Origin of the sequence: Amycolatopsis echigonensis (assembly GCF_014174495.1) — a bacterium.
In the GTDB taxonomy this organism is placed as follows: domain Bacteria; phylum Actinomycetota; class Actinomycetes; order Mycobacteriales; family Pseudonocardiaceae; genus Amycolatopsis; species Amycolatopsis echigonensis.
This window is the reverse complement of the sequence record NZ_JACJHR010000014.1, coordinates 1-54,678: the sequence shown is the minus strand read 5'-3', so window position 1 is coordinate 54,678 and position 54,678 is coordinate 1. Positions and strand designations below refer to the sequence as shown.

62 protein-coding genes and 1 pseudogene (1 of these 63 only partly in view) are annotated in these 54,678 nt (G+C 70.8%); 22 read left to right on the top strand and 41 right to left on the bottom strand.

Annotation, left to right across the window (positions count from 1 at the left end; all coding sequences use genetic code 11):
• Together H5411_RS12545 and H5411_RS12540 are read left to right on the top strand one after the other, a co-directional pair.
• Positions 1–463, top strand: partial view of a response regulator transcription factor gene (locus H5411_RS12545; RefSeq protein ID WP_037365780.1) — the 3' portion only. It extends 218 nt beyond the left edge of the window; 463 of the gene's 681 nt are visible here — the last part of the coding sequence; the start codon falls outside the window, past its left edge; the stop codon is at positions 461–463.
• Between the two features lie 112 nt (positions 464–575).
• Positions 576–866: a hypothetical protein gene (locus tag H5411_RS12540; protein WP_143271428.1), complete on the top strand. Its 291-nt coding sequence runs from the start codon at positions 576–578 to the stop codon at positions 864–866.
• Positions 867–1,000: 134 nt separating this feature from the next.
• Here H5411_RS12540 and H5411_RS12535 read toward each other — a convergent pair whose 3' ends face one another.
• Positions 1,001–1,720: a type 1 glutamine amidotransferase gene (locus H5411_RS12535; RefSeq protein WP_037365785.1), complete on the bottom strand. Its 720-nt coding sequence runs from the start codon at positions 1,718–1,720 to the stop codon at positions 1,001–1,003.
• Positions 1,710–2,975: a MurT ligase domain-containing protein gene (locus tag H5411_RS12530; protein ID WP_037365787.1), complete on the bottom strand. Its 1,266-nt coding sequence runs from the start codon at positions 2,973–2,975 to the stop codon at positions 1,710–1,712. The genes H5411_RS12535 and H5411_RS12530 overlap by 11 nt, the downstream gene beginning before the upstream one ends.
• 135 nt (positions 2,976–3,110) lie before the next feature.
• Here H5411_RS12530 and H5411_RS12525 point away from each other — a divergent pair, with 135 nt between their 5' ends.
• A complete protein-coding gene (locus H5411_RS12525; RefSeq protein ID WP_037365789.1) occupies positions 3,111–3,824 on the top strand; it encodes a response regulator transcription factor in 714 nt (237 codons plus the stop codon).
• 23 nt (positions 3,825–3,847) lie between these two features.
• Here H5411_RS12525 and H5411_RS12520 read toward each other — a convergent pair whose 3' ends face one another.
• The 5 genes from H5411_RS12520 to H5411_RS12500 form a co-directional block, all read right to left on the bottom strand.
• Complete coding sequence (locus H5411_RS12520; protein ID WP_037365790.1) at positions 3,848–4,597, bottom strand: COG4705 family protein; 750 nt, start codon at positions 4,595–4,597, stop codon at positions 3,848–3,850.
• A gap of 130 nt (positions 4,598–4,727) precedes the next feature.
• Positions 4,728–7,388: an FtsX-like permease family protein gene (locus tag H5411_RS12515; protein WP_037365791.1), complete on the bottom strand. Its 2,661-nt coding sequence runs from the start codon at positions 7,386–7,388 to the stop codon at positions 4,728–4,730.
• Positions 7,385–8,119, bottom strand: a complete 735-nt coding sequence (locus H5411_RS12510; protein WP_051166276.1) for an ABC transporter ATP-binding protein — start codon at positions 8,117–8,119, stop codon at positions 7,385–7,387. Before H5411_RS12510 ends, H5411_RS12515 begins: the two co-directional genes overlap by 4 nt.
• Positions 8,116–8,778, bottom strand: coding sequence for an ABC transporter ATP-binding protein (locus H5411_RS12505; protein WP_037365793.1), 663 nt, complete (start codon positions 8,776–8,778; stop codon positions 8,116–8,118). The genes H5411_RS12510 and H5411_RS12505 overlap by 4 nt, the downstream gene beginning before the upstream one ends.
• Entirely contained in the window at positions 8,778–9,377 is a 600-nt protein-coding gene (locus tag H5411_RS12500; protein ID WP_101437983.1) for a hypothetical protein, read from the bottom strand. Before H5411_RS12500 ends, H5411_RS12505 begins: the two co-directional genes overlap by 1 nt.
• Before the next feature lie 235 nt (positions 9,378–9,612).
• On the opposite strand from H5411_RS12500, the gene H5411_RS12495 reads away from it, so the two are divergent.
• Entirely contained in the window at positions 9,613–10,956 is a 1,344-nt protein-coding gene (locus tag H5411_RS12495; RefSeq protein ID WP_081655250.1) for a sensor histidine kinase, read from the top strand.
• Positions 10,957–11,125: 169 nt separating this feature from the next.
• Here the strand turns inward: H5411_RS12495 and H5411_RS12490 are convergent, their stop codons facing one another.
• Positions 11,126–11,476 carry an ArsR/SmtB family transcription factor gene (locus tag H5411_RS12490; RefSeq protein ID WP_037365795.1) on the bottom strand — a complete coding sequence of 117 codons (351 nt, stop codon included), beginning with the start codon at positions 11,474–11,476 and terminating at the stop codon, positions 11,126–11,128.
• A gap of 51 nt (positions 11,477–11,527) precedes the next feature.
• Here H5411_RS12490 and H5411_RS12485 point away from each other — a divergent pair, with 51 nt between their 5' ends.
• Entirely contained in the window at positions 11,528–12,889 is a 1,362-nt protein-coding gene (locus tag H5411_RS12485) for an MFS transporter (protein WP_037365796.1), read from the top strand.
• Positions 12,890–13,009: 120 nt separating this feature from the next.
• On the opposite strand, the gene H5411_RS12480 is transcribed toward H5411_RS12485, so the two are convergent.
• From H5411_RS12480 to H5411_RS12465, 4 genes are all read right to left on the bottom strand, one after another.
• On the bottom strand, positions 13,010–14,407 hold the full coding sequence (locus tag H5411_RS12480) for an ABC transporter substrate-binding protein (protein WP_037365829.1): 1,398 nt from the start codon (positions 14,405–14,407) through the stop codon (positions 13,010–13,012).
• Positions 14,408–14,442: 35 nt separating this feature from the next.
• The gene (locus H5411_RS12475; RefSeq protein ID WP_183123837.1) at positions 14,443–15,333 is read right to left on the bottom strand and encodes a carbohydrate ABC transporter permease; all 891 of its coding nucleotides are present in this window, start codon (positions 15,331–15,333) and stop codon (positions 14,443–14,445) included.
• Positions 15,330–16,322: a carbohydrate ABC transporter permease gene (locus H5411_RS12470; protein WP_051166277.1), complete on the bottom strand. Its 993-nt coding sequence runs from the start codon at positions 16,320–16,322 to the stop codon at positions 15,330–15,332. Before H5411_RS12470 ends, H5411_RS12475 begins: the two co-directional genes overlap by 4 nt.
• 99 nt (positions 16,323–16,421) lie before the next feature.
• Positions 16,422–17,630 carry a L,D-transpeptidase gene (locus tag H5411_RS12465; RefSeq protein WP_051166278.1) on the bottom strand — a complete coding sequence of 403 codons (1,209 nt, stop codon included), beginning with the start codon at positions 17,628–17,630 and terminating at the stop codon, positions 16,422–16,424.
• Positions 17,631–18,174: 544 nt separating this feature from the next.
• Between H5411_RS12465 and H5411_RS12460 the strand changes: the two genes are divergently transcribed.
• Positions 18,175–19,275: a prolipoprotein diacylglyceryl transferase gene (locus H5411_RS12460; protein WP_051166279.1), complete on the top strand. Its 1,101-nt coding sequence runs from the start codon at positions 18,175–18,177 to the stop codon at positions 19,273–19,275.
• A gap of 13 nt (positions 19,276–19,288) precedes the next feature.
• Here H5411_RS12460 and ctaD read toward each other — a convergent pair whose 3' ends face one another.
• Complete coding sequence (gene ctaD / locus H5411_RS12455; protein WP_183123836.1) at positions 19,289–21,052, bottom strand: aa3-type cytochrome oxidase subunit I; 1,764 nt, start codon at positions 21,050–21,052, stop codon at positions 19,289–19,291.
• A gap of 249 nt (positions 21,053–21,301) precedes the next feature.
• Positions 21,302–22,165 carry a class I SAM-dependent methyltransferase gene (locus H5411_RS12450; protein ID WP_037359710.1) on the bottom strand — a complete coding sequence of 288 codons (864 nt, stop codon included), beginning with the start codon at positions 22,163–22,165 and terminating at the stop codon, positions 21,302–21,304.
• Positions 22,166–22,475: 310 nt separating this feature from the next.
• Between H5411_RS12450 and H5411_RS12445 the strand changes: the two genes are divergently transcribed.
• A complete protein-coding gene (locus H5411_RS12445) occupies positions 22,476–22,679 on the top strand; it encodes a heavy-metal-associated domain-containing protein (protein ID WP_037359712.1) in 204 nt (67 codons plus the stop codon).
• Between the two features lie 194 nt (positions 22,680–22,873).
• Here the strand turns inward: H5411_RS12445 and H5411_RS12440 are convergent, their stop codons facing one another.
• The 5 genes from H5411_RS12440 to H5411_RS12420 form a co-directional block, all read right to left on the bottom strand.
• Positions 22,874–23,563 (bottom strand): hypothetical protein, encoded by a 690-nt coding sequence (locus tag H5411_RS12440; RefSeq protein ID WP_101437986.1) that lies wholly within the window; start codon positions 23,561–23,563, stop codon positions 22,874–22,876.
• Positions 23,564–23,577: 14 nt separating this feature from the next.
• On the bottom strand, positions 23,578–24,357 hold the full coding sequence (locus tag H5411_RS12435; protein ID WP_037359713.1) for a cytochrome c biogenesis CcdA family protein: 780 nt from the start codon (positions 24,355–24,357) through the stop codon (positions 23,578–23,580).
• Positions 24,354–24,968, bottom strand: coding sequence for a TlpA disulfide reductase family protein (locus H5411_RS12430; protein WP_101437987.1), 615 nt, complete (start codon positions 24,966–24,968; stop codon positions 24,354–24,356). The genes H5411_RS12435 and H5411_RS12430 overlap by 4 nt, the downstream gene beginning before the upstream one ends.
• Before the next feature lie 48 nt (positions 24,969–25,016).
• Positions 25,017–25,340: a DUF1707 SHOCT-like domain-containing protein gene (locus H5411_RS12425; protein ID WP_037359719.1), complete on the bottom strand. Its 324-nt coding sequence runs from the start codon at positions 25,338–25,340 to the stop codon at positions 25,017–25,019.
• Between the two features lie 106 nt (positions 25,341–25,446).
• Positions 25,447–25,623 (bottom strand): hypothetical protein, encoded by a 177-nt coding sequence (locus tag H5411_RS12420; RefSeq protein ID WP_167442019.1) that lies wholly within the window; start codon positions 25,621–25,623, stop codon positions 25,447–25,449.
• Positions 25,624–25,743: 120 nt separating this feature from the next.
• Between H5411_RS12420 and H5411_RS12415 the strand changes: the two genes are divergently transcribed.
• Complete coding sequence (locus tag H5411_RS12415) at positions 25,744–26,184, top strand: DUF2752 domain-containing protein (RefSeq protein WP_158242501.1); 441 nt, start codon at positions 25,744–25,746, stop codon at positions 26,182–26,184.
• Here H5411_RS12415 and H5411_RS12410 read toward each other — a convergent pair.
• Positions 26,177–27,136: a M56 family metallopeptidase gene (locus H5411_RS12410; RefSeq protein ID WP_037359724.1), complete on the bottom strand. Its 960-nt coding sequence runs from the start codon at positions 27,134–27,136 to the stop codon at positions 26,177–26,179. The two genes, H5411_RS12415 and H5411_RS12410, sit on opposite strands and share 8 nt — an antisense overlap.
• Positions 27,133–27,504, bottom strand: coding sequence for a BlaI/MecI/CopY family transcriptional regulator (locus H5411_RS12405; protein WP_081655048.1), 372 nt, complete (start codon positions 27,502–27,504; stop codon positions 27,133–27,135). The genes H5411_RS12410 and H5411_RS12405 overlap by 4 nt, the downstream gene beginning before the upstream one ends.
• Positions 27,505–27,714: 210 nt before the next feature.
• Here H5411_RS12405 and H5411_RS12400 point away from each other — a divergent pair, with 210 nt between their 5' ends.
• Genes H5411_RS12400 through H5411_RS12385 form a run of 4 tightly spaced genes read left to right on the top strand, consistent with a single transcriptional unit; the run spans position 27,715 to position 31,394 of the window.
• Positions 27,715–28,599 (top strand): cytochrome c biogenesis CcdA family protein, encoded by an 885-nt coding sequence (locus H5411_RS12400; protein ID WP_037359733.1) that lies wholly within the window; start codon positions 27,715–27,717, stop codon positions 28,597–28,599.
• A complete protein-coding gene (locus tag H5411_RS12395) occupies positions 28,583–29,215 on the top strand; it encodes a peroxiredoxin family protein (RefSeq protein WP_051165921.1) in 633 nt (210 codons plus the stop codon). The genes H5411_RS12400 and H5411_RS12395 overlap by 17 nt, the downstream gene beginning before the upstream one ends.
• The gene (locus H5411_RS12390) at positions 29,212–29,481 is read left to right on the top strand and encodes a glutaredoxin family protein (protein ID WP_037359736.1); all 270 of its coding nucleotides are present in this window, start codon (positions 29,212–29,214) and stop codon (positions 29,479–29,481) included. The genes H5411_RS12395 and H5411_RS12390 overlap by 4 nt, the downstream gene beginning before the upstream one ends.
• A complete protein-coding gene (locus H5411_RS12385) occupies positions 29,478–31,394 on the top strand; it encodes a copper resistance CopC/CopD family protein (RefSeq protein ID WP_081655050.1) in 1,917 nt (638 codons plus the stop codon). Before H5411_RS12390 ends, H5411_RS12385 begins: the two co-directional genes overlap by 4 nt.
• Here the strand turns inward: H5411_RS12385 and H5411_RS12380 are convergent.
• Positions 31,382–31,975, bottom strand: coding sequence for a TetR/AcrR family transcriptional regulator (locus H5411_RS12380; protein ID WP_037359738.1), 594 nt, complete (start codon positions 31,973–31,975; stop codon positions 31,382–31,384). The two genes, H5411_RS12385 and H5411_RS12380, sit on opposite strands and share 13 nt — an antisense overlap.
• Before the next feature lie 97 nt (positions 31,976–32,072).
• Here H5411_RS12380 and H5411_RS12375 point away from each other — a divergent pair, with 97 nt between their 5' ends.
• Positions 32,073–32,690 (top strand): class I SAM-dependent methyltransferase, encoded by a 618-nt coding sequence (locus H5411_RS12375; RefSeq protein ID WP_037359740.1) that lies wholly within the window; start codon positions 32,073–32,075, stop codon positions 32,688–32,690.
• A gap of 3 nt (positions 32,691–32,693) precedes the next feature.
• The gene (locus tag H5411_RS12370; RefSeq protein ID WP_051165922.1) at positions 32,694–33,341 is read left to right on the top strand and encodes a DUF2218 domain-containing protein; all 648 of its coding nucleotides are present in this window, start codon (positions 32,694–32,696) and stop codon (positions 33,339–33,341) included.
• Here H5411_RS12370 and H5411_RS12365 read toward each other — a convergent pair.
• The 3 genes from H5411_RS12365 to H5411_RS12355 form a co-directional block, all read right to left on the bottom strand.
• Positions 33,270–34,226, bottom strand: a complete 957-nt coding sequence (locus H5411_RS12365) for a M56 family metallopeptidase (RefSeq protein WP_037359743.1) — start codon at positions 34,224–34,226, stop codon at positions 33,270–33,272. The two genes, H5411_RS12370 and H5411_RS12365, sit on opposite strands and share 72 nt — an antisense overlap.
• Complete coding sequence (locus H5411_RS12360; protein WP_037359746.1) at positions 34,223–34,576, bottom strand: BlaI/MecI/CopY family transcriptional regulator; 354 nt, start codon at positions 34,574–34,576, stop codon at positions 34,223–34,225. Before H5411_RS12360 ends, H5411_RS12365 begins: the two co-directional genes overlap by 4 nt.
• 560 nt (positions 34,577–35,136) lie before the next feature.
• Positions 35,137–35,691 (bottom strand): carboxymuconolactone decarboxylase family protein, encoded by a 555-nt coding sequence (locus tag H5411_RS12355; protein ID WP_037359749.1) that lies wholly within the window; start codon positions 35,689–35,691, stop codon positions 35,137–35,139.
• Positions 35,692–35,749: 58 nt separating this feature from the next.
• On the opposite strand from H5411_RS12355, the gene H5411_RS12350 reads away from it, so the two are divergent.
• From H5411_RS12350 to H5411_RS12335, 4 genes are read left to right on the top strand one after another with little or no spacing between them, the layout of a single operon-like run.
• Positions 35,750–36,058, top strand: coding sequence for a metal-sensitive transcriptional regulator (locus tag H5411_RS12350; protein WP_037359752.1), 309 nt, complete (start codon positions 35,750–35,752; stop codon positions 36,056–36,058).
• A gap of 27 nt (positions 36,059–36,085) precedes the next feature.
• Positions 36,086–36,292 carry a heavy-metal-associated domain-containing protein gene (locus tag H5411_RS12345; protein WP_037359755.1) on the top strand — a complete coding sequence of 69 codons (207 nt, stop codon included), beginning with the start codon at positions 36,086–36,088 and terminating at the stop codon, positions 36,290–36,292.
• Between the two features lie 49 nt (positions 36,293–36,341).
• Positions 36,342–37,250, top strand: coding sequence for a hypothetical protein (locus H5411_RS12340; protein WP_037359758.1), 909 nt, complete (start codon positions 36,342–36,344; stop codon positions 37,248–37,250).
• Positions 37,247–39,499, top strand: coding sequence for a heavy metal translocating P-type ATPase (locus H5411_RS12335; protein ID WP_037359760.1), 2,253 nt, complete (start codon positions 37,247–37,249; stop codon positions 39,497–39,499). Before H5411_RS12340 ends, H5411_RS12335 begins: the two co-directional genes overlap by 4 nt.
• Before the next feature lie 116 nt (positions 39,500–39,615).
• On the opposite strand, the gene H5411_RS12330 is transcribed toward H5411_RS12335, so the two are convergent.
• From H5411_RS12330 to H5411_RS12280, 11 genes are all read right to left on the bottom strand, one after another.
• Positions 39,616–39,885 carry a metal-sensitive transcriptional regulator gene (locus H5411_RS12330; protein WP_037359763.1) on the bottom strand — a complete coding sequence of 90 codons (270 nt, stop codon included), beginning with the start codon at positions 39,883–39,885 and terminating at the stop codon, positions 39,616–39,618.
• A gap of 228 nt (positions 39,886–40,113) precedes the next feature.
• The gene (locus tag H5411_RS12325) at positions 40,114–40,707 is read right to left on the bottom strand and encodes a mycothiol-dependent nitroreductase Rv2466c family protein (protein WP_037359766.1); all 594 of its coding nucleotides are present in this window, start codon (positions 40,705–40,707) and stop codon (positions 40,114–40,116) included.
• Positions 40,704–41,108: a DUF302 domain-containing protein gene (locus H5411_RS12320; RefSeq protein ID WP_037359769.1), complete on the bottom strand. Its 405-nt coding sequence runs from the start codon at positions 41,106–41,108 to the stop codon at positions 40,704–40,706. The genes H5411_RS12325 and H5411_RS12320 overlap by 4 nt, the downstream gene beginning before the upstream one ends.
• Positions 41,109–41,695: 587 nt before the next feature.
• Positions 41,696–42,640 carry a M56 family metallopeptidase gene (locus tag H5411_RS12315; RefSeq protein ID WP_037359772.1) on the bottom strand — a complete coding sequence of 315 codons (945 nt, stop codon included), beginning with the start codon at positions 42,638–42,640 and terminating at the stop codon, positions 41,696–41,698.
• On the bottom strand, positions 42,637–42,999 hold the full coding sequence (locus tag H5411_RS12310; RefSeq protein WP_037359775.1) for a BlaI/MecI/CopY family transcriptional regulator: 363 nt from the start codon (positions 42,997–42,999) through the stop codon (positions 42,637–42,639). The genes H5411_RS12315 and H5411_RS12310 overlap by 4 nt, the downstream gene beginning before the upstream one ends.
• Before the next feature lie 37 nt (positions 43,000–43,036).
• Positions 43,037–44,095 carry a C40 family peptidase gene (locus H5411_RS12305; RefSeq protein WP_037359777.1) on the bottom strand — a complete coding sequence of 353 codons (1,059 nt, stop codon included), beginning with the start codon at positions 44,093–44,095 and terminating at the stop codon, positions 43,037–43,039.
• Between the two features lie 244 nt (positions 44,096–44,339).
• Positions 44,340–45,014, bottom strand: a complete 675-nt coding sequence (locus H5411_RS12300; RefSeq protein ID WP_037359780.1) for a DUF305 domain-containing protein — start codon at positions 45,012–45,014, stop codon at positions 44,340–44,342.
• 65 nt (positions 45,015–45,079) lie between these two features.
• A complete protein-coding gene (locus H5411_RS12295) occupies positions 45,080–45,493 on the bottom strand; it encodes a hypothetical protein (protein ID WP_037359783.1) in 414 nt (137 codons plus the stop codon).
• 96 nt (positions 45,494–45,589) lie between these two features.
• Entirely contained in the window at positions 45,590–46,834 is a 1,245-nt protein-coding gene (locus H5411_RS12290) for an MFS transporter (RefSeq protein ID WP_037359786.1), read from the bottom strand.
• Complete coding sequence (locus tag H5411_RS12285; RefSeq protein ID WP_037359789.1) at positions 46,831–47,943, bottom strand: PLP-dependent cysteine synthase family protein; 1,113 nt, start codon at positions 47,941–47,943, stop codon at positions 46,831–46,833. The genes H5411_RS12290 and H5411_RS12285 overlap by 4 nt, the downstream gene beginning before the upstream one ends.
• A 68-nt stretch (positions 47,944–48,011) precedes the next feature.
• The gene (locus H5411_RS12280; protein WP_037359793.1) at positions 48,012–48,410 is read right to left on the bottom strand and encodes a hypothetical protein; all 399 of its coding nucleotides are present in this window, start codon (positions 48,408–48,410) and stop codon (positions 48,012–48,014) included.
• A 330-nt stretch (positions 48,411–48,740) separates the two neighbouring features.
• Here H5411_RS12280 and H5411_RS12275 point away from each other — a divergent pair, with 330 nt between their 5' ends.
• Positions 48,741–49,406 carry a hypothetical protein gene (locus H5411_RS12275; RefSeq protein WP_051165923.1) on the top strand — a complete coding sequence of 222 codons (666 nt, stop codon included), beginning with the start codon at positions 48,741–48,743 and terminating at the stop codon, positions 49,404–49,406.
• Between the two features lie 65 nt (positions 49,407–49,471).
• Positions 49,472–49,927: a hypothetical protein gene (locus tag H5411_RS12270; RefSeq protein WP_101437989.1), complete on the top strand. Its 456-nt coding sequence runs from the start codon at positions 49,472–49,474 to the stop codon at positions 49,925–49,927.
• On the opposite strand, the gene H5411_RS12265 is transcribed toward H5411_RS12270, so the two are convergent.
• Both H5411_RS12265 and H5411_RS12260 read right to left on the bottom strand, forming a co-directional pair.
• Positions 49,924–50,337 (bottom strand): hypothetical protein, encoded by a 414-nt coding sequence (locus H5411_RS12265; protein ID WP_037359798.1) that lies wholly within the window; start codon positions 50,335–50,337, stop codon positions 49,924–49,926. The genes H5411_RS12270 and H5411_RS12265 overlap by 4 nt on opposite strands.
• Entirely contained in the window at positions 50,331–51,002 is a 672-nt protein-coding gene (locus H5411_RS12260) for a hypothetical protein (RefSeq protein WP_037359801.1), read from the bottom strand. The genes H5411_RS12265 and H5411_RS12260 overlap by 7 nt, the downstream gene beginning before the upstream one ends.
• A gap of 538 nt (positions 51,003–51,540) precedes the next feature.
• On the opposite strand from H5411_RS12260, the gene H5411_RS47005 reads away from it, so the two are divergent.
• Positions 51,541–51,858, top strand: coding sequence for a hypothetical protein (locus tag H5411_RS47005; RefSeq protein ID WP_200862801.1), 318 nt, complete (start codon positions 51,541–51,543; stop codon positions 51,856–51,858).
• Here H5411_RS47005 and H5411_RS12250 read toward each other — a convergent pair.
• Complete coding sequence (locus H5411_RS12250; RefSeq protein ID WP_037359803.1) at positions 51,818–52,363, bottom strand: VanZ family protein; 546 nt, start codon at positions 52,361–52,363, stop codon at positions 51,818–51,820. The two genes, H5411_RS47005 and H5411_RS12250, sit on opposite strands and share 41 nt — an antisense overlap.
• Positions 52,364–52,505: 142 nt before the next feature.
• On the opposite strand from H5411_RS12250, the gene H5411_RS12245 reads away from it, so the two are divergent.
• Complete coding sequence (locus H5411_RS12245; RefSeq protein WP_158242502.1) at positions 52,506–52,982, top strand: DUF2231 domain-containing protein; 477 nt, start codon at positions 52,506–52,508, stop codon at positions 52,980–52,982.
• Positions 52,983–53,848: 866 nt separating this feature from the next.
• On the opposite strand, the gene lspA is transcribed toward H5411_RS12245, so the two are convergent.
• Positions 53,849–54,322 carry a signal peptidase II gene (gene lspA, locus H5411_RS12240; protein WP_101437990.1) on the bottom strand — a complete coding sequence of 158 codons (474 nt, stop codon included), beginning with the start codon at positions 54,320–54,322 and terminating at the stop codon, positions 53,849–53,851.
• A 29-nt stretch (positions 54,323–54,351) separates the two neighbouring features.
• Positions 54,352–54,678, bottom strand: a pseudogene (locus H5411_RS12235) (heavy metal translocating P-type ATPase); the annotation flags it as partial.

Genomic DNA, 54,678 nt, shown 5'->3' with positions numbered 1-54,678 from the left:
GCCGGTGGTCATGCTCACCGCCAAGGACGGCGAATACGACGAGGCGGACGCTTTCGACCTCGGCGCGGACGACTACCTGACCAAGCCGTTCTCCTATGTGGTTCTGCTGGCCCGGCTGCGCGCGCTGCTCCGCCGCGGTGCGCCGGCCCGCCCCAGCGTGCTGCGGGCAGGCGACCTGGTCCTCGATCCGGCGCGGCGTTCGGTGCGGCGAGCGGAGACGGAGATCGCTTTGACCCCAAGGGAATTCAGTCTCCTGGAGTACCTGATGCGCCGGCCGGGCGAGGCGCTGACGAAGCCGGACATCCTCGCCCACGTGTGGGACGCGCAGTACGACGGCGACGACAACGTGGTGGAGGTCTATGTCGGGTACCTCCGCCGGAAAATCGATGTTCCCTTCGGCAGGCAGACCATCGAGACGCTGCGCGGGATCGGCTACCGGCTGATCGACGACTCGCGGATCTGAGTCGCCGACGGTGTTTTCTCAGCTTCGTTCAGCGTGTGGCCAGCGTCCGCGTGCCAGCCTGCGGCAACGGTGCCCGGTAGCGGTCGCCGAAGTCACGACAGCAGGAGGAATCATGACGGGACGAGCACGATTGGCCGCGGGCGCGGCAGCGGCGGCGCTGCTGGCCGCCATGCTGGGCACAGCGGTCGCGTCCGCGGCCCCCAGCGCGCCGGCACCGGCCGCTGCGCCCGTTGCTCAGGTGCAACAGGCTGCGGCAGAGCCGCAGGCGGCGCCGGAGCAGCCGGGCGCGGAGGGGCCCGAAGCGACCGCCGAGCCGCACGGCGGCGCGGCGGAGGCCGACGGCCCGGGCGGGCATCAGGATCCCGCGGGCAATGCGGATCACCAGTTCCAGGGCCAGGAGTAGGCGTTCGGGCATCGCGCTGACCCCGTGCGGAGCGTGCGCACGGGGTCAGCGGCGACGGAGCGGGTGCCTGCCGGTCGACCTGGGCCGGCGGCAGCCGCTGTACGGCGCCGGATCAGGCATCGGCTGCCGTGCCGTCAGCGCCTACGCCGTGGGCGGGACAGCCGCTGCCGCCGGAGTTCGGCCAGGCCGGGCACCTCGAGCGGGCGCAACGGTGTGCCCACGGCCCAGCTCAAGAGCAGGTCGGCCAGCTCCGGGTTGCGCGCGAGCGCGGGTCCGTGCAGGTAGGTGCCGACGACGCGGCCCTGGACGGCTCCGTCGAAGCCGTCGCCGTTCCCGGTGCCGTGCTCGACCCGGCCGAGGGGTTGTGCCGCTGGGCCGAGCGTGGTGTGGCCTTGGTGATTTTCGAAGCCGGTCAACGCTTCCGTGAGCAAAGACGGAACGGGGCGAGTGCGGATCTCCCCGACCGCCCGGTCGCGGGCCGGTGCGGTGACGAGATCGAGCACGCCGATGCCGGTCCGGACCCGCCCGTGTCCGGTCGTGAATTCCCGTCCGAGCACCTGAAGCCCGGCGCACACGGCGAGCAGCGGCGCTCCCCGGCCGACGGCGCGGGCGAAGCCGGGTTGCCGGGCGAGGAAGTCGGCGGCCAGCGACTGCGCGGAGTCTTCGCCGCCGCCGATGACGTACAGGTCGAGCGAGTCGGCGACCTCGTCGTCGACGGTGATCGGGATGACCGCGGCGGGGAATCCCCGCCACTGCAGGCGTCGCTGGAGGATTTCGGCGTTCCCGCAATCCCCGTAGGTGCCCAGCAGATCGGGCAGCAACAGCCCGATGCGGACCGCGGACTCACCGGGCATGCGCCAGCCTCGCCGCCGCGTCGCGGAACGCCGTGTAGTTGCCGACCAGTTCGACCGGCCCGGGCGGGAGCGCCGCGACCGCGGCGAGCGGATCCGGCACGACGCGATGTGCGACTTCCGCGTAGCTCAGCCGGACCGACAGGTCCATGGCCCGGTCGCCCGAAGCGACGATCCGCCGTCCTCGCAATGCGCCGAACGCGACGTCCCACAACCATGACGGGTCTGTCCCGTCGGCTTCGCGCGCGTTGACCGCCAGCACGGCGGGGCTGGCGCCCGGCGCGAGAATCCGCAGCGTTTCCGCCCAGCCGGCCGGGTTCTTGGCCAGCAGCAAGCGAACCCGGCGTTCCCGGTAGCCGACGACGCGGTACCGGCCGTCGACTTGGTCGACCGCGCCGGCGGCGGCCGCGGCGGCGTCCAGCGGCACGCCGAGCGACGCCGCGGCCACGGCGGCGAAGGCGAGGTTGCCGGCGTTGGCCCGTCCGGGCAAGGCGGGAGCCAAGCGGACCCGCAATCCCTTCCGGTGCACGAGTTCGCCGTCGTCCAGGACCCAGGCGGGTTCCGGGCGGGCGAAGCCGCAGAAACACCGCCAGCCGCCAAATGCTTCGCGCACCGCGCTCCCGCAGCGCGGGCAGGACGCGCTGTCGCCTCGCCAGGAGTTGCCTGCCGAAAGCCACACCGGATTCGCGGCAGCCATCGCCGCGGAGGCGGCAAGGGGGTCGTCGCAGTTGGCGATGACCATTGTGGACGGACCGGCGGCGAAGGCGGCGCGCAGGACATTCTCGGTGCGCCGGACCTCGCCGGTCCGGTCGAGCTGGTCGCGGCTGAGGTTCAGCAGGACGACCGCGGCCGGGGTCGTTTCGGCCAGCACGGCGGGGAGGTGGTTTTCGTCGACCTCGAGTGCCGCGTACCGGGCCGTCGGGCTGGCGGCCAGCGCCGCGACCAGGCCGTCGGGCATGTTCGCGCCGCTGGCGTTGCACGCGACTCCGCCGAACGGCCGCAGCGCGGCGGCGAGCAGGCAGGTCGTGGTGGACTTGCCGTTCGTCCCGGTGACCAGCACCACCTCCCGGTCCCGGCACAGATGGGCCAGCGCCGCCGGCTGGAGCGCCAAGCTGACCCGGCCTCCGATGATGCCGCCGCGGCCGAGGCCGGCGGCGCGGGAGGCCCGGGCGGCCGCGTTGCCGGCGGCGACCGCCGCCCTCGTCCGGACCGGGAGGGACGGCCGGGTTCCGCGGCTGGGCCGATTCAGGACCGTCATAGTCGCCACGGTAGGAACGCGCGGGGAGAAAACCGTCAAGGCAGAGGTTAGCGCAACGCAAAACCTGGCTGGTTCACCCGGGAGAGGCCGCCCGTACCGGCCTTCCGGCGGGAATCCGATGGCTAAGCTCGGGGCATGGCGGAGCTGCTGGTGGTCGAGGACGACGACACGATCGGGCGGACCCTGCAGACGAGCCTGCACCAGCACGGCCATCGGGTGGCGTGGCACCGGTCCGCCCGGGCGGCCCTGCGCGAAGCGCGGCTGCACGAGTTCGAACTGGCTTTGCTCGACCTCGGCCTGCCGGACCTGGACGGGGTCGAATTGTGCCGGGAACTGCGAGTCGTCCAGCCGGGCTGCGTGCTGGTGATTCTCACCGCGCGGCAGGAAGAGATGGACGTCGTCGTCGGACTGGAGGCCGGTGCCGACGACTACCTGACGAAGCCGGTCCGGCTCACCGAACTGCACGCCCGGATCCGGGCGCATCTGCGCCGGGGCGCGGCGCCGGCGGACAACCGGGCCGTCCTCGCGGTCGGGCCGCTCCAGGTCGACCGGGCGGCTCGCCGGGCGACCGTGTCCGGACACGAGATTCCGTTGCGGGCCAAGGAATTCGACCTGCTCGCGCGGCTGGCGGCCGAACCCGGGGCGGCGGTCAGCCGCACGACGCTGATGGCCGACGTGTGGGACGCGCACTGGTTCGGCTCCACCAAGACCCTCGACGTCCACGTCGCCGCGCTGCGGCGCAAGCTCGAGGACGCGGCCGGGCCGGCGGAGGCTCCCGCCATCACGACTCTGCGCGGCCACGGCTATCGGCTCGAACAGCCCCAAGCCGACCGCGATCCGGACGGCTGAGCACCCCGCCGGACCCGTCCGCGTCACGCGGCGAGGCCGGCGAGCCGGATCTGCCGTTGCTGCCAGGCGGTGTAGCCGATCAACGCGACCAGGACCGATCCGAGCAGGACCGAGGCTCCGACGGTGCCGTAGCCCATCCCGCCCGCGGAGACCGGTTTGCTGACGAAGTCGCCCGCCGACGCGCCCAGCGGCCGGGTCAGGACGAAAGCGATCCAGAACAGCAGGGTCCGCGAGATCGGGGTCGTCCGCATCGCCAGGAGCGCGAGCAGCAGGACCGCGGTGATCACCAGGGCGGTGCCGCCGAAGCCGAGGCCGGAATCGTCGGCGAGGAAGTCCCCGAGCGACGTGCCGAGCGTGTTGGAGAGCAGGATCGCCGTCCAGTACAGCAATTCGCCCTTGAACGTGGCGATGGTCTGCACGTCGAACGAGTAGCCGGTGGACTTCCAGATCGCGAACACGGCGAGCAGCGCGGTCACCAGGACCAGCGCGCCGGCGGCGTAGCCGAGGCCCGCGGTCCGGTTCATGAAGTCGGACATCGTCGTTCCGGCTGTGCTGGTGGCGAGGATGACCGTCCAGTAGAGCGCCGGGCGGAAGGTCTTCACCGCCAGCTGGGTCGCCAGGCTGGCGACGAAGACCGTGACGAGGATGGCCGAGCTTGCCAGGTAACCGACGCGCAGGGTCTGGGCGAGCAGATCGCCGGCGGTCTCGCCGAGCGTCGTGGCCGCGATCTTCATGATCCAGAAGACCGCGGTGATCGGGGGAAGCTTGTTCATGATCGTCAGTGAAGCGTGCCGCCGGCCGGTTTCGCCGGTGCGTCAGCCCATCCGGTGACGGGTTCGGAGCGAGATTTTGCCGTGGTCTAACGAAATTCCGACACCGCGGGCGGCCGCGCGAGACGGGGCGTCAGAGTTCATGGAGCACCGCGATCGGGGACCGCCGGGCGATTCTGACCGTGACGGCGGCGACCACGGCGAGCGCCGCGACAGCGGTCGCGCCGACCGCGACGAGGTAGCTCCACGGCACCGTGAGTGCGGCCGGAGGCGGATCGAACACCCCGGTCAGCACTTTCACCAGCAGGTGCGAAAGGGCCCAGCCGGCGAGGCCTCCGGCGAGGAGGCCGCCGGCGCCGAGCACGAGCACCTCGCCGAGCACGAACGAGCGCAGCTGGCGAGGAGTCGCGCCGAGTGCGCCGGCGATCGCGAAGGAGCGGCGTCGTTCGGCGAGCCCGAGCGCGAGGACCAGGCCGCCCGCGGCGGCGGCGAGCACGAGCGCGAATCCGAGTTCGACTCGGGTCAGGCCCGCGAGGTCGACCGCGGTCAGGCTGGAGCCGACGGTGGCGCGGGTGTGCGCGATGTCGGTCACGGTCGCGGCCGGACCGAGCCGGTCCTGGAGCCGGCGGGCCACCGCGGTGGTGTTCTGCCCGCCGGTGTCGACCAGGAACGCTCCGACGGCGTCGCTGCCGGTGTGCTGGGCGACATAGGCGGCGTTGGCGACGAAGAAGCTGTCCTTGGGCGCGGTCGGGAATTCCTTCACCACGCCCGCGTAATGGAAGGCCACCGTGGTGAATTGTTTTGTCCGTCCGTCCTGCAGCCGGAGATTGAGCAGATCGCCGGGGCTCAGCTGGAAGTCTTTGACGGTCTCGGCGCTCACGAGGATGGCGTCGGGCTGTGCGGCGAGCCGCTGCATCAGTTCCCGGGCGGTGCCGCCCTGGAAATAGGCGTCCTGCAGAGCGGTCACCGTGGTGATGCTGTCCGGCCGCACGCCGTAGAGGTCTTGCAGATCCGCTCCGACGTAGGCGAAGCGATGCTGGACGGGTTCGACACCGCGCACGCCGGGGGTGGCGGCGATCGGGCCGGCCGCGGATGGCCCGGCCGAAGTTCCAGGCGATTCGGTGACCGTGACGTCGGCGCCGTTGGTCAGCTGCGCGTCGGCCTCGGCCTGGGCCTGGTAGGTCGCGTTGAACGTCGCGGTGGACGCGGCGAACGAGAGCGCCAGCGCCAGCAGCACGATGGCGTGCGCGAGCAGCCGCCGCTGGCGCGCCAGCGAGCCCGCCACGACATTCGCCAGCGAGCCGGCGAAGGGCCGGAGGCCGCGGCCCAGGAGACGGCGGCCGGGGCCGAGCAAGAGCTCTGCCAATCGCCACGCGAGCAGCCCGGAGCCGAGCCAGAACAGCGCGGGCGAAGCGAACGCCCAGTACGACACTGAAATGGCCGGCACGCCTTCCGGCGCCAGCACCAGTTGGTAGCCGGTCCGGCTCGTCAGCCAGAACACGACCGCGGCGGCGGCGAGCAGGAGCACATCGAGGCCGTACCGGCTCCAGGCCGGCCGCTCGCGGCGCGTCAGGGCGGCCCGCCCCGAGGCCACTGTGGTCCCGCGCAGGTCGCGCCAGGCCGGAGCGAGCACCGTCAGTCCGGCGATGGCCAGCCCGGAGAGAACGGCGGCGACGGACCAGCCGGTCGCGTCCGCCCCGCTCGCCCCGAACCGCGCCGATCCGAAAGCCGTCAACCCGATCAAGGCGGCAGCGGCGGCGCCGACGACCGACCCAGCTGCGCCGACGAGGAGGGCCTCCGCCGCGGCCAAGCGCAGCAGTTGCCGGCCGGTCGCGCCACGCGCGCGCAGGAGAGCTTGCTCGCGCCGGCGGCGAGGGGCGCCCGCGGCCACGGCCACGGCCGTCAGGAGGCCCGCGAGGACTGCTCCCGGGAGCCCGAGAAACAGGAACAGCACCCGCGCGTAGGCGGCATCGGAGCGCGCCGCGTCCAGGGCGGCGCCGAGGTTGTTGCCTACGACGGCAGTGCCGGCGGAGCGGGCCTCGACATTGTGTGCCGCGCCCACGACCTGGGTGTAGGCGGTTGCCGGGTCGGCGGGAAGCGAGCGGTTCAGCGCGGCGTGGATCTGGGTGGTCACCAGGTCCGGGCGGGCCGCGGCGAGCGGGTCGAACAAGGCGTGCCACGCGCCGCTGCCGAGGATGAGGACGTTGTCCGGGGGCGCGGAGGGCTGCGCGCCTGCCGGGGCGCCGACCTTCTGGAACAGGGAATCCGCTTGCGGAAGGTCGACGACCTCGGTGACGCGGACGCTGACCGGGGGCAGCCCCGCCCGTCCGAGCTGGATGACATCGCCGGGTTTGGCGTGCAGGTTCGCGGCGGTCTGCTGGGCCAGTGCGACTCCGTGATCGGCTCCGGCCAGAGTGCGCACCGCGCCGGGGAAATCACCGCGGTAGGAGCCGGGCAGCCCGAGCACCACCCCGGGTCCGGTCGTCTGGGCGGTCCCGCCGCCGGATGCCGACATGCCGGTTGTCCGCGCGAATCCCACCGTGTCCGAGCGCAGCACCCCCGGCCCGTTCCGGACGAGGTCGCGGACGGAGGCGGGGTTCGCGCCGGCGCGCACCTCGACCTGCCAGTCCACGGCGACGCCGCGGGCGGCGCGGCCGGTCATCGAACCCTGTGCGGCGGCGAGGAAACTGCCGAGGGACACCAGCAGCGCGACGGCGACCGCGATGCCGCCGGCCGTCGCGCCGAGGCGGACCCCTCGGCGGCGCACCAAGCCGGAAATCCAATGCCGGATCATCGAGTCTCTCCGTTTCGCTCGGCAAGGCCGGGATCGGCCGCGCCGTGGAGCCGGCCGTCGCGCATCGTCCATTCCTGCCCCAGCCGGGCGGCCACGAACGGGTCGTGCGTCGCGACGACCAGCGCGGCGCCCAGTTCGTCGGCCGTGGCGGCCAGGACCGTCATGACCCGTTCGGCGGACTCGTGGTCGAGCTGGCCGGTGGGTTCGTCGGCGACGATCAGCAGCGGGCGGGCGGCCAGCACCCGCGCGACCGCGACCCGCTGCGCCTGCCCGCCGGACAGCTCGTCCGGCAGCTTGCCTCCCAGGTCGTCGATCGCCAGCCGGCCGAGTGCGGACCGGGCACGGCGGAAGGCCTCGTCCTCGGGCTCTCCGGCCAGCAGAAGCGGCAGCGCCACGTTCTCGGTCGCGTCCAGCGCGGGCAGCAGACTGGGACCCTGGAAGACGACTCCGACCTCGGTGGCTCGGTGGTGCAGATCCGGCCACTCGACGGTGCCCGCGGTGGGCCGGTCGATCCCGGCGATCAGGTGCAGCAGAGTGGATTTGCCCGATCCGGACGGCCCGGTGACCGCCAGCCGCAGGCCCGGGCGGATCCGGCAGGTGATGCCGTGCACCGCCACGACGGCGGTCGGCCCCTTTCCGTAGGTACGGGCGACATCCCGGCATTCGGCCAATATCCCCGGTTCGCGGTCGGCGCGGCCGAATCGCGTCGCGGGCGCGGTGTCGCCGGTCATTCGCATACCTTTCCGTCGTCGAGCCGGACCGTCCGGTGCGCGAACGCGCTCACCGCCGGGCTGTGACTGGCGACCACCACCGCCGTCCCGTCGTGTGCTGTCTCGGCCAGCAGTTCGAGGATCCGGTGTTCCGTCGTGCTGTCCAGTTCGCCGGTGGGTTCGTCGGCCAGCACCACGGCCGGCGTGTTGGCCAGGGCGACCGCGAGGCCCGCCCGGGCGAGTTCGCCGCCGGAAAGCTGGCTGGGGTAAGCACGATCCCGATCCGCGATGCCCAATGCGGACAGAAGCGCGCCCGGGTCGCGCGCGGCGCGCCGGCCGGCGAGGCGCTGTGCCACCACCACGTTGCCCGCTACGGTGAGGTGCTCCAGGAGATTGCCGTTCTGGAACAGCATCCCGATCCGGCGGGAGCGCAGCCTGGCCCGCACCGGCTCCGGCTGGTGGCTGATCCGGCTGCCGGCGACGTGCACGCTGCCGCCGTCCGGATCGTCCATGCCGGCCAGGCAGGCGAGCAGAGTGGACTTTCCCGATCCGGAAGGTCCGGTCACCGCGACGATCTCGCCGCTTTCGACGGCGAGGGAAACCCCTTTGAGCGCCAGGGTTTCCTCCTCGCCCGAGCGGTAGAAGCGATACAGCTGGCGCGCGTGCAGCGGCGCTGCCATCACATCCACCGCACCGAGTCGGTGATCGTGCGCCACGGATCGACGTTGTCCGCCCCTTTGGGGCCGCTCAGCGTGAGGACCAGTTCTTCGCCGTTGTTCCAGAATTCGTACCGCTCCACCGAGTCAGCGACCGATTTCCCGGTGACCGGGTCCGGTGGCGAGTCGGCCTGGTAGGTGATCAGGACCGCGTTTCCCGCCTTGCGCGCGACGGTGCTGACGGACCCGGCGACGTAGCCGCGGCTGCCGGTGCGGATGGCGGGCAATTCCTCCGCGGTCGCCGACCCGGTGGTGGGGGCTTGCGGGCGGGCGGTGGTTTCGACGCGGACGCTGTTGAATTTGTCGGTGAACAACGCGGAATTGCCTGCTGTGCTTCGTGCCCAGCCCTCCGGAACCGACACGGTGAATCGGTGGTCTGGCGTGGTGAGCGGGACGTACACCTGGTTGTCGGGAATGTCGCCCGCCGGATTGGCCTCCGGGGCATTCGGGGCGGGCGAAGCACCCGGGGATGCCGGGCTGTTCGCTGAGGAACACGCACCCAGTGCCAGTGCCGCGGCGAGCGACGCGACAACGATTCCGGCGTGACCGGTCGTGCGTTTCATTGCGGTTTCCCTCCCACGGCGACTGGTGCGAGGACGACGCTAGAGAGGGGCGCGAAAGGCCTTCGGCTCGTTTCGGCCAGCGCACGGCAAAATTCCGCGGGCCGCGGCCTCCCGTTTCCCGCCGGAGCGGCCGCCGGTTAGCGGACGGCAAACGAACCGCCTCGCGAACGCACGATGGCCGGAGCGGCTGCACACTGGACGCCGAGGGCGCGCGCCCGCCGCCGAAGGAGCCGTTGTGCGCAAGCGAATCATCCTGTTGACCGTGCTGGCCGGCGTGCTGGCGATCAGCTTGTTCGGCTTGCCGCTCGCGGTCGGCGTCGCCCGCTACTACCTCGACGACGAGCGTGCCGAGCTGGAACGGCTTGCCGACTCGGCGGCCTTGTCCGTCTCGGCGCAGGTGATCCGGCACGATCTGCCCGACCGGCTCCCGGCCGCGGAGGCGAACACCTCGCTGGCTCTCTACAACCCGTCCGGGGACCGGCTGGCCGGAGGCGGACCCGCGCGGCTCGAAGCGGCGGGCTCGGCGATCCGGGCGAACGAAGTGATCGCCGACGACACCGGGACGGACCTGGTCGCCATCGTTCCGATCACCGATGCCGGGACGGTCGTCGGCATGGTGCGCGCCGCGACCCCGCACAGCGAGGTGGATCGGCGCACTGCGCTGACGTGGCTGGGCATGGGCGGCCTGGCGGTGGTGGCGCTGGCCGCCACCTGGCTTGTCGCGCACCGCCTGTCGGTCCGGCTGGCCGCGCCGCTCGAAGAGCTGTCCACCAGCGCTGCGCGGCTCGGCGACGGGGACTTCACCGTGCGGACCCGCCGGTCCCGCATTCCCGAGATCGACCGGGCGGGCATCGCACTGGACACGACCGCTGGGCGCATCGGGGACATCCTCGCCCGTGAGCGGGCGTTCTCCGCGGACGCTTCGCACCAGTTGCGCACCCCGCTCGCCGGTCTGCAGATGCAACTCGAGGTCGCGCTGGAGAGCCCGGACCCGGCGTTGCGCCCGGCTGTCACCGCCGCGCTGGAGACGACCTACCGGCTCGACCGCACCATCCGCGACCTGCTCGCCCTCGCCCGCGATGCCCATCCCGGCACCGAACTCGTCGAGGTGAAGACCGCGCTCGCCGAGTTCCGGCAGGATTGGCACGGTCTGCTGGCCGCGCAAGGCCGGGTCTTGCTGTTGCGAGATCCTCTCGACCTCGCGGAGACCCGCGTCTCGGCTCTCGCGACCCGCCAAGCCATGACCGTGCTGCTGGACAACGCCTCCCGGCACGGCCGGGGCACGGTCACCGTCACCGTCCGAGACATGGGAGAAGCCATCGCTTTCGACGTGACCGACGAAGGACCGGGTCTCGCCTCGGATGCCGATCCTTTCCGGCGGCGGTCCGACTCCGCCGCCGGGCACGGGATCGGCCTCGCTCTCGCCCGCAGCCTGGCGGAAGCCGAAGGGGGCCGGCTGCTGCTGGGACGGCCGGCGCCGCCGACCTTCACCCTGCTGCTGCCGGTGCGGCGCGGCGATGCGACCGGCAGGGAGAACGACGATCGGCAGGCCCACGCCGCGCTCGACCTGGACCGCTGACGCTGGCCTTCGAGCTGTTCGCGTGACAGGCCGAGCCGTCGAGCGTCGGCGGCAGGCCGCACACTCGCACCCCGAGTGCACGGCCGGCCTCGGGTGGCGTTCGAGCGGGCGAAGAAGCGGACGAGGTAGCGGAACCTCGCGTCGGCCGGCGGCACGCACCGCCTCCGGGCTAGTCGTGGTCCGGGATGCTGTGCAGGTGGTGGTCGGCGGCGTTCATGGCCTCGGCCAGGAGGCGTCGCACGTGGCCGCCGCGGGCGCGGTAGAGGGCGCGGCGCCCGTCCCGGCGCAGTTCGACGAGCCCGGCCAGGCGGAGCTTGGCCAGGTGCTGGGAAACCGACGGCCGGGCGATGCCGACTGCCGCGGCCAGCGACGCGACGTCGTATTCGTCGCCGCTGAGCAGCCACAGCATCCGCAGCCGGCCAGGTTCGGCGAGCATCCGCAGCGCGGTAGACGCGGTTTCGACCAGTTCGGCAGGCGGCAGCTGGGTCCATTGGACACCAGGTTCATCATGTGCGTACATGTGCACCTATCATGGGAGGCAGTCCTCGTCGGGTAGTAGGAGTGTGCCGCTGTGTTGTCGTTGTTCGGCCGCCGGGACTATCGGCACCTGTTCGGGGCGCAGCTGGTGGCGTTGTTCGGGACCGGGTTGACCACGGTCGCGCTCGGGCTGCTGGCATATCAACTGGCGGGTGCGGACGCGGGCGCGGTGCTGGGCACCGCGCTGGCGATCAAGATGGTCGCTTACGTGACGGTGGCTCCGGTCGCGGGCGCGTATGCGGACCGGGTCCCGCGGCGGGTGCTGCTGGTCTGCCTGGATCTGGTGCGGGCCCTGGTGGTGCTGGCGCTGCCGTTCGTCGACCAGGTGTGGCAGATCTACGTGCTGATCGTCGTGCTGCAGTCGGCGTCGGCCGCGTTCACTCCGACGTTCCAGGCCGTGCTGCCGGACATCCTGCCCGACGAACGCGATTACACGCGGGCGTTGTCGGCATCGCAGCTGGCCTCGACGATGGAGAGCCTGCTGTCTCCGATGCTGGCCGCGGCCCTGCTGAGCGCGGTGTCGTTCCATTGGCTGTTCACCGGCACGTCGGCGGGGTTCCTGGCGTCCGCTGCTCTGGTCGTGACCACGCGGATCCCGGACGCGGCTCGCAGCGGGCGCGGCGGCGTGTGGGAGCGGACCCTGGCCGGGATGCGGATCTACGCCGCGACGCCGCGGCTGCGGGGCGTGCTCGGGCTGAATCTGGTCGTGGCGGCGGTCGGGGCGATCGTGATGGTCAACACCGTCAACTACGTCCAGGGCGAACTCGGCCGATCGCAGGCCGACGTCGCCTGGCTGCTGGCCGGCAACGGCGTCGGCACGATGGCGGTCGCGCTGCTGGTGCCGAAGTTGCTCCGCCGGGCCGGTGAGCGCGCTGTCATGTTCGCCGGCGCCGCGGGGCTTCTCGCCGCGGTCGCCGGCGCGGTCGCGCTGTCCACGGCGGACGCCGGCGGCTGGCGCTGGCCGGTCGCATTGGTCGTGTGGGCGGTCGTCGGCGCGGGGACCGGGCTGGTCCTGACACCGGCGGGCCGGGTGCTGCGGCGGTCGAGCGCACCGGTTGACCGCCCGGCTGTCTTCGCCGCGCAGTTCTCGCTGTCGCACGCGTGCTGGCTGCTCGCCTACCCGATCGCGGGATGGCTGGCCACCGGCGCGGGGTTCACCGCGGCCTGGATCGTGCTCGCTGCTCTCGCCGCGGTGGGCGCGGTGGCCGCGGCCCGCGTGTGGCCGCGGCGAGATCCTGCGCTGGTCGAGCACACGCACGACGCGAGTACTGACCCCGAGCACCTCGCCGATGCGGTCGAGGGCGAGGACGGGCTGTGGCGGCACCGCCACGCGTTCGTCATCGACGGCCGGCACCGCCGCTGGCCGGTCTCGGCCGGTCGGCCGGATCAGGAGTGAGCGGCGGGACGCGCCGGTGACGGCCGAGGTCGATCATCAGCGCGCCGAGCCGGGCACCCGGCTCGGCGCCCACGGGACCGAAGCCGAGCAGCAGGGACGCGCCGCGGGCCGGGGGAGGGGTCAGCCGCCGAGCTTGGCGTTGTAGTCGGCGATCTGCTTGGCTGCCTTGTTCTCGGCGTCGGTGAGGGCTTGTTTGGCGTCCTGGCCTTGGAGCACCGCGGCCTGGAGGGCTTGTTCGACGTCTTTGCGGATGTCCGGCATCACGCCGACCGAGCAGCCCTGGGTGGCGGGGGTCAGCTTGGTGGCCTCAAGCTGTCGGATCGCTGTCGCGAACTGCGGTTTCTGGGCGACCCACTGCTGGTCGGCCGGTTCCCGCAGGGCGGCTTTGCTGATGGGGAAGTAGCCGGTCGAGGTGTGCCAGGCGACCTGGGTTTGCTTCCCGGCGAGGAACTTCACCAGTTCCCAGGACGCGCGCTCGCGGGCGGCGTCGCCGGAGTTGATCGTCCACAGGGAGGCTCCGCCGATGATGGGGCCGCCGGTGTCGGTGGCGTTGACCTTCGGGAAGAAGCCGGTGGACACGGTGAACGGGTTCTTCGCGGCGGCGGCGCCCTTGGTGAACTGGCCGAGCGAGCCGGTGGACTCCAGTCCGATCGCGACGGTGCCGGAGCTGAACGCGTTGTCCCCGTTGTCGGTGTTGCTGTCCAGTTTCATGGCCAGGCCCTCGTTGACCATCTGCTGCCACCACCGCAGCAGCTTGATGGTGGTGCCGGTGGCCAGGGTCGCCTTGCCGGCGCGGCCGGTGCGGCCGTTCTCGGAGTCGCAGACGGTCTGGTTCGCGATCGCGTTCCATTGCTCGACGAACCAGCCGTAGAGGGTCGCGCCGAAGCCGTATCGCACGGTTTCGCCCGAGGTGGCCTTGATCTTGCGCGCGTCCGCGGTGATCTCGTCGAGTGTCGCGGGCGGCTTGCCGGGGTCGAGGCCGGCTTTCGCGAAGGCCTCCCGGTTGAGGTAGAGCAGCGGCATGGAGGTGTTGAACGGCATCGAGTACAGCTTGTTGTCGACGGTGTAGTAGCCGGCGATGTTCGGCTGGATGTCGGACACGTCGTAGTGGTCGACGTCGATGAACGACTGCATCGGCACGATCGTCTTCGAGTCGATCATGTAGCGGGTGCCGATGTCGTACATCTGCATCAGGTCCGGCCGCTGCTGCGGGGAGGAGTTCTTGTACGCGGCCAGCGCGGTGTCGTACTGGCCCTTGTAGTTCAGGTTGACCTTGATCGTGCCGGCGTGCTGCTGGTTGAACTGGTCGACGAGCTTGCGCAACGTCTCGCCGTTGGTGCCGCTCATCGCGTGCCAGAAGTTGACGGTCACCTCGCCCTTGCCGTTCAGCGCGTCCGCGCCGGGCGCGGTGACCGAGCCGGGCGGGGGGCCGGCGTTGGTCGCCGACGAGCAGCCGGCCACAGCGGTGGCGAGGGCGAGCACGAAGGCCGCGATACCGCGGCGGTTCCGGTTCGGCACGGTGTTTTCCTTTCGTCGGACGGTGGGTGCGGTGGTCATTTCACGGCTCCGGCCAGGAAGCCGCGGACGAGCCAGCGTTGCCCGAAGATCACCAGGAGCAGGGTGGGCACGAGGGTGATGGTGACCCCGGCGAGCACGAGGGCCTGCTGGGTGCCGTTGCCGTTGGCCTTCAGCGCGAACACCGCGGTCTGCAAGGTGTTCATCGAGTTGTTCGACGACGAGATGATCAGCGGCCAGAAGTACATGTTCCAGCCCTGCAGGAACGACCACACGGCGAGCGCGGTCAGCGACGGGCGGACCGAGGGCAGCACGATCGTGAACAGGAACCGCAGGTGCCCGCAGCCGTCGATGCGCGCGGCGTCCGACAGTTCGGCGGGGAACTGCCGAAACGACTGGCGCATCAGGAAGACGCCGAACCCGTTGGCCAGGAAAGGCAGCACCAGGCTCCACTGGCTGTTCTCGATGCCCATGCTGCGGATGAACAGCGCATTGGGCACGACGATCGCTTCGTAGGGCACCATGATGGTGACCATGAACAGCCAGAAGATCGGCTGCCGCAACGGCATCCGGACGAACACCAGCGCGTAGGCGGCCAGGCACGAGGTCACCAGGTGCGCCGCCATGATCACCACTCCGACGAACAACGAGTTGAAGAAGGCGGGCAGCAGCGGAACGACGGTCTCCCGCCAGGCCGCGACGTAGTTGTCGAACCCGTAGCTGCCGCTGAACAGCCCTGGCGGCCGACGCACGAGCCGGCCTTCCGGCAGGAACCCGCCCACCACGGTGAGCAGCACCGGGAACAGCAGCACGACCATGGCCACGAGCAGCCACGCGTAGGTCAGTGCGCTGACCGGGCGCCCGGGCCGGTTGAGCGAACGGCGCCGCCGGGGCGACGTCTTCGCGGGGCGTTCGAGTGCCTGGCTCACCGGTAATGCACCCGCCTTTCCACGACGCCGAACTGGATCGCGGCGAGCACGATGCCGACCACCAGCAGGACGAGGCCCTGCGCGCTGGCGAGGCCGTAGTTGTTGTTCCCGTTCTCGAAGGCGTTGTGGTAGATCGAGAAGACCAGGGTGCTGGTGCTGCCGTTGGGGCCGCCGTCGGTCATGACCTGCACCTGGCCGAGCGCCTGCAGCGAAGTGAGCGTGGTGGTGACCACCACGAAGAACACGCTGGGCGAGATCATCGGCAGGACCACGCTGAAGAAGCTGCGCAGCCCGGTGGCGCCGTCCAGCCGGGCGGCCTCGAGGACGTCTTCGTCGACGCCGGCCAGCCCCGCGCCGAGGACGAGCAGGTTGAATCCGCTCGCGACCCAGACTGTCGCCCACGCGACGGTGAGCAGCGCCCACGGCGATTCGGTGGTCCAGCCCGGCGCGTCCATCCCGAGCAGTTCGAGCAGCCAGTTCACCGGCGACATCGACGGGTCCAGCATGAGCAGCCACACCACGCTCGCCGCCGACGCGGAGTAGGCGAACGGGAGGGTGAACAGCGTCCGGAACACGCGCATGCCGGGCAGCCGCTGGGCCAGCGGCACCGCGAGCGCCATCGGGAGCACGACCCCGGCCGCGACGACGAAGAGCGTGAAGAACAGGGTGTGGAGCAGGACGGTGCCGAATTCCGGGGTGAACAGCTGCGCGAAGTTCTGCCCGCCCACCGACCGCGAAGGGTTTCCGTTGATGTCGGTGCCTCGCGTGGAAAGGAAGAGCGCCTGCACCAAAGGGAAAAAGACAAAAGTGCCCAAACCGGCCAAAGCTGGAATGCAGAACACCATGCCCAGCAGTATTTCCCGCGGCCGATGACGCTTCCGGTTTCGCGGCCGCGGTGCGGAATCGCCGGCGTTTCCGGACCGGGCGGTCGTGCTGGGCACGGTCCGGAAGCCTGGCCTGGCTCGCTGAACGTCGTCGGTCTCGGCCATGCCGGGAATCTTGCCACTGCCGGGCCGGAGAATGACATTGTTGTAATCGGATCGAGCAGGTGCGCGCGTCAGAGCCTCTTGCGGAGAGCCCGCGTTCGTTCAGTGCAGGGCGCTGCCGGCTTGCCATTGCGGCCAGGACGCGGCCCAGTCGCCGTAGGTGTCCCAAATAGGCAGTGCCGAGCCGCCGGAGTTGGTGATCTCGACGACGTCGCCGAGTCCGAAGCGGTCGTAGAACCACTGGGCGTCGGCCGGGGCGAGGTTCACGCAGCCGTGCGACACGTTGCTGTTTCCTTGCTGTCCGACTGACCACGGTGCGGAGTGGACGAACTCGCCGTCGTTGGAGATCCGCTCGTCGAGGGCGACTTGCTCCCGGTAGTAGCCGGGCTGTCCTTTGCAGACGCCGTAGGTGCAGGAATCCATGATGATGCTGGGCTGCTTGTCAGAGACGACGTGCGTGCCCTCGTGCGTCGGGAAGCCCGGCGAGCCGAGGCTCATCGGCATCGTGTTGACCAGCTGTCCGTTGTGGAAGATCTGCAGCTTCTCCGTCTTGCCGTCGGCCTTGGCGATCCAGGAGTCGTGGATCTTCAGCGTCTCGGCGCGATCGGTCTGCCCGTACACCCCGTTGCCGAGGTTCACGCCGTACACCTTGGCGGTCACGGTGACGGTGCTGCCCGGCTGCCAGTAGTTCTGCGGCCGGTAGTGGACTTCCCGCTTGGACAGCCAGTACCAGCCGCCCGGTTGGGGCGGGTTCGCGTTGACTTGCAACGCTTTCTCGGCGGCGGCCCGGTCAGCGACGTCCTGGTCGAACTTCACCACCAAGGGCTGGCCGACGCCGACGTCCGAGACGTTCGGGGCCGGGATGAACGACGGGAACGCCTGGACCCTGGGCTGAAGGGTGCGCACCGAGCCGGTCTGCTCCAGCGGTGTGCCGCCGGGGGTCGTCGCATCGGCCTTCACCTGGTAGGAAGCGCCGTAGGCGAGCGGTTCGGACGCGGTCCAGGTTCGCTTGTCCGGGGTCGTGCGGCCGGACACCTGCTTGCCGGTCGCGGTATTGGTCACCGTGACGCTCGTCAGCGCCGCGTCGGCCGCGCGCACGACGACCGGAGTGGCCGGGCTCACCGGATCTGTGCTGGCCGGCTCGATGGCGATCGACGCCGCTTTGGCCGGCGCGGCCGACGTGCTCGCGGGTGCGGATTGCCGGTCCGGCGCGGAGGTGCAGGCCGCCGCGCCGAGAGCCACCACGGCCAGGAGTGCCGCAATGCGGTGCCGCCGGGCCGTGTACCGCTGCTGTGCAGTGACTCGTGCCACGACTGCTCCCTCGTTCCGAAACCAACCCGGTTTTCGCTACGAAGAAAGATAGTAGTACGGCCTCGGGTGCGCGGTGCCATGGGCTGATGTACTAATTGCAATAGTAGGCAGGTCGAGTCCGGGCGTGCCCGAACGGCAGGGGCCGGGTGTTCCGAGCCGCGGCACGGGAGGTCGGATCTGTCGCGCCGCCTCCGATCGCGCCAATCGCCGACCCGGCGGCTGCCGACGAGTCGCGGTCGCGGGGGCGTCCGATTTTCTGGCGCCTGCTGGCCGACGGTGTGTCGCAGGCTCCGCCAAGCCGCGACTTAACACTAAGTAAAGTAGTACTATCACACATAGTTGATAGCGCGGCAGGGAGCGTGACGTGGGAAAGAAGGCACACAGGAGCGCGGTCGGCGCGGAAACCGGAAGTGCTTCTGCGACGCGGAAGCCGGCCGGAGCCGCGGCCGGCGGCCCGGCCTCGGCAGGGAAGCAGCAGGCGCACGGCGGTGTCCCTCCTGCCCTCGCCGGTCGGCCAAGGCCGCCGTCGAACGTCCGCGCGCCGGTGCCCGCGAGTGCCGCGGCCGAGGAGGAGCTGCAGGTCGAGCAAAACCGAAGGGAATCCCTGGGGTGTCTTGACCGCGTCACGGCCGATACCGGACCACAAGTCGTAGCGGCGACGTACTGGTTCGACGCCGCGCCGGCCGGGGAGCCTTACTCGGTCGACATCCGCTTCACCGGGGTGCGCGACGACGTGCGCGGCAAGCGCACCGCACAGGACCGGTTCGACGTCGTCGAGCGCGTGGCCGGCGTCTTGCCCGGCAGCGGCCGGATCGGGGTCACGTCGCGGGTCGAGGGGCTGAACCCGGGCGCGTGGCGGGTCACCGCCGGGCCGGCGGCGCGGGGCGGCTCGTCCGGCGTGCGGCTGCCGCGGCGGACCAGTGCGGCGAACAGCCGGTTCGGGGTGCTGGCGCAGGGACCGAAGGTCAGCCTGCTCTCCTGGCCGGTGCTCGTCGGGCTCGGCGCCGTGCTGGCGCTTGTCCTGCAGTCGGTGCTGTCCGCGCGCTGGGGGATGAACTTCGGTGTCGTGCTGGCGGTTTCCGCGATCGGCTGCCTGCTCGGTTTCGTCGGCGGCAAGGTCTGGTACCTCGTGCTGCACCGCAAACATCCGCGGGAGCTGCTCGCCTCGGGCGCGTGCATTCAAGGCTTCCTGCTCGTCGCGCTCGGCGTGGTGGTGGGCGGATCGCTGCTGGCGGGGTATCCCGTCGGGACGGTGCTGGACGCCACGGCTCCGGGGATCTTCCTGGGCATGGCGGTGGGCAGGCCCGGGTGTTTCCTCACCGGGTGCTGTGCGGGCAGGCCGACGACGTCGCGGTGGGGCCTGGTCTCGTCCGACCGCCGCCTGATCGTTCGCCGGTTCCCCGTCCAGCTGGTCGAAGCGGCCGCCGCGCTGGTGATCGGCGTGGTGTCGCTGGTGCTCGTTCTCGCTGCGCAGCCGTCGGTGCACGGCGCGATCTTCGCGGGCGCGCTCGCTGCCTACACCTTCGCCCGGCAGCTGCTGTTCCCGTTGCGCAGCGACCCGCACACCGCCACGGGCCGAGCGGTGACGATGGCAGTGTGCGGGCTGGTCTTGATCGGTGCGGTGGCGGCGCAGGTGCTCGCTTAGCGCGCCGCCCCGTTCAACGCTGCTGGCTGGTGTTGTCCTGGTCGTCCCCGGAGGCGACGAGCTTCTGCGACGGGGCCGCGACGTGCTTGGCCTTGCCGAAGAAGCCGATCTCGCCTTCCGCGTGGAGGCGTTCGACCATGTGCGGGTAGTACAGCTCGAACGCGGGGCGCTCGGAGCGGATGCGGGGCAGTTCGGTGAAGTTGTGCCGCGGCGGCGGGCAGGACGTGGCCCACTCGAGCGAGTTGCCGTAGCCCCACGGGTCGTCGACCGTGACGATCTCGCCGTACCGGTAGCTCTTGAACACGTTCCAGATGAACGGCAGCGTGGACGCGCCGAGGATGTACGCGCCGATCGTGGAGATCGTGTTCAGCGTGGTGAACCCGTCGCTGGCCAGGTAGTCCGCGTAGCGCCGCGGCATGCCTTCCGCGCCCAGCCAGTGCTGGACCAGGAACGTGGTGTGGAAGCCGATGAACGTGGTCCAGAAGTGCCACTTCCCGAGCTTCTCGTCCATCATCCGGCCGGTGATCTTCGGGAACCAGAAGTAGATCCCGGCGAAGGTCGCGAACACGATCGTGCCGTAGAGGACGTAGTGGAAGTGCGCCACCACGAAGTAGCTGTCCGACACCTGGAAATCCAGTGCCGGGGCGGCCAGCAGAACTCCCGAAAGGCCGCCGAAAAGGAAGGTCACCATGAAGCCCATGCAAAAGATCATCGGCGTCTCGAACGTCAGCTGGCCTTTCCACATCGTGCCGATCCAGTTGAAGAACTTCACGCCGGTCGGGACCGCGATGAGGAACGTCATGAAGGAAAAGAAGGGGAGGAGCACGGCTCCGGTGGCGTACATGTGGTGCGCCCACACCGCCACCGACAGGGCGGCGATGGACAGCGTCGCGAAGACGAGCCCCTTGTAGCCGAAGACCGGCTTGCGGCTGAACACGGGAATGATCTCGGAGACGATCCCGAAGAACGGCAGCGCGAGGATATAGACCTCCGGGTGGCCGAAGAACCAGAACAGGTGCTGCCACAGGATCACCCCGCCGTTGGCCGCGTCGAACACGTGGGCGCCGAGCTGACGATCGGCGAGCAGGCCGAACAGGGCCGCGGTGAGGATGGGGAACGCGATCAGGATCAGGATGCTCGTGATCAGGATGTTCCAGGTGAAGATCGGCATCCGGTACATCGTCATGCCCGGCGCGCGCAGGCAGACCACCGTGGTGACCATGTTGACGCCGCCGAGAATCGTGCCAAGGCCGGAGATCAGGAGCCCGGTGATCCACAGGTCGGCGCCGGCTCCCGGCGAGTGGATGGCGTCCGACAGCGGGGTGTAGGCGAACCAGCCGAAGTCGGCCGCGCCTCCGGGGGTGACGAATCCCGACACGACCAGCAGGCTGCCGAACAGGTAGAGCCAGTACGACAGCGCGTTGAGCCGCGGGAACGCCACGTCCGGCGAACCGATCTGCAGCGGCAGGATGAAGTTCGCGAACCCGAACACGCTGGGCGTCGCGTACAGCAGCAGCATGATCGTGCCGTGCATGGTGAACATCTGGTTGTACTGCTCCTGCGACAGGAACTGCTGCCCGGGCTGGGCCAGCTCCGTGCGCATCAGCATCGCCAGCGCGCCGCCGATCATGAAGAAGCCGAACGAGGTGACCAGGTACATCACCCCGATCTGCTTGTGATCCGTCGTCCGGAACAACCGCAGGAGGAGCGACCCGCTGGCCGGCGGAGGGGAGGCCGGCGACGGCCGGATCGCGGCCGGGCTGGGGGTGACGACCATGGACGACTCCGTTCGGCTTGTCCGCGCCGCGCAAGGAACCTCGGCACTGTCTACTATCGCAGATAGTACATTCGCGGCCGATCGGTGCACTCGGAGGTTGTCTCGCACGGCGCGACAAGGTCGGCGACGGGGCGCCGTCGCTGTACTCCGCAAAACGGTGTCGTGAACTTTCGTGCGGCGGACCGCGGTCAGGAGTGCCGGGAAGCAGGTGGACCGCGGCGGCACGGGGTTTGCGCGGGAAGTGTGCTGTCAGTTCGGGTCGGGCGCTCGCCGTGCGGCGACGAGATAGCCGGTGCCGAGCCAGCCGCGGCGGCTCCGGCTCGCGGTGGTCTCCGGATGGCTGCGCCACCGCCGGGTCCATCGCCGGGCGACCTTGTCGAACGGCGGCACCAAGGCGGTGAGGTCGTAGAACACGACGTCCTCGGGGCGCAGTCGCGCGGTGCGCAAGGCCACGCTGAGCCGGCGGGAGGTCAAGGCGCGGATTCCGGATCTGCGCACGCCGTGGCGCCGCTCGGGCCGGATGCCCAGCAGTCGCTCGACTCGGCCCAGCAGGCGTAGTGCCGGCCAGTAGAGGAACCATTCGAAGGCGCGATAAGGGCTCAGCGGGTTGAGCATCGTCACCACGACCAGCCCGCCGGGCCGGGCCACCCGGGCGATCTCGTCCAGCGCGCGGCGCACGTCGACGTACTCGAGGACCCCGGTCGCGAGGACAACGTCGAAGCTCCCGTCCGGGAACGGCAGATCTTCGATGCGTGCCACCGAGAGGCGCAGATCGCGGCGTTGCCCGGTCTGCCGGCCGACGGCATCGATCATGGCCGGGGACCGGTCGCAGGCGGTGATCCGGAAGTCGCCCGGCCGCGCGTCGAGCAGGTGACGGACCAGCATGCCCGGCCCGCAGCCGACATCCAGGAGATCGCCGCCGCGGCATTGTCCGAGCACCTCGTCGACGACATGGAGACGCGAGCGGAAGTACCGGGCAGGCGGGCCCCACCCATCGTGCGAGGCGGCATATCCGGACACCAAGGCGGTATCGGCATAGTGTGCCCCGACGCGATCGTCGCGTGCGTCGTGCCTGGGTTGCCTGGCCTGGCCGCTGGTGCCGCCGAGTGCCATCCTTGCCTCCGTGGTCCGGTTGTCTGGTCGCGAGTGGCCACTACGACGGTTAAGACTATTTGGGATAGTAGATCGTTACAGCGATATCGCTGAATGCCGGGAATGCGCGGATATTCCTTGGTGTCCGCCGGTCGCGGCCGGGCGTCAGCGGAGGCTGGGCGGCAGCGTCGGCTCGATCGTCGACGGTGTCGTGCGTTTCGATTTTGGCTGTCGCGCGGAGATCCTGACGTGTGTACCCTACGGGGGTAATGTAATGCGGTGCGGCGGAACGGTCCGCCGCACCGCATCGGCCAAAGGGAAGGATCCAAGGATGGCGACCACTGTCTTCACGGTGAAGGGCATGACGTGCTCGGGTTGCTCGGCAAAGGTGACGTCTGCGGTTCAGGGCGTCGAGGGCGTGTCGGAGGTCGCCACCGACGTCTCCAGCGGAGAGCTGACCGTGGTGAGCGACGGGCCTGTCGACGCTGCCGTGGTGCGGTCCGCGGTGGCTGAGGCGGGATACGAAGTGGCCTGAGCCGTGGCAACAGGTTCAGGCGGCCGGGTGCGCGTGCGGCAGGGGAGACCCGTGACGGCGTCAGGTTCGAGCCGGATGCGGCAGGCGCTCGCCTCGGACGCTGTCCGCGCTGTGCTGGTCTGCCTGCTGGGCTGTGCGGTGCGCGCACTCAGGAGCAACGTCGAGGGCTCGGCCGCGCGATGCGGTCGCGCGGCTCACTCGCCCGACGGGAAGTCGTAGCGCGACGGCACGTTTTCGCCGGGGCGCGGGCTGCCGTAGAGCACGGCGACCTCGTCGTGGGCGGTGAAGGTGACGGCGGCGGGGTTTCCGTTCTGCTGCTTGCCGTTGACGAACACGCGCACCGTTTTGCCGTTGCCGGCGCGGAGGCCGCCGATGTTGTCCGCGGACAGGCTGAGGTCCCATTCGCTGAACAGTTCGCCGAGGCTGAACCGGCGGGCGACCGGTGATTCGATGTGCACGACGCCGCTGGGGTCGTGCGTGTGCAGCGGGCTGATGCTGGCCCGGTTCTGGTCGATGCCCAGCATCGCCGGCACTTGTGCCGGCCGGCCGTCGACGAGAACGTCGAGATGGGCGTGGATGTGCTCGACGGCGCCTTCTTCGGTGAGCATCGGCAGGCCCGCCGCGCGCGCCGCGGCGGTCGCGTCGGCGGGGGCCGGCCACGGCGGCGAGGTGGCGCGGCCCGCCGCGGTGGTGGCCGGCGGATGGTTCAAGCTGGCAGCCGCCGTGTCGCCCTGGCCGGTTTTGGCCGTGTTCGTCACCGTGACGATGACGACGACCAGCAGTGCGACGACGAGCAGGATGCCGCCGATCAACAAGGGTGTGCTGCGCCCTTGGCCTTTTCGCGCTTGCGTCACGGAATTGCGGGCGGACTTCTTGGCGGTCACGGGTGCTCCTGTGGTCAGAGGGGAACGGAGAATCCGGCGATCGGGCCGCGCAGCCAGGCGATGATCTCGCCCCAGAGGCCGGTGACCAGTGCGATGCCGACGAGGAGGAGAAGCGCGCCGCCGGCCTGCTGGACGCGGCGGATGTGGCGGCGCACCCACGCGGTCGCGTGGACTGCCCAGCGGGCGCCGAGCGCGAGCAGGACGAACGGCAGGCCGAGCCCGACGCAGTAGGCGGTGATCAGCAGCAGGCCGCGGCCGGTGGTCGGCCCGGCTTCGGTTCCGCTGGCGAGCGCGATGACGCCGGCCAGCGTCGGGCCGAGGCACGGCGTCCAGCCCAGGCCGTACACCGCGCCCAGCAGCGGGGCGCCCCAGATTCCGTCGCGCGGCTTGTGCCGGAGCTTCATCCCGCGCTGCAGCGGCGGGAACAGCCCGAGGAAGACCAGGCCCATGGCGATGGTGACGACGCCGCCGAGCCGTTGCAGCATCTCCTCGTTGGCCAGCAACGCATCCGACACTCCGAGCACCGCCATGGTGGTCGCGGCGAACACGACGGTGAACCCCAGGACGAACAGCAGTGCCGCGCCGGCGACCCGCCACCGCCCGGTGGCGGGCGGCAAGTTCCCGTCCGGCCCGGCCGGCGATGGTTCGGTGCCGACGAGGCCGGCGAGATAGCCGAGATACCCGGGCACCAGCGGCAAGCAGCACGGCGACGCGAAGGACACCGCACCGGCGGCCAGGGCGAGGAGCGAGGCCAGGAACAGCGGGCCGGAGACGGCCAGGTCGGTGAGGTTCACGCGCCCGGACCTCCGGACGCGGGTTCGGCGGCCAGCCGCTGGACGACGGGCCGGAGATCGGTGTCCAGCAGAGAAGTGAGGAAGACCGCGGCGACGCGGTGGCGGCGATCGAGCACGATGGTGGACGGCACGACGTTGCGCGGGTATCCCTTCAGCGCCAGCAGCGACCGGCCCGGCGGGTCGTAGATCGACGGGTAGGCGACGTGCCGGTCGCGGACGAAGTCCTGTGGCGCGGTGCGCGGCTCGTCGCGTACGTCGATGCCGAGGAACTGGACGCCGGATGCTTCGGTCTCGTTGTAGACCTGTTGCAGGTGCGGCATTTCCGCACGGCACGGCCCGCACCAGGAGCCCCAGATGTTCAGGACGACCACGTTGCCCGGATATCCGGAGACGCGGAGCTGTTTTCCCGGATCGGCCAGATCGTCCCCGGCCAGTTCCGGGCTGGTGCCGCGGGTCTGCGGCGGGTCGTAGAAGATCGAGGTCCGGCCGCCGGGGGAGACGAACTCGAACGTGCCGCCCCGCGCCACCGCGTCCTTGCCGGCGCTGCACGCGGTGAGCAGCGCCAGTCCGGCGACGGCAAGCGCATGCTTGCGACTGCGCGTTGCGCGCATCGACCCACCTCCTACGTATCTACTCCGTAGGTTAGTAGGTGAGGCGGGTCACGGATGCATCGGGCCCATGTTGCCCATCATCGACCCCATGAGGACGACTGCGAGCACGCCTAACGCGATGAGAACGACAATGGCGACGAGTGCGACGATCAGGACGGTGTTCGGCTTGCGCGCGGTCGAACGAGGCGGCGACGGGCGGGGCAGGTCGCTGGTCAGTGCGGCCAGTTCGCCGGCTGTCTTCGCCTCGTGCGCGCGGGCGGCGCGTTCGGAGAACTCGTCCATGGAGAGGCGGCCCGCGGCGACCTGATGGCTCAGGCGTTCCACGGTCTCCTCTCGGTCTGCGTCAGACGCGCGGATTTTCGGGTCCGCCATTTGTCACGTCCTATCCGGTGATTGCGGCGCAGATGCGGCCGTATGCAGGAAAAGTAGGTCGCGGTGACGGAGCACACGGCAAACAATGCTGCGAGCCAGACCGGCATCAGCGGCCGGTGTGGGCGCGTTCGGCTTTGAGCTGGTCGATTTCCGCTCGCAGCTGCTCGACCTGGTGCGTGCCGTCGTCGCGGTCCTTGTGCTGGCCGCGCGACATCATCCACATCATGAAGCCCATCCCGACCGGGCAAGCCAGTGCTGCGATGCCCAGGAACAGTGACTGCATGAGAACCTCCAGGGCTCGGATCTACGTACTTCGATAGTAGACGATGGTGCGGCCGGGTGCACACCCGTCGATTACGGTGGAATGACAACGGTTTCACGCCTGTCGTGCCATAGTCGGCGGATGGCTACCCGAGTCGAGTGGAGCGTCCGCGACTCGCATCGCCCATGGACGCTCTGCGCTGTCGTGGCGAGTGCCGCGGCGGTCGGCTTGCGCGTAGCGGGGCTTCCGCCAGTCGACGTCCACGGCCCGTTGCACTACCTCGGCGTCATGGACCCGTTGTGCGGCGGGACGCGGGCGGCGTTTCTTCTGCTGTCCGGCGATGCTGCCGGGGCCGCGCGGTACAACCCGATTGTGTTCCCGCTCGCGGCGATCGCGGCCGGTCTGCTGGTTCGCGCGGGAATCGGGGTCGCCTGCCGGCGGTGGCTGGAGATCCGGCTGCCGGCCGGCTGGCGACGAGCGCTGCTGGCCGCGCTCGCGGTGGCGGTCGCGCTTCTGTGGATTCGCCAGCAGGCCGAGGCTGATTTGCTCACGCGCGCTTGGGCGGGCGCAGGGGTCAGCTGAACGACAAGTCGCACACGCCGAGGCCGCTGGCCGCCAGCAGTCCGGTCAGGACGGGACCCGCGGCGGCGGCGAGCGTGACGAGCGTGAGCACGAGGCGGGACTGCCACTGCGCGCGCGGTGCCGCGGGGAGGGTGAGGCGTTCGGCCCGGGCCAGTACGTTCGCGCCGGTGGCGCCCAAGACTCCGGTGGGGAGCGGAGGCTGGCCGGTGAGGGCCAGCAGGCCGTCCAGGAGCGCGTCCGGCCCGTGCCTGCGCACGGCCGCGTCGTCGGCGCACATCTCCAGCGTCCGGGCGACTTCGGCGGCGCCGATCGTGAACAGAGCGGCCCACGGCAGGATCGCCGCCAGGCCGCGGGTGAACGCGAGGATCTGGTGGTGCCGTCCGTCCAGGTGGGCGTGCTCGTGGGCCAGGACGGCGGCGAGGTTCTGCCGGTCGAGGACGTCGAGCGCCGAGCTGGTGACGACGATGGTGCCCGGGCGGCCGGCGACGCAGTAGGCGGCCCGCTCGGTGGCGTCCAGGACGACCGCGTCCACGCCCTCGACCCGGTGGCCGACGATGCGAGCGGCGGAGGCGTGCTCGTGCGTGCGGGCGCGCGCCGTGTGCAGGGCGCGTCCGAGACGGCAGGCCAGCGCGACGAGAGCGGCCGCGGCCGCCGTGGCCAGTGCGATGAGCCCGGCCTGCAGGAATATGCCGTAGCGGCCGGTGGCCACTGCCTGTACGGCGGCGAAACACGTGCTGGCCAGCTGGGCGGGGCGTCCCCAGTCGCCGACGGCCTCGACGGCGAGCGACGCGGCGGCGGCCGCCCACGAGCCCACCACGCTGACCATGACCACCAGCCATGCCAGCACGCTGACCCGGGGAGCGGTTCCGCGGCGGGTCAGCCTGCGCAGGGGGCGGGGCACGAGCACCGCGACGGTGAAGCTGTAGAGCAGGAGGCAGGCGGCGACGCTCATCGGGTGCCTCGCGTCCGCTTCAGCCGCCGCAGCACCTGGCCCAGTTCGGTCGACTCCTGGTCGGTGAGCTGTTCGACCAGGTGTGTGAGCACGGCACCGGGGTCGCCTCCCGCGTCGAGTGCGTCCCGCATCAACCGGGCGCTGTACTCGTCCCGGCTCAAGGTGGCCCAGTAGACGAACGCCTTTCCCCGCCGTTCGCGGGACAGCCAGCCTTTGCCGTGCAGATTGTCCATTGTGGACATAACGGTGGTGTAGGCGATTTCCCGCTCGTGCAGCAGATCCTCGAAGACGGCGCGGACCGTCATCGTTCCGCCGCGGCGCCAGACGCGGTCCATGATCACCGCTTCCAGATCCCCGAATCCGCGCACCCGGCCTCCTCCGCCTTCGTCTCCGGCAATGCCAGGTACTCAGGCTGCGAGGTCTGGTCCCGCCCAGGCACATGACCTGGGCGGCTGCACCCGCAGCGCGCTTGAAGTTCCTGGCATTGGTCTCTCCAGGGTAGCGGGGGCCGCTGCGCGGACCTCACGCCAGCTACGTACTATCTCCGTACGTAGATCGTAGGAGACCGGGAGGCGGCCGTGGGCGAGGTGCTGTTCGGCTCGACGCTGCTCGCGTCGTTCCTCGGCGGCGTAGTAGCGCTGCTCGCGCCCTGCTGCGTGTCGGTCATGCTGCCCGCCTACCTGGCGACCGGGTTCCGGCACCGGGGCGGAGTGGTCCCCGCGACCCTGGTGTTCGGCGCGGGCGTCGCGACGGTCATCCTGCCGATCGGGCTGGGCGCGACGTTCCTGAGCAGCCTGTTGCTCACCCGGCACGTCTGGATCTTCTCGATCGGCGGCGCGCTGATGATCGCCGGCGGGCTCGCGACGCTGGCGGGCTGGAAGCCGCGGCTGCCGATGCCTGGCGGCCGCGCGGTGCGCGAAGGCAGCTTCGGCTCGGCGTACGTGCTCGGTGCCTTCTCCGGTGCGGCCAGCGCCTGCTGCGCGCCGGTGCTGGCCGGGGTGGCGGTGCTGTCCGGCGCGGCCGCGTCGTTCCCGGCGGCGCTGGCGATCGGCGCGTCCTACGTCGCGGGCATGGTGGTGCCGCTGGCGGTCGTGGCGTTGCTGTGGGACAAGCGCCGGGAACACGCGACGCGGCTGCTCACCGACCGCAAGGTGCGCCTGCGGCGTCGAGAGATCGCGCTCGGCACGCTGGTCAGCGGGGCGTTGATGATGCTCATGGGCGTCCTCGCGGCGGTCCTCGCGTTCACCGGGCCGGGCATGAGCGGCGGGTGGCAGGTCGAACTGTCCGCCTGGCTGCAGCACCTGAGCAGCGTCGCGGCCGGCCGGCTGTCCTGGCTTCCCGGATGGGGCCTCGCGGCGCTGCTCGCACTCGGCTTCGCGCTGCTCGTCCGCCGGGTCCTGCGAACGAGATCCGCCGACCGTACTCGACCTTCCGAGGAGAATTCCCGTGAGCAGCAGCGTTAAGACCCGGCGGGCGACGATCATCAGCGTGGCGGCGGCCGCGGTGGTCGCAGTCGTCGTGTTGTTCGTCGTCTACCAGAACTCGCAGAGCAGCAGTTCCGACGCCATCGGCGGCTCCGGGTACCAGCACGTTTCAGGTGCGCCCGGAGCCGGGACGGCGGCACCCGCGTTCACCCTCGCGTCCGACCGCGGCGCCCGGATCAGCCTGGCGGACTTCCGCGGCAAAACCGTGCTGCTGTACTTCCAGGAAGGGCTGTCCTGCCAGCCGTGCTGGGACCAGATCAAAGACCTCGAACAGAACCAGGCCGCGCTCAAGGCGGCGGGCGTCGACAGCGTCGTTTCCATCACCACCGACCCGGCGGAACTCATCGGGCGGAAGGCCTCCGACGAGAAGCTGGCCACTCCGGTGCTGTCCGATCCGGACCTGCGGGTGTCGCGGGCGTACAACGCCAACAAGTACGGCATGATGGGCGAAATGCGCGACGGCCACAGCTTCGTGCTGGTCGGCCCGGACGGCACGATCCGCTGGCGCGCGGACTACGGCGGCGCGCCGGACTACACGATGTTCCTGCCGACCGGGAAAATGCTCACCGACCTGAAGGCGGAGCGCGCCTCGTGACCGACCGGTTCGACATCACCCTGCTGACCCAGGACGACTGCGCCTTCTGCACCGTTGCCCGAGAGGTGCTCGACCGGGTCGGCCGGGAATTCCCGTTGCAGGTCAAAGAGATCCCTCTCGCGACCGACGAAGGCCGCGCACTTGCCACAACGGCGGGCGTCCTGTTCGCGCCGGGAGTCTTGATCGACGGGGAAGCTTTCTCCTACGGTCGGCTGTCGGAGCGGAAACTGCGGCGTGCGCTGGAAAAGCGCCGGATGGACGCATGACCGCCGCTCGCTCCGCACGGCGCGCGGCCGCGCGGGCAGCGGTGCTGCTGGTGCTCTCGTTCGGCACGTTGCTCGCTGCCGTGACCCCGGCCAGCGCGCATCCGACACTGCTGTTCACCGATCCGGCCCCGGACACCGCCGTGCCCACGGCGCCGACTCTGCTCACCTTGGCGTTCAACGAACCCGTGACCGTCGGCCAGCGGGCCGTCACCCTCCTCGACGGCGCAGGCCGGGAGGTCCCGCTCGGTGCGCCGACGCTCGCGCGCGGCGGGCAGAACGTCAGCGCGCGCCCGGCCGGGCCCCTCGCGCCCGGTGCTTACAGCGTGCGCTGGCGGGTCACCGGCTCCGACGGCGACCAGGTCGAGGAGGAATTCCGATTCGCGATCGGCACCGCGGTCACCGGGTCGGGGACGAGCGGCGGCAGCTCGATCTCCTGGCTCGAAGCCGCGCTTCGCTGGTTGCTGTTCGCCGGAGTGGCCGTCGCGCTCGGCGGACTCGTCGGCGAACGATTCGCCGCATCGGCGCGCGCGGAGAATCCGGCGTTGCGCGCGCCGAGGTCTCAGCTGGCGCCCGGGACGCTCGTCGCGCTCGCCGGGGCTGCCGGACTTGTGGCGGTATTGCTCGCCGGAGCCGGGGCGGAGGCGTGGCGCAGCCGGATCGGGCTGTTGCTGCTCGTGGAATCGGCCGGGCTGGTCCTCGCGCTCGTGCTCGGAACTGTCGCGAGTGGACGGTTCCGCCGGGCGAGCGCGCTGCCGCTGCTGGCCGTGGTGGTCGCCGACGGCCTCCGGTCGCACGCGAACCAGGCGATCCCCGGCTGGGGTGCGGCGCTGACCGCCGTGCACTTGGCCGCGGTCGCGGTCTGGGCCGGCACGTTGGTGTACGTGGTGCGGACGGCGTTCGCGTGGCGTACGCGGCGGCCTGCGGTCCGATGGGTGCTGGCCGGATACTTGCGGCTCGCGGGATGGGTGTTCGCCGCGGTGGTCGCGACGGGCGCGCTGAGCGCCGTGGTCCTGATTCCGCTGTCGGACCTCTTCGACACTGCCTACGGCCGGGTCCTGCTGGTCAAGCTCGGTCTCGTCGCGGTCGCCGCCGGAGCCGCGCTGGCCGGCCGGTCCGCGGCGCGCGGGAACCGGCTCGGCGGCGTACGCGCGGTGGCCCGGGTCGAGGCTGTCGTGCTGATCGGCGTGCTCGCGGCGAGCGCGGTCCTGGTCTCCACTCCGCCCGCCGGGTCCCAGCAGTCCGGCCCTCCGCCGGCGAGCGGCCTGGTCGTGCCGCTCGGTGCCCTGGCCGGGCAGATCGGGGTGAGCGCCGCGGCCAGCGACGGCCAGCTCGTCGTGCGCCTGAGCACGCCGCGACGCGGCGACTACTACAGTCCTCAAGCGGCGCAGGACTTCTCGCTCTCCGGCCGGCTCAGCGCCGGCGACTCCGATCTGTCCTTCCGCGGCTGCGGGGAAGGCTGCTTCGTGTCCACTGTGGACTGGAGAGCCGAGGACAACGTCCTGACGCTGAATGCCGGCGCGGCCGGATGGCACGGCGGCGTGGTCAGCCTGATCGTGCCCTGGCCCGCCCGTCCCGGGAACGGCGACCTTTCCCGCGCGGTCGAGAAGCTGCGGTCGGCGGAGAAACTGACGGTCTACGAATCCGTCACGAGCGACACGTCCGCGGCCGCCCCGCCGCCGCAGCGGCTGGACCTGACCGGGTCGTTCTTCGCCGCGCAGGAGCCCTACGCCTCCGGGGTCGCGCCGCTCGCCGCCCGGATCTCCCCGGACGGCCGCCCGGTGCGGCTGGCGCTCGGCTATCCGGCGGCCTCCACCGACGTGGTCCTCGCTCTCGACGGGCAGGGCCGGATCAGCGAGGAAACGCTGTCCGACGACACCCATCTGATCCACCGGCGGTTCGTCTATCCCGGCTGACGCAGCCCGGCGAGGGTGACGGCGACCAGCCGCTCCGCCGCGGCCTTCGACGGCAGGCCGCCGGCGGCGGTGAGCGCGTGGAGGCAGTACGTCGCCAGCTCCGCGGGGTCGACATCGCCGCGGACGTCGCCCGCTGCCGCCGCGTCGGCGAGCAGCTCCCGGAACAGCTCGTGCAGATGCTGCTGGGCGCGGGCGACGTGCTCGTCGGGGTGCAGCAGCGCCGCGAGCTCGGCGCCGTAGGGCTCGTCGTGGTGGTGCTGCACCCGCTCCTGGTGGATGAGGGCGTACGCGAGCAGCACTCGCTCCAGGCGGACCTCCGGCTCCGCCGGTTCGTCCCGGATCGCGACCAGGCGCGCGAAGTGCGCGTCGATCTGCCGCTCGTGCCAGGCGGACAGGATGGCTCCGACGTGGGGGAAGTACTTGTACAGGGTCGCCCGGCCGATGCCCGCCTTCTCGGCGATCTGCGACATCGTCACCGACGCGGCACCGTGCGCGGCGACCAGCGCGGCCGCGGTGTTCAGCGCCGCGTCCCGGACCGCCTGCCGGTGCGCCTCGATCGTGTCGTTCCACAGCTTGGGCACCCCGCGAGAATACACAATGCCAAGGACGAGGCAGAGTGCATTGACAGAGACACTGTGTATCGATAAAACTGGCGGTCTCCTCGAGAAGGGCACGTCGATGACCGGTTCGATTCATCCGCAGTCGCACTCGCCGAGCAGCCCGGACCAGCTCTACGCGTGCAGGCCGCCCTGGGACATCGGCCGGCCGCAGCCGGCGTTTCGCCAGCTCGCCGACGCCGGGGACATCCGGGGCCGGGTCCTCGATGTCGGTTGCGGGACCGGTGAGCACGTGCTGATGGCTGCTTCGCTCGGCCTGGACGCCACGGGGGTCGACCTGGCTGAGACGGCGCTCCGCGCGGCCAAGGAGAAGGCCCGCGCCCGTAGCCTGACGGCCGAGTTCCGCCTCCACGACGCACGCCGTCTCGGCGACCTCGGCCGAACGTTCGACACGGTGCGCGATTGCGGGCTGTTCCACATCTTCGGTGCCGACGACCGCGCCGTCTTCGCCGAGAGTCTTCGCGCCGCGGTGGAACCGGGCGGGCGGTACTTCATGCTGTGCTTCAGCGACCGGGAAACCCGGGGCGACTGGTCGCACGTGCATCGGGTGCGCCGCGACGAGATCGTCGCCGCCTTCGCCGACGGCTGGCGGATCGACGCGATCGAACCGGCCGTCATCGAGATCATTCCCGATCCGGACGGCATTCATGCCTGGCTGTCCGCGCTGACGAGGAGCTGACCGATGCCGGTGTCCGAAGCCCGCATCCGGACCTCGCGTGCGAGCCGGTACCTCGTCCAGCTCTGCCGGCACGCCGAAGCGATGGGCGGGAAGGCGCGTGCACTGCACGGCCGCGGGGTGCGGCCCGAGGTCGGTGCCGTCGAATGGACCGACACGTCCGGGAAGATCGAGTTCAGCTGGGGGCGGTGCACTCTGCGCGCGACCGACGACACGTTGATCGTCCGGCTCGACATCGACGACGAAGACCGGCTGCGCGCGGCCGAAAAAGTCCTTGCCGCCACCCTCGAACGGTTCGGACGGCGGGACGGCCTGCACGTCGGCTGGGACCGCGTCGGCACCGTCGGTCCCGTGTCCGCGAACCCCGGACGCCCGCGGAAACGGCGGACCGCCGTGGCTCTCGCTGTCGCAGTCGTGCTGGCGGTGGCCGCGCACCTGGTGGTCGGCGGGCTCGCGCTGGCGTCCTGGGCATGGACGAGTGTGCTCGCCGACGTCGTGCTGGGCCTGGTCGTCCTGAAGATCGTCGTGGTGGCGGTGCTGTCCCGGCACCGGCTCCGCAACGGCCACGCGCGTCTGCGGGCCCTATACCCCCGACAGCGGGCACGCCGCGACCGCGACGCCGAACAGCAGCGTCGCACCCATCAACACGGGTAGCGAGGTCGCCGCCGTCGCGGCGAAACCGCAGGAAAACGCCTGGCGCAGCCGGCCGGGCGGTGCGATGCCCGCGTCCAGCCGCGCGAGCCGGACGGCCACGCCGTCGCGTGCCATCGCCAGAGACCCGTCCGGCGCACCGTGCCCGGCGACGGCGAGCAATGCCGCGCGCACCGCTTCGGCGCCGTGGCTGCGGACGGCGGCCGCGTCTGCGGTCAGCTCGACCAGTTCGCGGACGGCGCACGGAGCGCGGCGGAACAAGGGAACGAACGGCAGTCCCTGGCCCATCGCCTCGACCCAGCCGATCAGGAGATGGTGCCGGCCGCGGAGATGCGCTTTCTCGTGGGTCAACACGGCGGCCACTTCGCGGGCAGGCAGCTGCCGACGCAGTCCTTCGGTGGCGACGATGACGCCGCGGCCGTGGGCCACGCTGAACGCCAGCGGCCGGTCGTGCTCCAGCCACCAGGTCGCCGGTGCACCGCCTTCGCGGCGTGCCGCGATCCGCAGCAGCCCCAGGTGCTCGCGCCGCGTCCGGGCCCTCCGGCGGGCCATGCGGAGTCCGATCACTGCGAACCGGACAGCGAGAGCAACCAGCAGCAGGGCACCGGCCAGCCCCACGAGTTCCTCGGCCCGCGGAGACGTGCCGTGCGAGATCGCCGCCAGACAGCCGTGGACGGCGGCCACCACGCTCGTCCCGGTGCCGTGGCCGGGAAACAGCAGCAGCGCGATGCCGGACACCGCAGCCGCCAGCACGCCCGCAGTGGCCAGGAGCCACGCGGTGAGCAGGGCGGACGGATCGGTGCGGGTCAGATCAGCGCGGCCGAGCAGCCCGGGAATGGTGCGGCCCGCGAGGAACGCGCCCAGCAGCAACGCGAAGGCGGCCGTCATCGGGGCGGTCGCAGACCCTGCCGGAGCGCCTGGGACTCCTCGGCCGACGCGGAGCGGGCGAAGTGCAGCAGCACCGCCGCCGGGTCGCCGGACTCGTCGAGGACCTCGCGCAGGGACCGCGCGGCGGCGTCCGCGCGGCTGACCGACGGCCGGTAGAGATACGCTTTGCCGACGCGTTCGCGGACCGCCCACTCCTTGCGGTGCAGGTTGTCCAGCACGGTCATCACCGTGGTGTAGGCGAGATCCTTGCCGGTGTCGAGCCGGTCGAGCACGTCGCGCACCTTCACCGGGCCGTCGGCGTCCCACAGGACGTCCATCACCGCCCGCTCCAGCTCACCGAGACCGCGCACCGGACCTCCACGGGCAGCTCGCCACTCACTACTACCAACACTAGTATAGCTGGCCGGTTCCGCGGTCAACGGCCGCCGCCGTGCGGCCGGCGGCGCCCCTGCCGTCACGCGCCCCAATGCCAGGGACTCAGGCCGCGCAGCCCATGCCCGCCGACCGTCCACAAAGGACGTCAGTGCTGTCGGATGCCTGATCTATGACCATGTGGCCGGGTCTTGAGGTCCGTGAGGGGAACCCTGAGGGAATCAGATTCCCTCAGGGTGGCCCTCACGGACGCCTGGCCCCGCCCAGATCCTCCGACCTGGGCAAACCGCACCCGCAGCGCCGCCTTAAGTCCCCAGCATTGGTCACGCGCCCGCCCGAGTCAAAAGACGGGAGAAGTCCGTGAAGGACTCCTTGAGGGAACCAGATTCCCTCAAGGAGTCCTTCACGGACGTCCGCATCGCGCACCGGGCCCGTCCGCGAATCCGGCCGCGACGGGAGCGGTCCAGGCTCTCTTTTCCGCGCCTCCCCGCGGTCTGTGGCCGGGCCTGCTCGTCTTCGGCACCGATGCGGTTTAGTCTTACTGTGGGTAGTAGATGTGCTCCTGCGGCTCTTCGGCCGCAGCCGGTTCGAGTCCGGCGACGAGGTTGAAGGCGCCCGTGAGGTGGTTGAGCGACACCAGTCCGACCACGTCGGCGAGCGTGCGGTCGGTCCAGCCGTGCGCGCGCAGATCGGCGACGTCCTCGTCCGAGATCGAGGCTGGTTCGGCGAGCACGCGCACCGCGTAGGTGAGCAGCGCCGCCTCGCGGGCGTCGGGCGAGGTGGCTTGCCGGGCGAGGGCGATGTCCGCTTCGGACACTCCGGCGGCGCGCGCCGCCTCGGTGTGCGCGGCGAGGCACAGTGCGCAGCCGAGCCATTCCTGGACGGCGAGGGAGATCTTTTCGCTGAGCGCCCGGGGGAGTTTGACCCGTTTGATCGCCCGGGAGAGTTCGAGGTAACCCTGCAGCAGCGCGGGCGAGTGCGCCATCGTCGCGACCATCGCCCCGGGCTCGCCGGTGCGCGCGGTGATCTCGTCGAGCAGTTGCCGGGATTTCTCCGGTGCGGCGGACCTGTCGGGCGGCGTGAGGCGGGTCATGCGGGCTCCTGTCGTCGGGTGCGTTGACTACGGTACCCCCCTAGGGTATAAATGTGCCATGAGCGAGTCACCCGCGGCCGCCGGGCCCCACGGCTACAGCGAAGACAAAGAGGACTATCTCAAGCGGCTGCGCCGGATCGAGGGCCAGATCCGGGGGCTGCAGCGGATGGTCGAGGACGACAAGTACTGCATCGACATCCTGACTCAGGTGTCGGCGGCCACGAAGGCGTTGCAGGCGGTGTCGCTCGGGCTGATGGACGAGCATCTGCACCACTGTGTCGCCGAGGCGATCGCCGAGGGCGGCGCGGCTGCCGATGACAAGATCCGCGAGGCGAGCGACGCCATCGCCCGTCTCGTCCGTTCCTGAAAACCGTTGTCCCAGAAGGAGAATACCGTGAGCGAGCAGACCTACACCGTGACCGGCATGACCTGCGAGCACTGCGTGCGTTCGGTCACCGAGGAGGTCAGCGAGATCGAGGGCGTCACCGATGTCGCTGTCGACCTGCCGACCGGCAAGGTGACTGTGCGCGCAGTCAAGGACATCGACGTCGCGGACGTCCGCGGCGCGGTCGAAGAAGCCGGTTACCAGCTGACCGCCTGAGCGGCGGCTCTCGCGACTGCGGGCCAAGCCCGCGGTGAGGACTGAGGACATGAACACAGCAGCGAAGCTCTCCGCCTACGGTGTGGCGCTTGCTCTGGTCGCCGGCGGCGGCTGGGGCATCGGCACCGCTGTCGGTCCCTTCTCCGGCGCGGCCGGGGTGCACGGCGGCGAGGACGCCGGGCACGGGGACGCTCACAGCGGCACCGTCGCGGAGGCCGCGAACACCGACCAGCCCGGCGGGCTGGCGTCGTCCAGGGGCGGTTACACCCTCACGCCCACCAGCACGACGCTCACCCCCGGCACGACCAGCCCCTTCGCGTTCCGGATCACCGGGCCCGGCGGCGCGGCGGTGACCGCGTTCGACGTCGAGCACGAAAAACGCATGCACTTCATCGTGGTGCGCCGCGATACCACCGGATACCAGCACCTCCACCCGCAGCTCGGCGCGGACGGCGCCTGGACGGTGCCGCTGTCGGTCAAGGAGGCGGGCAGCTATCGGGCATTCGCCGACTTCACCCCGGCCGGCGGGACCGGGACGACGCTCGGCGTGGATCTGGTCGCTCCCGGCGACTTCCGGCCGGTGGCGCATCCCGAATCGAGACTGGCCACTGTGGACGGCTACCAGGTCCGGCTGACCGGAGACCTGGTTCCCGGCCGCGCGTCGAAGGTGACCGCGACGGTCACGCGCAACGGCGCGGAGGTCGTCGACCTGCAGCCCTATCTGGGCGCGTACGGCCATCTGGTGGCGTTGCGGCAGGGCGATCTCGCGTATCTGCACGTCCACCCGGACGGCGCCCCCGGCGACGGGAAGACCGCGGCCGGGCCGGCGGTGACCTTCTTCGCCGAAGTCCCGTCGGCAGGCGGCTACCGGTTGTTCCTGGACTTCCGGCACGGCGGCGCCGTGCACACCGCGGAGTTCACCGTCAGCACCACGGCACAGGGAGGGAACGGGTCATGACCGCCGAAGTGGAGAACCAGCCCGCGACCGGCGAGGTCGAGCTGGCCATCACCGGGATGACGTGCGCGTCGTGCGCGATGCGGATCGAGCGGAAACTGAACAAACTCGACGGGGTCACCGCGACCGTCAATTACGCGACGGAGAAGGCGAAGGTCGTCTACTCCGGCGACGTGGCGCCGGAGCGGCTGGTCGAGCAGGTCGAGGCGGCCGGTTACGGCGCGACCGTGCCCAATGCGGAGAAGGCTGCGAGCGAAGAAGGCGCCGAGGAAGAGGACGCCACCCGCCCGTTGCGGCAGCGGCTGATCGTTTCGACGGTGCTGTCGGTGCCGGTGATCCTGCTCGCGATGGTGCCGGCGTTGCAGTTCACCTATTGGCAGTGGATCTCGCTGGTGCTGGCCGCGCCGGTGATCGTGTGGGGCGCGTTGCCGTTCCACCGTGCCGCGTGGGCGAATCTGCGCCACGGCGCGGCCACCATGGACACGCTGATCTCGATGGGGACCATCGCGGCGTTCCTGTGGTCGCTCTACGCGCTGTTGTTCGGCACCGCCGGGGTGCCGGGCATGACGCACGCGTTCGAGCTGACGGTCCAGCGGATGTCCGGCGACGGCAACATCTACCTCGAGGTCGCGGCCGGGGTGACGACGTTCATTCTCGCCGGCCGCTATTTCGAGGCGAAGTCGAAGCGGCGCGCCGGTGCCGCGCTGCGGGCGCTGCTGGAACTCGGCGCGAAGGACGTCGCGGTGCTGAGGGACGGCCGGGAGCAGCGGATCCCGGTCGAGCAGCTGCGAGTCGGCGACTTGTTCGTCGTGCGGCCGGGGGAGAAGGTCGCCACCGACGGCGTGATCGAGGACGGCAGCTCGGCGGTCGACGCGAGCATGCTGACCGGCGAGAGCGTCCCGGTCGAGGTGGGTCCTGGCGACCCGGTGGTCGGGGCCACGGTGAACGCCGGGGGACGGCTGGTCGTGCGGGCCACCCGGATCGGCTCGGACACCCAGCTCGCCCAGATGGCGAAGCTGGTCGAGGACGCGCAAACCGGCAAGGCGCAGGTGCAGCGGCTGGCGGACCGGGTCTCGGCGGTGTTCGTGCCGATCGTGATCGCGCTCGCCGCCGGGACCTTGGCCTTCTGGCTCGGCGCCGGGGACACCGCTTCGGCGGCGTTCACCGCGGCGGTGGCGGTGCTGATCATCGCCTGCCCGTGCGCGCTGGGCCTGGCGACGCCGACCGCGCTGCTGGTCGGCACCGGCCGCGGCGCGCAGCTCGGGATCCTGATCAAGGGCCCGGAGGTGCTGGAGTCGACGCGGCGGGTGGACACCGTGGTGCTGGACAAGACCGGCACGGTCACCAGCGGGCAGATGGCGCTGGTCGAGGTGCACACCGCGGACGGCGTCGAACCTGACGACGTGCTGCGGCTGGCCGGCGCCCTGGAGGACGCTTCCGAGCATCCGATCGCGAAGGCGATCGCCCGGGGCGCCCGGGAGAAGGTCGGCGAGCTGCCCGCGGTCGAGGACTTCGCCAACGTGGAAGGCCTTGGCGTGCAAGGCGTCGTGGCCGGGGCGGCGGTGCTCGTCGGCCGCACGGCGCTGCTGGCGGAGTGGAGCCAGCACCTGCCCGCCGACCTGGTTTCGGCCAAGGCCGAGGCCGAGCGGCACGGCCGGACCGCGGTCGCGGTCGGATGGGACGGGAAGGCCAGGGCGGTGCTGGTCGTCGCGGACACGGTCAAGCCCACCTCGGCCGAGGCGATCGCCCGCTTGCGGGAGCTCGGCCTGACCCCGGTGCTGCTCACCGGCGACAACGAGGCGGTCGCCCGCTCGGTGGCCGCGGAGGTCGACATCGAGGAGGTCATCGCCGAGGTTCTGCCGAAGGACAAGGTCGACGTCGTCCGGCGGCTGCAGGGCGAGGGCAAGGTCGTGGCGATGGTCGGAGACGGCGTGAACGACGCCGCGGCACTGGCTCAGGCCGACCTGGGCCTGGCCATGGGCACCGGCACCGACGCCGCGATCGAGGCGGCCGACCTCACGCTGGTCCGCGGCGACCTGCGGGCTGCGGTCGACGCGATCCGGTTGTCGCGGCGCACGTTGCAGACGATCAAGGGCAACCTGTTCTGGGCCTTCGCCTACAACGTGGCGGCGCTGCCGCTGGCCGCGGCGGGACTGCTGAACCCGATGATCGCGGGCGCGGCGATGGCGTTCAGCTCGGTGTTCGTGGTGAGCAACAGCCTCCGCCTGCGCGGATTCCGGGCGGTCGGCTGAGCGCAGCGCCCCGGGACTCGCTCCCGTAGTTGTCCGTGAAGGACTCCTTGAGGGAATCAGATTCCCTCAAGGAGTCCTTCACGGACTTTTCGCGACGGGGGCCGCAGCGGACGGCGTCAGGCGAGGGTGAGGAACAGTTTCTCGAGCTGTTCCGCGGTCATCTCGGCCTCGTCGCCGTTGCCGTCGGCGGTGACGCAGTGGCGCAGGCCGCTGGCGATGATTTTGAAGCCGGCCCGGTCGAGGGCACGGGAGACGGCGGCGAGCTGGGTGACGACGTCCTTGCAGTCGCGGCCGTCGTCGATCATCGCGATGACGCCGGCGAGCTGGCCCTGCGCGCGGCGGAGCCGGTTGCGCACTTGGGTGACGGTGTCCTGGTCGCCGATCATGGGGTCCCCTCCCTGGCTGGTTTCACGAAGGCTCACAATACCCCGGCGGGTATATTCCTGGTCAGGAGCCGCGCTTGCGCCACGGCCACGAACGCGGCGGGCGCGGTGGCGAAGGGTGGCCGGGACACCACTGCGCGGCCGGCACGGCGGCTTTGACCTGGCCGACGTGCCGGCCGCAGCCGGCCCAGGTGGTTTTGCCGCAGGTGCGGCACGAGACGGGACGGCACATCAGACCGGTTGTCCCGCCGGCATGGCCGGGGCGCCGCGCCGCGGACGGCGGAGTTCGGCGAATCCGGGGACAGCCGAGGCAGTGCGCAGGGCGTCGAGCAGGGCCTGCCCTTCTGCCGGGGCGGGCAGTTCGGTCAGCACCGGGCCGAAGAAAGCCCGGCCGCCGATCGCGGTGATCGGGCTGCCCGCGGTGTCGCCGAGGGCGTCTTGGCTCGCCTGGTGCGCGGCTCGCACCGCCGGGTCCAGATCGGCGCAATCCGCTTTGGCCGCAAGGTCTTCCGGCAAGCCGACAGCGGTCAGCGCGGTGCGGAGCAGCGCGTTGTCCACCGGCAGCCGCTGCTCGTGGATCCGGCGGCCGAGCGCGACGTGGAACCGGGCGGCGGCGGACCGGTCCTCGATCGCCGCGAGGACGCGGCCGGCGCGCAGCGAATCCTCGATCCGCCGGCGATGCGCCTCGGCCACCTCGGTTCCTTCGTTGAGCACCGCGAGACTCATCGGCCGCATCGGGAACTCCGTCCGCGTGCCGTCGAGCCAGCGGTACGCCAGCCAGGCGAACGGGCAGACCGGATCCCCGTAGAGCACCACGTCGTTCATGCCAGCTCCCGGTCCACGGCGTTCAACGCGGATTCCAGCAGTTCGGCGGCCTCCCCGGCGACTTCGGAGACTCCGGCCGCCGGCGCGACTTCGGCCATGACCGCGGGATTGATCGCCTCGACGACCGTCTCGCCGGCGCCGTTCTCGCGGACGACCACGTTGCAGGGCAGCAGCAATCCGATCTCCCGGGTCGCCTCCAGCGCCCGGTGGGCGAGCGCGGGATTGCAGGCGCCGAGGATGGTGTAGCGCTCCATCCGCTCATCCAGCTTCTCGCGCAGGGTCGCTTGCACGTCGATCTCGGTCAGCACCCCGAACCCCGCTGCGGCCAGCGCGGCCCGCGTCCGCGCCATCACTTCGTCGAAGCCCGCGCCTCGGTAGGTGCGGGACAAACCCAGTTTCACGATTGCTCCTTCCGTTCGGCAGATACCCGGTGGGGTATTGGGCATGCCCCCTAGGGTATCAGTCGACCCGGTGTGGCGCCGAGCGCGAGCACGGTGAGCTGTGTTCAGGCTCGGCGATCGCGGCACGCTGGGACGGCAGGAACCGACGTGGGCAGAGGCCAAGCAGGGGAAGGACTGCCGCTGTCGCGCGGGAGACGTTCGGGCGATCAGGAGCAATGCCAGGAACTTACTAATCCGGCCAAAAGTAGGCCGACCCCGACCGCGGCACGTAACCGTTGCTACGAAAGCCATTCGGCCGTGGCTGTGGTCGGATTAGTAATGATCGGCACAGTAAGGCTGTGCTGCGGACGCGCTTCCGGCGTGTTCCCAGGCTCAGCTGGCTCGATCCGGTCGAGCGCACGTCGCTGTGGGCCCCGGACCCGGGACCACAACCTGGCCTCATGGTGGCAAAGCGGGCATTCCGGCACTGTTGGCGTCCTTTGTGGACTGTCAGTAGGCCGAGATCTCGGAGCCTTAAGTTCCTGGCATGGGCGATCAGGAGCGGAGCGGCGAAGCGGATCGTCCCCGGGACGCGGCAGCAGCCTTGGTCACGAGCAGGACACCAGGCCGGTGAGCACCACCAGTGCGCCCGCGACCAGTGCCGGGGCCAGCAACGCGGTGAGCCCGCCGGTCACGGCGGCGAGGCGGGCGGCCGCCCGGTTGGTGCGGGCCGGTCGTTCCCGGAGCCGGTCGAGCCGGATGGCGGTGTCGCCGCCGGCCATGGCGAGCGCTCGCCATGGCCCGCCGCCGGCGCGGATCGAAAGCAGCGCGGAGCACAACGGCCCGGTGCCGCACTGGGCAGCCGCGGCGTGGTCGGCCGACAGTTCGACGAGCAGCCGCACGGCGGCGGGCAGTTCCCGCATCAGCGGGACGAACCGCACAGTGCGGCCGAGAATGTCCGCGCACGCGGTAAGCAGGTGATGATGGCCGCGGACATGGGCCCGCTCGTGGGCCAGGACGGCGTCGAGTTCCGGTACCGAAAGCCGGGCGGCGAGCCCTTCGCTGGCGACGATCATCGCGCGCCGCCCGCCGAGGCTGTAGGCGACCGGCTCGTCGTGCGGCAGCCACAGCGTCGGCACGGACCGGGAGCCGGCCGAGCCGCACAACCGCAGGGCGGCCAGGTGGCGGCGGTACTGGCGATTGCGGCTCCGGCGCCGCCCGGCCGAGGCCACCGCCAGCCGGACGGCTCCGGCGAGGGCGAAGGCTCCCGCGCTCGCGCCGACGACCGGGTCCAGCAGCGGCACTTCGCCGTGGCTGAGCGCGGCCCAGCAGTCGTGCAGCGCCCGCAGCACCGCGTCGGCCGGGCCGTGCCCGGGCAGCACGAGCAGCAGCACTCCCGCGACAGCGCCCGCCAGGACCCCGGCGGCGCTCAGCAGCCACCAGGCGATCGCGGTGCCGGGAGAGATCCGGCCTGCGGCCAGCCTGCTCAGCGGGCGTGGCGACCACCAGCCCACGAACACGGCCCCGAGCAGGAGCGCCGCCGCGACGATCACCGCTTCCGCGACTTCCGGCGCAGCGCCCGGCGGAGGATGTCCGACTCCTCCTCGGACGCCGTCTGGACGAAGTGCAGCAGGACCGATTCCCGGTCCTCGGTGGAGTCCAGCAGATCGCGCACCGTCTGCGCGGTCGCCTCCTCGCGGGAGGCGGTCGCCTGGTAGTGGTACGCGCGGTTCCGCATCTCGCGCTCGACCCAGCCCTTGCGGTGCAGGTTGTCCAGCACCGTCATCACCGTGGTGTACGCGAGATCGCGGTGCTGGTTGAGCTCGTCGAGCACTTCCCGGACCCGCATGGGTTCCGCCGCGTTCCAGAGCACGTCCATCACCGACGCCTCGAGCTCGCCCAGTTTCAGCATGGCACCTCCGGGGATCAGGATACTTGCTCCGCCGGGATCACCCGACGATGCGCCGTGCTCCCATCAGGTGCCCGTCCCCGCGGATCGGCCGCACGTCGACCAGCTGGCCCTCGGTGGGCGCGTCGACCATCTTGCCGTTGCCGACGTACATGCCCACGTGATGGATCGCGCCGGCGCTGCCGGAACCGTCGTCGTAGAACAGCAGATCGCCCGCGACGAGCTGGTCCAGCGGCACGGCTTTGCCTGAGGTGAACTGCTGCCGGCTCGTCCGGGGCAAGGTGATCCCGGCTTGTTTGTACGCCCACGAGGTCAGCCCGGAGCAGTCGAACTGGCTCGGGCCGGTGGCGCCCCACTGGTATTCGGAACCGCGTTTGGACAGCGCCGCCTGCAGCGCGTCGTTCGCCGCGCCTGGAGGACCGAGATAGGAACCGCTGTCCTGCACCTGTCCCAGCTTCGTGCGGGCGGCCGAGGGCAGCTGCGCCAGCGCCTTGCGCACCTCGCCGATCTGCTTGTCGAGATCCGTCTTGCGTCCCTGGACTTCTTCCAGCGCGGTGGCGGCGTCGTTCGCGGCCAGCTGCGCCGATTTCTGCGCCTTCTCCGCGGCGGCCTTCGCGTTGTTCGCGGAGGCGACCGCGCGCTGCAGGCCGGTCAGTGTTTCGTTCTTCCGCTCCGCGAGCAGGGAGAGGATGGAGGCGCGATCGAGGAACTCCTGCCGGTTGCTGCTGTCGAGAAGCAGGGCTGTGTTGCTCAATTGGCCGCCTTCGAGCGCGGCGTTCGCGACCTGGTTCGCTTGCGGACGGAGCCGGTCGATCGCCGCCTGCGCGCCGACGACCTCGCCGTTGGCCTTGGCCACGGCCGCGTCGGCCGCGGCACGGTCGTTCTGCCGGGCGGTGAGCGACTCCTGTGCGCCCAGGAGGTCCTCGTCGGCCTTGGCCGCTTGTGCGCCGAGTTCCTGGTAGCGCTGCATCGGATCCTGGCTGCCGCCCGGGGGCGGCGCGGCCTGCGCCGCCGCGGGCAGGGTGGCCAATCCCAGGACGACGAGTGCGGCGGTGGCGGCTATCGGATGTCGGAAGGCACGACGCCGTTGCGGTGTCACGGGTGCTGAATCTCCTGTCGTGGGGACCTGCGTTCGGGGTGGACCGCCCCGCCGGCCCGCGGTCACATTAAGGTAACGCGCGGATCTTGTCCACTATCGCATCTAGTACTAGCGAAGCAGTTGTCGGAATCCGGTGAACAGGAAGGAAAACGTTCGTGCGGGAACGCACGAACCCGGGAGTAGACCCGGAGAACGGCAAAGCGGTGCGCCGGGGCCACGGCGGCCGTGGCCCCGGCGGCCCGGGTCAGCCCTGCGAGAGCAGCCCCTGCATTTCGGTGATCTCGGCCTGCTGGCCGTCGATGATCTTCTGCGCGAGCGCCTTGGCGTCGGCGTTGCCGCCCTTGGCCAGTTCCGTCTTGGCCATGTCGACCGCGCCCTGGTGGTGCTTGATCATCATGCCGAGCCACATCTTGTCGAACTCGGCGCCCTTCATCGTGTCGAGCTTGGCCATGTCCGCGTCGGACATCATGCCCGGCATCGACCCGCCCGGCATCGGCATCGAGGACGACGAGCCCATCCCCGGCATCGACGACATCCCCGGCATGTTGTGGTCGCTCATGCCCGGCATGGCCGAAGCGGAGGAAGAAGCGGCGCCCCACGCGGTGAGCCAGCCTTGCATCTGCTGGATCTCCGGGTCCTGAGCTTTGTCGATCCGGCCGGCGAGGTCGACGACCTTCGGGTTGGTGCTGCGCGAGGACACCATCTTCGCCATGTCCAGTGCCTGCTTGTGGTGCGGGATCATCTGCTGGGCGAAAGCGACGTCGTCGTTGTTGTGGCCCGCGGCCTGCTGGTTCGACGCGGGCGCGGGGGCGGACGACGAGCCCATCTGCATGCCGGACGGCTGATCGCCGCTGTTGCAGGCGCTGAGCGCGAGGGCCGACGCCACCGCGATGCCGCTGATCACCAGAGTTTTGCGCACGACAAATCCTTCTCTCGAAAAGTGATTGCTGAAATGACCGGTGGGGACCAGGCAGGCCCGGCCGGTCAGGTCCGCAGCACGCAGAGAGAAGCAAGGACCAGGCGGCCGCGTCTGTCCGGCGGCCGCCCGGGGACGGGCGAGCCGCGCGGACCGGCGGGGACCGGGAGCTTCGCGGCGGAATGCCTGCGGAAAGCCAGCAGCGCGAGCACCAGTGCGCCGACCGCGTACAGCACGGCGAGACAGAGGTGCAGCATCGTGTGCGCGCCGCCCGGCGTGCCGGGGTGTTCCTCGCCCGAGCCGGTGGGGGCCGCGTCTGCCATCGCGATGGGCGCGTCCGCCATCGCGGCGGGCACGGCGGCCGGGGCCATCGCGTGCGCGGAACCGCCGGGGAGGCTGATGTGGTGCATGGCGGCGATGCACAGCGCCAGCGCACCCAGCAGAAGGATCTGCCGGATGCCGCCGAGCCGGTTCGCCGCCATGCCCCCACCGTACTCAGGCACCGGGCCGCCGACGCTGCCGAGCCCGTCCGAGTGCTATGTCACCCAGTACGAGCGGGGGTAGTCGGCGGCCCGTGTTCAGGCCGCCGGGGCGAGCCGGTTCGCCGCGCCGAGGCTCCGGATCGCCCACGCGCAGGCTGCCCCGAGCAGGGCCAGGATCAACCACGGCGCGGCGGGCACCCCGGCGTCCCGGGCCAGGTCCAGCACGGTCCCGGTGAAGAGGTTGCCGAGCAGGATCCCGACTCCCACCACCGTGTTGTACAGCCCGTAGTGGGTGGCGACGAGCCGATTGCCCGACAGCGCGACGATGGTGTCCATTTCGAACGGGAACACCACCAGCGTGCCCAAAGCCAGCAGCGCCGCGGAGAGGATCAGCGGGACCCAGGTCAGGACTGCGGGGCCGCCGGCGGCACCGGCGGTCAGCGCGGGCGGCAGGAACGCCGCGGCCATCAGCAGCAGGCCGGTGGCGAGGCAGCGGCCCGGGCTCCACCGTTCGCGGCACCAGGCGGTGATCCGGAGCTGCCCGGCGATCGCGAGGGCGCCGGACAGTCCGAAAAGGATCGCGACCAAGGCGGTGCCGGAGAAACCGGGGCCGGCGATCCGGCGCGCCTCGAGCGGCAGCGCGAGGTACACCTGGAACGACAGCACGTACGAGCCGATCATGGCGAGCGAGAACAGCACGAACGAGCGGTTCCGGAACACCCCGGCCCAGTCTTGCCGGATCGAGCGCGGCTGCGCGGGACGCTCGGCCGAGTGCGCCGGCAGCGCGCGGATCTGCAGGACCGTGAGCACCGCGAACACCGCGGCCGCGGTCAGGCAGGTCACCTTGAACGCCACGCTGGTCAAGACGAGCCCGACGACCGGGCCCAGCAGGATGCCGGTCTGGTAGAAGACGTTGAACAGCGCGAACGCCTCGACCCGCCGCTCGCCCGCGTCCGCCGCCAGGTAGGCGCGCACGGCCGGGTTGAACAGCGCACCGGCGAACCCGGTGGCGGCCGAGGCGATGATCAGCGCCGGGACCGAATCGACCAGGCCCAGCAGGGCGAACCCGCCGGTGCGCAGCGCGCAGCCGGCGATGATGAGCGGCTTGTAGCCCAGCCGGTCGGCCAGCGTGCCGCCGATCAGGAACATGCCCTGCTGGGAGAAGTTGCGCACGCCCATCACCAGCCCGACGACCCAGCCGGCCAGCGCGAGGTCCGCCGACAGGTGCGAGGCCAGATACGGCATCAGCATGTAGAAGCCGAGGTTGATGGTGAGCTGGTTGAGCATGAGCAGCCGGGAAGGCCGGTCGAAGGACCGGTACCGGGTGATGAGCGAGGTCACCGGACCACCGCCAGGGTCGGGTCGACGACGTGCGTGCACCGGGTCCAGCGCTGCACGACCCGGTCGGCGGGAGCGCCGATGCGGTCGGGTTCCGCGGCGGGCGGCGCGTCGAGGAGACCGTGCTGCCGGCAGTAGTCGTCGTTGTAGACGGTGTCGAAGTACCGGTTCGGTCCGTCCGGGAAGACGGCGGCGATCCGGGCGTCGGCGGGTTCGGTGCGGGCCAGCCATCCGGCGACGTGCGCGACCGCGCCTACGCTCCAGCCGCCGGTGGCGTGGTGGGACGCGGCGAGCCGGCGGCAGGTCCAGGCCGCTTCCGCGGGGGAGACCCAGTGGACCTCGTCGAACCCCGCGTAGTCGACGTTGCGCGGGTAGATGCTGGAGCCGAGCCCGCGCATGAGCCGGGGTGCCGCGGGCTGGCCGAAGATGGTCGAGCCCACCGTGTCCACGCCGACGACCTTCAGGTGCGGGAAGTATTCCCGCAGCACCCGCGAGACCCCGGCGGAGTGGCCGCCGGTGCCGACCGAGCAGACGAGCACGTCGACCCGGCCGAGCTGGGCGACCAGTTCCAGGGCGAGCGGCGCGTAGGCCGCGACGTTGTCCGGGTTGTGGTACTGGTCCGGGCAGTAGGCTCCCGGCCGCTCGGCGAGCAGCCGGCGCACCCGTTCGCGGCGGGCTTCCTGCCAGCCGCCGGTCGGGTGCGGTTCGGTCACGAGCTCGACCCGGGCGCCGTAGGCGGACAGCATCCGGTGCACGATCGGCTCCAGGCCTGGATCGGTCACCACCGTCACAGGGTGGCCGTGCACGATGCCTGCCAGTGCGAGCCCGAGGCCCAGCGTGCCGCTCGTCGATTCGACGATCGGGGCTCCGGGGGCCAGTTCGCCGCGGGCACGGGCCTGCTCGACCATGTGCAGTGCGGGCCGGTCTTTCATGCCGCCGGGGTTGAATCCTTCGAGCTTGGCCCAGAAGCCGCGTCCCGCGGAGGCGAAGGGCTGATCGACCCAGAGCACCGGGGTGTTGCCGACCGCGCGGGCCGGGCTGTGGCACCGCGCGGCGGCGGTGAGCAGTTGAGGGGGAGAATTCGTTGCGGCAGGGGGCAAGACGGTTTCCATCGAGTCTCTTTTCGCGTGAGTGCCGCGGGCGCGGCGGAACGGGGTGACGGCAGGGGTTCCGGCGCCCGTCAGATCCGCGAGACGCAGAGCTCGATCAGAAGTGCCGAGCCGGGGGATCCCCGGGGCGGCGGCCGTGCGGCCCATGGGCGCGACAGCGGGCGCGCCCCGGGCACCAGGCAGGCCGCGGCTGCCGTGGTGAGCACGGCCAGCCACAGGAAGTCGTTGGCGCTGCGAAGGAATCGGCAGAGCGTGTCGCTGCCGTCGTGGCCGTGGTGCCCTGATCCGCATCCCGGGTCGCTCGGCACCGCCGCGGTGTCGTTCGCGGCCGCGGCGTGCACGACGGCGGACCCGGCGTGGCCGGTCTCGCAGCAGGGTTGCGCGTGCAGGACCAGGAAACCGAACAGCACAGCGAAGACGGCCAGGGCGCGCCAGCCGGCGCGACGCTTCGTGGCGGAATGACACCTCACAGTCAGCGGACCGTATCAGCGATGATCTTGTGCTCGCCACGTTCTGCGGCTGCGATCACCTTGCCATGACTGCGGATTCACTCGTTTGATATGACTACTACGTACGGTAGTTGAAATCCGCGTGACGGGAATCCGACGAACGGCCGGAGCCGGTCGGGTCAGCGGCTGTCCGCCGACCGGCGCACGCGGCTACTACTCTACTAAGTAGAGAAGTAGAAATCGGCCCCCTTGCGACTTTCGTAGCTGTGCCACCGGATCACGCCGGGCTACTTTCATGCGCACTGTCCGCACTCCCGGACGGGTCCCCACGGAAATCGCAAGGAGTTTGCCATGCGCAAATGGCGGCTGCTTTTCCTCACGTCGTTCGCGGTCGCGGCTCTCGCGGCCACTACGGCGGAGGCGTCGGCAAGCAACAGCTGGAACGGATACCACTGGGCTCGCTCGTCCACCTCCAGCACGGTGCGCCTGACCGTGCTCGACAGCGTCACGTCGAGCTGGGACGCCAACCTCAGCAAGGCCAATGCCGACTGGAACCGGTCACCGGTGTTCGAGAACACCCTTTCCACGAGCGACAGCAGCGCGACGACCCGGCGCAGCTGCCCCGCGGCGGCCGGGAAAGTCCGGGTGTGCAACTACACCTACGGCAGCACCGGCTGGCTCGGCGTCGCCGAAATCGATTTGTCGAGCGGCACCCACATCGCGTGGGGAACCACGAAGGTCAACGATTCCTATTCGATGGGGACTTACGCCAAACAGCACGTGATTTGCCAGGAGGTGGGCCACGACTTCGGCCTGGACCACCAGTTCACCAACGCGGGTTCGTGCATGGACTACGCCGGGCAGAGCGACCCGGCCTACGTTTCCCCCAATTCGCACGACTACAGCGAACTGCTCTCGATTTACAACCACGGAGACGGTTCGGCCGCGGCCTCGAACGGCTCGCAGTCGAAGATCGTCGCCGGGGGCGTCGTGACCTCGATCTTCTGGAAGGACTGACCGTCGCGCACCGGCCGGCCCGGCACCTCCGGGGCGGCCGGTGTCCCCTTGTGCGAGGAGATTCCATGAAACCAGCGGTGCCGACAGCTTTTCTGGGAATGCTCGCGGTCGTGGCGGGCGGCTGCAGCTCGGCGGCTCCCCGGGGCGACTCCATTCCTTCGCATCAGCCGTCCGCGGTCAAGGTCCCGTCCGGGACGGTCGACATCGTCGTGGCGGAGCCGGCCAGCCGTGCGGGCCGCGCCGTCCGCTATTTCCGGCTTGAAGACGGCCAGGGAAAAGCGGTGCTGGAGCGTGAATTCCGGACCGCTCCGGCGGAGTTGTCCGCGCCGTTGGCGGTCGGCCGCTACCGGGTGGTCACTTGGACCAGGGACTGCACCGGCGCCTGCCGGGATGCCGTGGACGCGAACCTCGGCCGGGCAGCCGGCATTTGCGGAACCCGTATTACCGTCCCGAATGAAGCGGTGACACGGGTTTCCGTCAGTGCACCGTCCGGTGTGGACTGTTCGATGCGGACAGGCTAGGGCGTCGCGGGTGTGCGGCCGGACTGGCCGAGCAGGACCACGAGCACCGAAACCAGCGCGGATACGGCCACGACTCCGCCGACCAGTTCGGCCGACCAGCGAATACCGTAGGACAGTTGCACCGCCGCCAGCACCCCGGACCACAACAGGACCGGGACGATTCCCGCAGCCGCCAGTGATTGTGCGCGGCGCGACGCTCCCGCTCGTCGTACGCCGTAGAGAGCGGCATCGGCTGCGAGCCCGGCGACAGCGGCGGCGAGAACGACCCGCCCGCCGGTGAAGCCGAAGTCGACGAGCGTGGACGCGAGAACCGCGTGCGCGGTCAGGAACACCGTGGTGGCGCCGAACGGCAGCTTCCACGTCCGGGCGAGGTAGGCCAGCGGCGCGACGACTACGAGGGAGGTCAGCACGTAGCTGCCCAGTCCGGCCTCTGCCCTGGTCTCCGCCGCGATGTGGGCCGGGTGCCCTCGGGGAAGTGCCCGACCGTGTAGACCGGGGCATCGCTGAAGAATCCGGACAGGAAGCTCAACGCGAACGCCGCGACCGCCGACAATGCCAGCAGCGCCAGCACTGTCGCCGCCAGCGACGGTTCGCCTTTCACCCGAGCCGACAGGACCGGCCCCGCCAACAGGAACCCGGCACCGGCGAACAACAGCAGATGCGACGGGCTCAGCAACGCGTCGATCCCGGCCTCGATGCCGAACACCTCGTGCCACGCGAGATCGGCCGCGCCTCCCGCGGCGAAGATCCCGGCGCCCACGAGCGGCCAGCCGTATCCCGCCGGAGGGGCGAGGACCGCCCGCCAGGGCGGCGCCGTTCCGCGCCGCCGCCAGCCCATCGCCAGCAACCAGAGGCCGAGCAGGAGCAGGCCGCCGTAGAGCAGTCCGTGCCACGGCGTGAAGAACGAATCCGGCAGGCCCAGCCAGTGCGCCCGCCCGTCGAGGAACACCGCGACGACGAGCCACAGGCCCAGCAGCGCGGCTCCGATGTCCTCCCAGCGGGCGCTGAACGCGCGACCGGCAGGGGCGAGGCCGGACCGGCTCGCGGTCGTTGCTGCTTCCCGATGCGTGACCATCACGTCCTCCTATACCGGGCAGGGGTATCGAATAACCTGAAGATATACCCCGTGGGGGTATTAGGCAAGCGTGAGGTGCGCTGCCGCGGCGAGCGGGGGACATCGGTACGGCGCGGACGATCTGTCCGGGTGGCGGTCATCCTGTGTGCCAAAGAGGCTGGGCTCGGCCTGCTGTGGCAGCGCGCGGAAATTCGGCGCCGGATGGTCGGTTCGCGGGCGTCACTGGACCTGATCGAGTGCGCTTTGGGCTGCGATCACGAGGATTTCATGCGGCGCGCCCGTTTTCGTGCGGTCGCGGCAGGCGGTCCTGGGATCGAGGCGGGCACGGACGCGGGCCTCGGAGGAACGAGGCCCGCGTCCGCGTTACGCGCCGGCCGAGGGGGAGGGTCCGGCGCGGCCGCGAGACAGCATGCGGGAAGCTCGCGACATAACCGACATACTAGGAAACTTAGTAATTGATGGCAAGGCGGGATTCCGGAAGGCTCCTCGCGTACTACGATCTCGCTTAGTAGAGGTGGCTGGTGCGAGGAGTTGTGACATGCCGAAGGTGTCGACGAGAGGGCGCGACCGCCGCGCGAGGCAGCGCGCGCTCGAGGCCGGGGTCCGCCGCGCGGCGGTCAAGCCCGAGAAGGCCGGCTACACCGGCGCGTACCGGAAATGGCTCGTCGTGCGGGTCGCGGGTTTCGTGCTGATGGGGGTCGGGGTCGTGATGGCGATCGTCCACATCGGAGCGCACCTGGGGAAGTTCTCCTTGCTGCCGACGGTGGGCTTGCAGGACCTGCTGATCGGCTGGCCGATGGCGGGCGTGCTGTTCCTCATCGGCGGGGTGTTCGCGGGCCGGCGGTTTCGCGCCTGACCGTCCTGCGCCGCAGGAGCACCGCGCCGAGCAGGGCTCCGGCGAGCGCGCCCGCGACATTGGCGAGCACGTCGGCGAGGCTGCACCACCGGCCGGGGATCTGCGATTGGGCCAGTTCGATCGCGGGCGGCAGCGTGAGGGCGAGCACGACTGCGGGTACGGTGCGGCCGACGGTGAGCACTGCCGAGGCGGTCAGCGGCAGGAGAAGGAGCAGGTTGAGCACGTTGCCGGCGATCCCGCCGCCAGAGTTCAGCACCGTGCCCACGAGGTCGGGGAAGTCCTCGGGCAGGCAGGCGTGCAGGCCGTTGGTGTGCCGCTCGCTGCCGGGTGGCAGAGTGAGCGCGAGAACCGCGGACAACAGCACGACGGTGATCAGGATGCCGCGCGCGGGCCACTCGGTCCGCTTGGCCAGCGGCCGGGCCGCGGAGAGGCCGACGAGTGCGCCGAGGGCCAGTACGGCAATGGTCCAGGCGGACACGGGCACGACGGCGCCGAATACCAGCACGGCTGCTCCTCGCTGCAGTCCGGCGGGGAAGCCGGGCGGGACACGGGAGCCGACATAATACTAAGTGAAATAGTATCAACGGGGTGAGTTCATTGCGTCTACCATGCTGCGGAACGGATCCGGTGCGGTCCTGGGAACCGGCGTGACCGAGACAGCGGAGGAAGCCGCTCCGGTCCGGACGAGGTCGCGGGTGCGGCTGCACCCGGTGCTGGTGGCCGTCCCGATCGGATGCTGGTTCGCGAGCACGGTGCTGGACCTGGCGGCGCGCTCGCACGATCCACGGGAATTCACCACCGCGGCAACGTGGCTGGTCGGGATCGGGCTGCTCGGCGCAGCGGTCGCCGGGTTCGCGGGATTTGTCGACGGGTTGCCGATCCGCTCGGGCACTGCCGCCTACCGGCGCCTGCTGGTGCACCTGAGCCTGGCGATGGCGCTCATCCTGGCGTACCTGGTCGAGTACGTGCTCCGGCTGGGCGCTCCGCCCGACCGGGCGATCCCGGCGGGCGTGCTGGTTTACGCGCTCGCCAACGCGGCGGCGCTCGTGGCGACCGTGGTGTGGGGCGCGCTGGTCGCGCACCGGCTCGGGACTGCGCTGCCGGATGGTGGCGGCGAAGGCTGACACGGATCGGACCGCCAGACGGCATCGGTAGTTCGTGGGTGAGCACCCGGACGTGAAGCGCGAGGCGGCGAGGTGCGGGCGGTTGCCGAGGCGGCGATCCGTGCAGCAGCAGAGGCAGGACAACCCGGCCGACCTGATCAACGTCGCGTGGAGGAGCTGGTGCGGCCTGCTGAGGGTCGCCGGGGCACGTGACGCCGGACGCGATGGCAGCCGTGCTCCGCACGGATGTCAACCCGCGGTTCACTACGATGGTCGCGGCCCGGGCTGACGGGCCGAGTGTGCCTGCCTGGATCGCGGCCCGGTGGCGGACCCGGCCGCGCGGCGTAGCGAGTTCGATCGGACGAAGACCTGGGCGCAGGCGACCACGCTGGGCAAGTTCCAAGGCACGACTGGCGGATTTGCAGGCACCGCACGCGATCGGCCCGGCCGGGCTGTGGTTGGAGGGGCGTGCTGCCGGGGAATGTCGTGCGCTTCGCCGGTGAGGCAAGGATGGCTGCGTCGACATGTGCGAGACCGGCGACTCGAAGTGGGTGACGTTGCTGATCAGCCCGCTGCACAGTAGCGGATCGAGGAGAGTCGCGGTGATTGCCATGTTCTGAAGCACATGGCTGGGACTGTGCGAGCGAGCAGCGGAACGGCTGGCGGCGCTTCAGGACGAGCGGCGGAAGCTGAGTGGCTGGGCGGCGCAGCTGTCTGCGGCGTTCGAGCGGTGTCGGCCTACCACGGCAACAACTAACTGCCCTCGCTGGAGGGGATCTGCCGCTCGCGCCGCCGGTCGCTGTTCACCCTGGTCGACGTTCGATCTTGAGGGTCGAGGTCGAGTTCACGAATTTGGTGGGCTGTGATCCGATCTTGATCTCGCGGGATCACGGTGCCGAGTCCCTCGTGGTGCCATCGGTGGCGCGGAGACTGGCCAGAACCAGCACAGCGCCGCCGACGGTGATGAAGACATCGGCGAGGTTGAATGTGGGGAACCAGCCGGTGTGCAGGTAGTCGGTCACGACCCCGTCGGCGGCCCGGTCGGCGAGGTTGGCGATCGCCCCGGCCAGCACCGCGGCCAGCCCCAGCCGTACAGCCAGGTTCGCCGTGCGTGCTTTGCGCCAGGCGAACACCGCGAGCCCGGCGACGATCAACCCGGTGACACCGAGCACCACCCAACCGGGCAGGGTGTCGCCGAGGCTGAACGCCACCCCGGAGTTGAACGTCAGCCGCAGCTGAATCACCCCGAGATCGGCCGACGTCCCGTCAGCCAAGGCCCCGCTCGCCCAGGCTTTCAGGCCGAGGTCGAGCGCGGCCAGCAGCGCGGCGGTGGCCGCCAGCGCGACCCGTGCTCGGGTCACTCTGGCCGTGCGAGTGGGTTGACCGGTCGTCACGAGGACACCCCGACCGCGGCGGACATCGACGCCGTCTGCCTGCGACCTCCTGTGATCTGCAGGGACTTGGTGCGGCCGGCGCGGACGCCGTTGGCGATGACGACGACCTCGGCCAACTCATGCACCAGTACCACCGCGGCCAAGCCGACCACGCCGAACAACGCCAGCGGGATCAACACGGTGATCAACCCGAGGGACAGGCCGACGTTCTGCAGCATGATCCGCCGGGCGCGGCGGGCGTGGGTGAACGCCTGCGGCAGGTGCCGCAGGTCCTCGCCCATGAGCGCGACGTCAGCGGTCTCGATCGCCACGTCGGTGCCCAT

Coding starts and splice junctions, on each gene's coding strand:
- H5411_RS12540 (WP_143271428.1), top strand. CDS start 576: ATGACGGGACGAGCACGATTGGCCGCGGGCGCGGCAGCGGCGGCGCTG.
- H5411_RS12535 (WP_037365785.1), bottom strand. CDS start 1,720: ATGCCCGGTGAGTCCGCGGTCCGCATCGGGCTGTTGCTGCCCGATCTG.
- H5411_RS12530 (WP_037365787.1), bottom strand. CDS start 2,975: ATGACGGTCCTGAATCGGCCCAGCCGCGGAACCCGGCCGTCCCTCCCG.
- H5411_RS12525 (WP_037365789.1), top strand. CDS start 3,111: ATGGCGGAGCTGCTGGTGGTCGAGGACGACGACACGATCGGGCGGACC.
- H5411_RS12520 (WP_037365790.1), bottom strand. CDS start 4,597: ATGAACAAGCTTCCCCCGATCACCGCGGTCTTCTGGATCATGAAGATC.
- H5411_RS12515 (WP_037365791.1), bottom strand. CDS start 7,388: ATGATCCGGCATTGGATTTCCGGCTTGGTGCGCCGCCGAGGGGTCCGC.
- H5411_RS12510 (WP_051166276.1), bottom strand. CDS start 8,119: ATGACCGGCGACACCGCGCCCGCGACGCGATTCGGCCGCGCCGACCGC.
- H5411_RS12505 (WP_037365793.1), bottom strand. CDS start 8,778: ATGGCAGCGCCGCTGCACGCGCGCCAGCTGTATCGCTTCTACCGCTCG.
- H5411_RS12500 (WP_101437983.1), bottom strand. CDS start 9,377: ATGAAACGCACGACCGGTCACGCCGGAATCGTTGTCGCGTCGCTCGCC.
- H5411_RS12490 (WP_037365795.1), bottom strand. CDS start 11,476: ATGTACGCACATGATGAACCTGGTGTCCAATGGACCCAGCTGCCGCCT.
- H5411_RS12470 (WP_051166277.1), bottom strand. CDS start 16,322: ATGGCCGAGACCGACGACGTTCAGCGAGCCAGGCCAGGCTTCCGGACC.
- ctaD (WP_183123836.1), bottom strand. CDS start 21,052: ATGGTCGTCACCCCCAGCCCGGCCGCGATCCGGCCGTCGCCGGCCTCC.
- H5411_RS12450 (WP_037359710.1), bottom strand. CDS start 22,165: ATGGCACTCGGCGGCACCAGCGGCCAGGCCAGGCAACCCAGGCACGAC.
- H5411_RS12445 (WP_037359712.1), top strand. CDS start 22,476: ATGGCGACCACTGTCTTCACGGTGAAGGGCATGACGTGCTCGGGTTGC.
- H5411_RS12430 (WP_101437987.1), bottom strand. CDS start 24,968: ATGCGCGCAACGCGCAGTCGCAAGCATGCGCTTGCCGTCGCCGGACTG.
- H5411_RS12425 (WP_037359719.1), bottom strand. CDS start 25,340: ATGGCGGACCCGAAAATCCGCGCGTCTGACGCAGACCGAGAGGAGACC.
- H5411_RS12420 (WP_167442019.1), bottom strand. CDS start 25,623: ATGCAGTCACTGTTCCTGGGCATCGCAGCACTGGCTTGCCCGGTCGGG.
- H5411_RS12415 (WP_158242501.1), top strand. CDS start 25,744: ATGGCTACCCGAGTCGAGTGGAGCGTCCGCGACTCGCATCGCCCATGG.
- H5411_RS12410 (WP_037359724.1), bottom strand. CDS start 27,136: ATGAGCGTCGCCGCCTGCCTCCTGCTCTACAGCTTCACCGTCGCGGTG.
- H5411_RS12385 (WP_081655050.1), top strand. CDS start 29,478: ATGACCGCCGCTCGCTCCGCACGGCGCGCGGCCGCGCGGGCAGCGGTG.
- H5411_RS12375 (WP_037359740.1), top strand. CDS start 32,073: ATGACCGGTTCGATTCATCCGCAGTCGCACTCGCCGAGCAGCCCGGAC.
- H5411_RS12370 (WP_051165922.1), top strand. CDS start 32,694: ATGCCGGTGTCCGAAGCCCGCATCCGGACCTCGCGTGCGAGCCGGTAC.
- H5411_RS12365 (WP_037359743.1), bottom strand. CDS start 34,226: ATGACGGCCGCCTTCGCGTTGCTGCTGGGCGCGTTCCTCGCGGGCCGC.
- H5411_RS12355 (WP_037359749.1), bottom strand. CDS start 35,691: ATGACCCGCCTCACGCCGCCCGACAGGTCCGCCGCACCGGAGAAATCC.
- H5411_RS12350 (WP_037359752.1), top strand. CDS start 35,750: ATGAGCGAGTCACCCGCGGCCGCCGGGCCCCACGGCTACAGCGAAGAC.
- H5411_RS12340 (WP_037359758.1), top strand. CDS start 36,342: ATGAACACAGCAGCGAAGCTCTCCGCCTACGGTGTGGCGCTTGCTCTG.
- H5411_RS12335 (WP_037359760.1), top strand. CDS start 37,247: ATGACCGCCGAAGTGGAGAACCAGCCCGCGACCGGCGAGGTCGAGCTG.
- H5411_RS12330 (WP_037359763.1), bottom strand. CDS start 39,885: ATGATCGGCGACCAGGACACCGTCACCCAAGTGCGCAACCGGCTCCGC.
- H5411_RS12325 (WP_037359766.1), bottom strand. CDS start 40,707: ATGAACGACGTGGTGCTCTACGGGGATCCGGTCTGCCCGTTCGCCTGG.
- H5411_RS12310 (WP_037359775.1), bottom strand. CDS start 42,999: ATGCTGAAACTGGGCGAGCTCGAGGCGTCGGTGATGGACGTGCTCTGG.
- H5411_RS12295 (WP_037359783.1), bottom strand. CDS start 45,493: ATGGCGGCGAACCGGCTCGGCGGCATCCGGCAGATCCTTCTGCTGGGT.
- H5411_RS12285 (WP_037359789.1), bottom strand. CDS start 47,943: ATGGAAACCGTCTTGCCCCCTGCCGCAACGAATTCTCCCCCTCAACTG.
- H5411_RS12275 (WP_051165923.1), top strand. CDS start 48,741: ATGCGCAAATGGCGGCTGCTTTTCCTCACGTCGTTCGCGGTCGCGGCT.
- H5411_RS12270 (WP_101437989.1), top strand. CDS start 49,472: ATGAAACCAGCGGTGCCGACAGCTTTTCTGGGAATGCTCGCGGTCGTG.
- H5411_RS12260 (WP_037359801.1), bottom strand. CDS start 51,002: ATGGTCACGCATCGGGAAGCAGCAACGACCGCGAGCCGGTCCGGCCTC.
- H5411_RS47005 (WP_200862801.1), top strand. CDS start 51,541: ATGCCGAAGGTGTCGACGAGAGGGCGCGACCGCCGCGCGAGGCAGCGC.